General features: G+C 39.7%; 42 protein-coding genes and 1 riboswitch (1 of these 43 running past the window's edge). Of the genes, 17 read left to right on the top strand and 25 right to left on the bottom strand.

The annotated features are described in order from the left end of the window. Positions 1-87 precede the first annotated feature (87 nt). Together FZF08_RS28915 and FZF08_RS28920 are read right to left on the bottom strand one after the other, a co-directional pair. Entirely contained in the window at positions 88-1,437 is a 1,350-nt protein-coding gene (locus FZF08_RS28915) for a cobyrinate a,c-diamide synthase (RefSeq protein ID WP_159477425.1), read from the bottom strand. A gap of 127 nt (positions 1,438-1,564) precedes the next feature. Further along, positions 1,565-3,439, bottom strand: a complete 1,875-nt coding sequence (locus FZF08_RS28920) for a CocE/NonD family hydrolase (RefSeq protein WP_159477428.1) — start codon at positions 3,437-3,439, stop codon at positions 1,565-1,567. A gap of 116 nt (positions 3,440-3,555) precedes the next feature. Next, positions 3,556-3,850: riboswitch (cobalamin riboswitch) on the top strand. A gap of 136 nt (positions 3,851-3,986) precedes the next feature. On the opposite strand from FZF08_RS28920, the gene FZF08_RS28925 reads away from it, so the two are divergent. The 3 genes from FZF08_RS28925 to FZF08_RS28935 all read left to right on the top strand — a co-directional run bounded on the left by FZF08_RS28925 (position 3,987) and on the right by FZF08_RS28935 (position 7,965). Continuing rightward, positions 3,987-4,622 carry a cytochrome c biogenesis protein CcdA gene (locus tag FZF08_RS28925; RefSeq protein ID WP_159477431.1) on the top strand — a complete coding sequence of 212 codons (636 nt, stop codon included), beginning with the start codon at positions 3,987-3,989 and terminating at the stop codon, positions 4,620-4,622. 61 nt (positions 4,623-4,683) lie between these two features. Then, positions 4,684-6,879, top strand: coding sequence for a TonB-dependent siderophore receptor (locus tag FZF08_RS28930; protein WP_159477434.1), 2,196 nt, complete (start codon positions 4,684-4,686; stop codon positions 6,877-6,879). A gap of 129 nt (positions 6,880-7,008) precedes the next feature. Continuing rightward, complete coding sequence (locus FZF08_RS28935; RefSeq protein ID WP_159477437.1) at positions 7,009-7,965, top strand: MBL fold metallo-hydrolase; 957 nt, start codon at positions 7,009-7,011, stop codon at positions 7,963-7,965. A gap of 59 nt (positions 7,966-8,024) precedes the next feature. On the opposite strand, the gene FZF08_RS28940 is transcribed toward FZF08_RS28935, so the two are convergent. The 8 genes from FZF08_RS28940 to FZF08_RS28975 form a co-directional block, all read right to left on the bottom strand. Continuing rightward, the gene (locus FZF08_RS28940; protein ID WP_159477440.1) at positions 8,025-8,918 is read right to left on the bottom strand and encodes a DUF72 domain-containing protein; all 894 of its coding nucleotides are present in this window, start codon (positions 8,916-8,918) and stop codon (positions 8,025-8,027) included. Positions 8,919-9,062: 144 nt separating this feature from the next. Next, complete coding sequence (locus FZF08_RS28945) at positions 9,063-9,578, bottom strand: phosphoheptose isomerase (RefSeq protein WP_159477443.1); 516 nt, start codon at positions 9,576-9,578, stop codon at positions 9,063-9,065. A gap of 103 nt (positions 9,579-9,681) precedes the next feature. Continuing rightward, a complete protein-coding gene (locus FZF08_RS28950) occupies positions 9,682-11,220 on the bottom strand; it encodes a SusD/RagB family nutrient-binding outer membrane lipoprotein (protein WP_159477446.1) in 1,539 nt (512 codons plus the stop codon). 13 nt (positions 11,221-11,233) lie between these two features. Then, positions 11,234-14,317 carry a SusC/RagA family TonB-linked outer membrane protein gene (locus FZF08_RS28955; RefSeq protein ID WP_159477448.1) on the bottom strand — a complete coding sequence of 1,028 codons (3,084 nt, stop codon included), beginning with the start codon at positions 14,315-14,317 and terminating at the stop codon, positions 11,234-11,236. Positions 14,318-14,917: 600 nt separating this feature from the next. Next, entirely contained in the window at positions 14,918-16,102 is a 1,185-nt protein-coding gene (locus FZF08_RS28960; RefSeq protein WP_159477451.1) for an AGE family epimerase/isomerase, read from the bottom strand. A 61-nt stretch (positions 16,103-16,163) separates the two neighbouring features. Further along, the gene (locus FZF08_RS28965; protein ID WP_159477454.1) at positions 16,164-17,999 is read right to left on the bottom strand and encodes a sodium:solute symporter family protein; all 1,836 of its coding nucleotides are present in this window, start codon (positions 17,997-17,999) and stop codon (positions 16,164-16,166) included. Positions 18,000-18,856: 857 nt separating this feature from the next. Beyond that, entirely contained in the window at positions 18,857-19,924 is a 1,068-nt protein-coding gene (locus FZF08_RS28970) for a branched-chain amino acid aminotransferase (RefSeq protein ID WP_159477457.1), read from the bottom strand. Positions 19,925-20,027: 103 nt separating this feature from the next. Continuing rightward, positions 20,028-20,588, bottom strand: a complete 561-nt coding sequence (locus tag FZF08_RS28975) for a cob(I)yrinic acid a,c-diamide adenosyltransferase (protein WP_159477460.1) — start codon at positions 20,586-20,588, stop codon at positions 20,028-20,030. Between the two features lie 244 nt (positions 20,589-20,832). Between FZF08_RS28975 and FZF08_RS28980 the strand changes: the two genes are divergently transcribed. From FZF08_RS28980 to FZF08_RS28990, 3 genes are all read left to right on the top strand, one after another. Then, on the top strand, positions 20,833-21,357 hold the full coding sequence (locus FZF08_RS28980; protein WP_159477463.1) for a hypothetical protein: 525 nt from the start codon (positions 20,833-20,835) through the stop codon (positions 21,355-21,357). A gap of 6 nt (positions 21,358-21,363) precedes the next feature. After that, positions 21,364-22,593, top strand: coding sequence for an S-adenosylmethionine:tRNA ribosyltransferase-isomerase (locus FZF08_RS28985; protein WP_159477466.1), 1,230 nt, complete (start codon positions 21,364-21,366; stop codon positions 22,591-22,593). A 69-nt stretch (positions 22,594-22,662) separates the two neighbouring features. Next, a complete protein-coding gene (locus tag FZF08_RS28990) occupies positions 22,663-23,265 on the top strand; it encodes a Uma2 family endonuclease (RefSeq protein ID WP_159477469.1) in 603 nt (200 codons plus the stop codon). Here FZF08_RS28990 and FZF08_RS28995 read toward each other — a convergent pair. Both FZF08_RS28995 and FZF08_RS29000 read right to left on the bottom strand, forming a co-directional pair. Continuing rightward, a complete protein-coding gene (locus tag FZF08_RS28995; RefSeq protein WP_159477472.1) occupies positions 23,262-24,095 on the bottom strand; it encodes a BRO family protein in 834 nt (277 codons plus the stop codon). The genes FZF08_RS28990 and FZF08_RS28995 overlap by 4 nt on opposite strands. Before the next feature lie 137 nt (positions 24,096-24,232). Next, a complete protein-coding gene (locus tag FZF08_RS29000; protein WP_159477475.1) occupies positions 24,233-25,999 on the bottom strand; it encodes a discoidin domain-containing protein in 1,767 nt (588 codons plus the stop codon). 189 nt (positions 26,000-26,188) lie between these two features. Between FZF08_RS29000 and tyrS the strand changes: the two genes are divergently transcribed. Next, positions 26,189-27,490, top strand: a complete 1,302-nt coding sequence (tyrS, locus tag FZF08_RS29005; RefSeq protein ID WP_159477478.1) for a tyrosine--tRNA ligase — start codon at positions 26,189-26,191, stop codon at positions 27,488-27,490. Positions 27,491-27,564: 74 nt separating this feature from the next. Here tyrS and FZF08_RS29010 read toward each other — a convergent pair whose 3' ends face one another. Further along, positions 27,565-28,380, bottom strand: coding sequence for a metallophosphoesterase (locus tag FZF08_RS29010; RefSeq protein WP_159477480.1), 816 nt, complete (start codon positions 28,378-28,380; stop codon positions 27,565-27,567). 132 nt (positions 28,381-28,512) lie between these two features. Between FZF08_RS29010 and FZF08_RS29015 the strand changes: the two genes are divergently transcribed. Together FZF08_RS29015 and FZF08_RS29020 are read left to right on the top strand one after the other, a co-directional pair. Beyond that, positions 28,513-28,965, top strand: coding sequence for a regulatory protein RecX (locus FZF08_RS29015; RefSeq protein WP_159477483.1), 453 nt, complete (start codon positions 28,513-28,515; stop codon positions 28,963-28,965). 174 nt (positions 28,966-29,139) lie between these two features. Further along, a complete protein-coding gene (locus FZF08_RS29020) occupies positions 29,140-30,177 on the top strand; it encodes a glycosyltransferase family 9 protein (protein WP_159477486.1) in 1,038 nt (345 codons plus the stop codon). A gap of 86 nt (positions 30,178-30,263) precedes the next feature. Here the strand turns inward: FZF08_RS29020 and FZF08_RS29025 are convergent, their stop codons facing one another. From FZF08_RS29025 to corA, 4 genes are all read right to left on the bottom strand, one after another. After that, complete coding sequence (locus tag FZF08_RS29025) at positions 30,264-31,259, bottom strand: ribonucleoside-diphosphate reductase small subunit (protein ID WP_159477489.1); 996 nt, start codon at positions 31,257-31,259, stop codon at positions 30,264-30,266. Positions 31,260-31,592: 333 nt separating this feature from the next. Then, the gene (locus tag FZF08_RS29030; protein ID WP_159477492.1) at positions 31,593-32,576 is read right to left on the bottom strand and encodes a glycosyltransferase family 2 protein; all 984 of its coding nucleotides are present in this window, start codon (positions 32,574-32,576) and stop codon (positions 31,593-31,595) included. Between the two features lie 589 nt (positions 32,577-33,165). Beyond that, positions 33,166-33,753: an N-acetyltransferase gene (locus FZF08_RS29035; protein ID WP_159477495.1), complete on the bottom strand. Its 588-nt coding sequence runs from the start codon at positions 33,751-33,753 to the stop codon at positions 33,166-33,168. Positions 33,754-33,782: 29 nt separating this feature from the next. Then, entirely contained in the window at positions 33,783-34,727 is a 945-nt protein-coding gene (corA, locus tag FZF08_RS29040; protein WP_159477498.1) for a magnesium/cobalt transporter CorA, read from the bottom strand. A 193-nt stretch (positions 34,728-34,920) separates the two neighbouring features. On the opposite strand from corA, the gene FZF08_RS29045 reads away from it, so the two are divergent. From FZF08_RS29045 to FZF08_RS29055, 3 genes are all read left to right on the top strand, one after another. Next, positions 34,921-36,108, top strand: coding sequence for an MFS transporter (locus FZF08_RS29045; RefSeq protein WP_159477501.1), 1,188 nt, complete (start codon positions 34,921-34,923; stop codon positions 36,106-36,108). After that, complete coding sequence (locus tag FZF08_RS29050; protein WP_159477504.1) at positions 36,098-36,706, top strand: YigZ family protein; 609 nt, start codon at positions 36,098-36,100, stop codon at positions 36,704-36,706. Before FZF08_RS29045 ends, FZF08_RS29050 begins: the two co-directional genes overlap by 11 nt. Positions 36,707-36,798: 92 nt before the next feature. Next, positions 36,799-37,461, top strand: coding sequence for a thiamine diphosphokinase (locus tag FZF08_RS29055; protein WP_159477507.1), 663 nt, complete (start codon positions 36,799-36,801; stop codon positions 37,459-37,461). 3 nt (positions 37,462-37,464) lie between these two features. On the opposite strand, the gene FZF08_RS29060 is transcribed toward FZF08_RS29055, so the two are convergent. The 7 genes from FZF08_RS29060 to FZF08_RS29090 all read right to left on the bottom strand — a co-directional run bounded on the left by FZF08_RS29060 (position 37,465) and on the right by FZF08_RS29090 (position 50,740). Further along, on the bottom strand, positions 37,465-39,096 hold the full coding sequence (locus FZF08_RS29060) for a M1 family metallopeptidase (RefSeq protein WP_159477509.1): 1,632 nt from the start codon (positions 39,094-39,096) through the stop codon (positions 37,465-37,467). Between the two features lie 43 nt (positions 39,097-39,139). Then, positions 39,140-40,120 carry a kelch repeat-containing protein gene (locus FZF08_RS29065; RefSeq protein WP_159477512.1) on the bottom strand — a complete coding sequence of 327 codons (981 nt, stop codon included), beginning with the start codon at positions 40,118-40,120 and terminating at the stop codon, positions 39,140-39,142. A gap of 142 nt (positions 40,121-40,262) precedes the next feature. Next, entirely contained in the window at positions 40,263-41,636 is a 1,374-nt protein-coding gene (locus FZF08_RS29070) for a glucoamylase family protein (RefSeq protein ID WP_159477515.1), read from the bottom strand. A gap of 59 nt (positions 41,637-41,695) precedes the next feature. Further along, on the bottom strand, positions 41,696-43,048 hold the full coding sequence (locus FZF08_RS29075; protein ID WP_159477518.1) for a glucoamylase family protein: 1,353 nt from the start codon (positions 43,046-43,048) through the stop codon (positions 41,696-41,698). Between the two features lie 134 nt (positions 43,049-43,182). Beyond that, positions 43,183-44,676, bottom strand: coding sequence for a RagB/SusD family nutrient uptake outer membrane protein (locus FZF08_RS29080; protein ID WP_159477521.1), 1,494 nt, complete (start codon positions 44,674-44,676; stop codon positions 43,183-43,185). Positions 44,677-44,689: 13 nt separating this feature from the next. Next, positions 44,690-47,725, bottom strand: coding sequence for a TonB-dependent receptor (locus tag FZF08_RS29085; RefSeq protein WP_159477524.1), 3,036 nt, complete (start codon positions 47,723-47,725; stop codon positions 44,690-44,692). A gap of 168 nt (positions 47,726-47,893) precedes the next feature. After that, on the bottom strand, positions 47,894-50,740 hold the full coding sequence (locus FZF08_RS29090) for a triple tyrosine motif-containing protein (RefSeq protein WP_159477527.1): 2,847 nt from the start codon (positions 50,738-50,740) through the stop codon (positions 47,894-47,896). A gap of 92 nt (positions 50,741-50,832) precedes the next feature. Between FZF08_RS29090 and FZF08_RS29095 the strand changes: the two genes are divergently transcribed. Further along, complete coding sequence (locus FZF08_RS29095) at positions 50,833-52,215, top strand: hypothetical protein (RefSeq protein ID WP_229216745.1); 1,383 nt, start codon at positions 50,833-50,835, stop codon at positions 52,213-52,215. A gap of 64 nt (positions 52,216-52,279) precedes the next feature. Here FZF08_RS29095 and mdh read toward each other — a convergent pair whose 3' ends face one another. Then, complete coding sequence (gene mdh / locus FZF08_RS29100; RefSeq protein ID WP_159477530.1) at positions 52,280-53,206, bottom strand: malate dehydrogenase; 927 nt, start codon at positions 53,204-53,206, stop codon at positions 52,280-52,282. A 192-nt stretch (positions 53,207-53,398) separates the two neighbouring features. On the opposite strand from mdh, the gene FZF08_RS32425 reads away from it, so the two are divergent. The 4 genes from FZF08_RS32425 to FZF08_RS29120 all read left to right on the top strand — a co-directional run. After that, a complete protein-coding gene (locus FZF08_RS32425; protein ID WP_200837190.1) occupies positions 53,399-53,830 on the top strand; it encodes a YkvA family protein in 432 nt (143 codons plus the stop codon). A 68-nt stretch (positions 53,831-53,898) separates the two neighbouring features. Next, positions 53,899-54,105, top strand: a complete 207-nt coding sequence (locus tag FZF08_RS29110) for a twin-arginine translocase TatA/TatE family subunit (protein WP_090341378.1) — start codon at positions 53,899-53,901, stop codon at positions 54,103-54,105. Between the two features lie 91 nt (positions 54,106-54,196). Further along, positions 54,197-55,642, top strand: coding sequence for an Asp-tRNA(Asn)/Glu-tRNA(Gln) amidotransferase subunit GatA (gene gatA / locus FZF08_RS29115; protein ID WP_159477533.1), 1,446 nt, complete (start codon positions 54,197-54,199; stop codon positions 55,640-55,642). 239 nt (positions 55,643-55,881) lie between these two features. Beyond that, positions 55,882-57,671 carry the 5' portion of a LysM peptidoglycan-binding domain-containing protein gene (locus FZF08_RS29120; protein ID WP_159477536.1) on the top strand. 67 nt of this gene lie beyond the right edge of the window, so only the first 1,790 of its 1,857 coding nucleotides appear in the window; the start codon lies at positions 55,882-55,884; its stop codon lies off the right edge, out of view.

Genomic DNA, 57,671 nt, shown 5'->3' on the forward strand with positions numbered 1-57,671 from the left:
AAAAAGTAATCCGAACCAAACTTTGCGATGAATTCAAATTCATTACAGAAACGGTTTTGCTGCAGAGAGCTTTCATAAAGTTATTAATCACGAAACAAAATTCCTTATTGGGTAACTTTGCGTGAAATTTTCTAGCAAATATTCTATAAACTTATAATTTTCTCCCCAATACAAATGCACATAAGAAGCGAACGTATTCAGTTTTCGGTAAAGCTGTGTTTCCACTTCCATTCCTTTGGCATTTTTAACAATGACAGATTCAGCACATAAAGCATTTTTCACCAATCTGGAATAATGAAATTCATGTCCTCTCATTTCCAGATCATTCCATCTAACCGTCCGGTATCCCAACGTCAACTTAGAATTTTCCATAGAAGTCGAGGAATCCAGAATACCAGCCATTGGGAAATTTAAGCCTTCGGAAGTAATAATATTTTTTCCTAAATACATCAAACCTCCGCATTCAGCAAAAGTTAACCCGCCATTCAAACAATAAGATTGAATACTTTCAAGCATTGACTTATTCTCACTTAATCCATCAGCAAACAATTCAGGATAACCACCAGGCAGATATAAGAAATCCGTTTCAGGAAGTTCCTTATCATGCAATGGACTGAAAAACGTGACCTCGCCTAAGGAAGAAAGTACTTCAATGTTTTGGTGATAAGTAAAAGTAAAAGCTTCATCACGGGCGATGGATATTTTATGTTTTTGAGCTAAAACAGGATTTCGAGATATGGTTTTTGACTCTATTTTGGGAAGGATTTCTCTCTTAGAAATTTCCAGTAACCGATCAATATTTATCGTTTTTGGAATCTCTTCAGCCAGTTTTTCAATGATACTTTCATAATCCGTTTCAGCAGAAATGTGTAATCCCAGATGTCTTGAAGGAATCGATAGCGTTTCATTTTTTGGTAAATAGCCCAACGATTCAATACCGACTTCCTCGCATGCATCTTTCAAAAAACGGTAATGCGATTCGGTACTGACAAAGTTGAAAATCGCTCCGACAACGCGAATGCCTTTATAGAAATTCTTAAAACCATATAACAAAGGGGCTGCGGAATATGCCATTGATTTAGCATTGATCACCAGAATGACCGGAATATCCAGCAACTCCGCAATAGCCGCGCTGCTTCCCTGCATTTTATCAGCACCATCAAAAAGTCCCATAACACCTTCGGTTACGGAAACATCGGATTCACTGGAATATTGAGCGTAAATGTTTTTCACATGTGCTTCCGAAGCCATGAAGGTATCCAGATTTATCCCCGGACTTCCGGATGCTGTGGTATGGTGCTGGGTATCAATATAATCGGGGCCGCATTTGAAAGGCTGAACCGTTAATCCACGATTCTTCAAAGCCCGCAAGAGCCCCAGGGTAAGGGTTGTCTTACCTGAATTACTGGAAGGAGCTGAAATGAGGAAATGAGTCATAGTTTATAGGTTACACAGAGAAACGCAGAGTCAAAAGGAGATACACAGAGATTTTATTTTGAGATAAAGAAAAAACTCTGTGTCCCTCTTTTTAACTCTGTGAATCTCTGTGTAACCTTTTAGCTGCCTATTTCAGTACAGGCAACACCACGTTACTCGCGTTTTTTAGATCGTGATGAACTGTGATTTTGGCTGATTGGAAATCGGATTCGTTGGCTTCGAAGATGTTGATGAATTTTTGCGGGTTACGGTCGACCAGCGGGAACCAGCTGCTTTGGATTTGTACCATCACACGGTGACCTTTTTTGAACGTATGTGCGATTTCATTCAGTTTGAAAGACACTTTTTCAACCTTGTCTTTTACAAACGGTTCCGGTTTTGAGAAGCTGTTACGGAATTTTCCTCGGAAAACTTCCGCTCTTACCATTTGCTGATATCCACTCATATCCAGCGGTTTTGGCTGTCCGCGCTGCACTTGCGCAGGCAAACTATCCGGCCAAACGTCAATTACTTTTACTATAAAATCTGCGTCCGTTCCTGTGATAGAAACAAAAAGATTTGCCGTAATTTCTCCAGTTAAAGTTAAATCTGAGGTTAGAGAATCTGTTTGGAAAAAGATCACATCCGGGCGGCGGGAGGCAAAGCGCTGATCTTCGGCCATGTATTTATTATTTCTGTCGCCGCTGATTTCGTTTGTATATGGAACAGGTTTCGCAGGGTCACTGATATATTCAGTTACTGCTTTTGTCGCCTTTGGTTTTTCAGCGGATAGTTTTCCTTTGGATTGGAAATAAAATGTTTCTGGCTGACTGTTTTTCGGTGGCCATACGTCATAATTTTTCCATTGGTTAGAACCTGTTTCAAAAACCGTAGCTTCTGCCTGGGTGAATTCGCCTTTGTCTTTCAAATAAAAATTGAAAAATTTAGTCTCGATTTCATTCTGGTAATATTGGTTCAAATCGGCACCAAACTGATAATCTGCAAATGATTTCCAGGTTGGAGAAGCCCAGCCGCCGTGTGTCCATGGACCCATAACCAGTCTTGTGTTATTGTTTGGAGATTGTTTTTCAATAGCAGAATATGTTTTCAAAGCACCATAAAGATCTTCCGCATCAAACCATCCGCCGACAACCATCACCGCCGGTTTTATATTATTCAAATGCTTTTTAATATTCCGGGATTGCCAGAATTCGTCGTAAGTGTCGTGGGATGTAACTTGTCGCCAAACACTGTTTGGGTCTGAAAAGTATGCATTTGTATTTGCTTTTTTCAGCGGGCCGAAGTCCAGGAAATATTGATAGGCATCACTAAAATCTGCATTGAAAAATGGTTTGTAACTTTCTCCGTTAGCACTTTTCGGACCGTCGAAATGGCTGTAAAAACCAAAATTATCCATCAGGAAAAATGCACCGTTATGGTTACAGTCGTCTCCTAAAAACTCATCCGACATCGGTGCTTGCGGTGAAACTGCTTTCAGAGCCGGGTGCGCATCCGGCAAAGCAGCCGAAGAATAATAACCCGGAAATGAAATTCCATAGATTCCTACTTTTCCATTGGAAGTTGTATTTTTCAACAGCCATTCAATCGTATCATAAGTATCGCTTGATTCATCGACGTCTTTATTTGTCTTTTTGTTGTCAATAGCCGGCGTCATTTCCCGGAAATTTCCTTCACTTTTATAACGTCCCCGTGCATCCTGATAAACAAAAATGTATTTTTCTTTCATCAAAACACCATTCGGTCCGATGCGTAGACGGTAATTATTTGCACCATACGGACGGCAGGAATAAGGAGTACGCTGCATCAAAATCGGATACTTTTCGTCATTATCTCTTGGGGTGTAAATAGCAGTATATAACTTCACACCATCCCGCATTTCGATGAATTGTTCGGTTTTTTGATAGTTTTTTCTAACCCAACCTGTGTCAGGCATCGCTGCATTTTGGGCATGGGAAAGAAGTGGAAATAAAAATAGGAAGAGGTAAAGAAATCTGTGCTTCATAGGAGTAAGCATTAATGGTTGTTTTGACAAAAATACATTAAGAATCGGGTTTGTTGGTATGGGTGAATTTTAAAGAGGGAGCAAAATAATTTAATCAACTACCGAATTAAATACTAAGTTTGCAGCCGTTAAGTGGTGTGTGAAGTATTATTTGCTTTACGCTTAAAAGGGAATCCGGTGAGAATCCGGAGTAGTACCCGCTGCTGTAAGTTCACTAAAAAGTCACAACATTTTTGCCACTGGGTGGACAATGTTGAATGATAGAATAGGTGAATGACAGAATGATGGAGTGAGCCTGATCTCGGCGGTTTCCACCATTCTATCATTCAAAATTCACTCATTCAAAATTAACCCGGGAAGGCGTTGTGGGTAGAACGAGCCAGAAGACCTGCCATCTAACATCATATTCGGAATGCTTTCGGGAAAAAAGGCGTGAGGTTACTGGTTTGGCAGCGGTATTTTGTTGTCAGGTTGCTTCGTATTGTATTTTCCATAAGTTGCCCGTCGTATGATAAACGGGTTTTCTCAATAACTTATGTGAAAGGAAATGATCAATTATTTACTTGTAGATTCTCTTCTTCTTGGTGTTCAGCACTCTTTTGAGCCGGATCATATGGCGGCTGTTTCTGTTTTGGCCACTGAAAAAAATCAAAAACCAAAAGATCGTTTGAAGCTGATCTGGCGGTCGTCGCATTGGGCGCTCGGACATTCTTTGACGTTGATACTTTTCGCTTGCCTGGTTTTAATATTGAAATCAACAATTTCTCTCAACATTTCTGAAAAAGTTGAACTGGTAATCGGGCCTTTGATGATCTGGTTGGGGATTGTCGCCTTTCGGCGGAATTTCAGAAAGCCTGATTTGACAGTTCAACCGGTAATAGATCAAAAATTCAGCCGCTCATTTTGGGTGGGTATGGTACATGGACTGGCCGGAACTGGCGGTGCCTGCGCAGTAGCGTTAACCTTGGCTGCAAGTGACGCTTATACCGCTGTCTGGATTATTATTCTTCAAAGTTTCGGGATCATTTTCTCTATGTCCGCTTATGGATATTTCTTCGCTTTTTCAATCAATAAATTCGCTGCAAAACGTGATTCAGTTTTGAAAATTATCAATTATGTAGTCGGGACTTTCTCAATCATTATCGGTCTGATTACACTATACGGCGCTTTTGAAGGGCAATAATGCTCAGTGTATTTTCTTTCGTTTCGCTTAAATCGCATACCATTTTATATATCCATACCCAATGAATTTCAATTTTTACCAAGCTACCATTCATCAACTCACGTTTGCAGGTCTACTAGCCATGACCGCCACTTTCTGTGCGCAAGCACAGGAGGTGGTTTTATCTGATTCTACACGAGAAAATATATTGAATCCGGTTGTCGTAACGGCTACACGTTATGAAACCCGGAAAGAAAAAATACCGCAAAAACTGGACATTATTACCCGTCAGGATATCGAAATGACACCTTCAAATGACCTGACGGATATTGTTCGGAAAACCGCCGCGGTGGATGTAATTCAATATCCAAATTTGTCTTCGGGTATCGGTATCCGTGGTTTTCGGCCTCAGTTTTCAGGCTTAAATCAGCGCACTTTATTGCTGATTGACGGACGCGCTGCGGGGGCAACCAATTTATCTCAGATTAATTTGAATGGTGTTGAGAGAATTGAAGTTTTGAAAGGTCCTGCCTCTTCATTGTATGGTTCACAGGCGATGGGCGGCGTGATCAATATCATTACCCAAAGATCAAAAGGCGATACAAAGGGAAATGGATTTCTGGAATACGGCAGTTTTCAATCCTATCAGGCGGGCTTGAATGCAGGCGGGAATCTGACTAAAAAACTGGATTATGATATGTCCTTCTCTTATTTCGAAAGATCGAAAGATTACAAGATCGGGAAATGGAATTTGTTTCGTGATGCTTTTGATTATAACACGGTCAGGAAAAATTACACAGCTCAACCGGTCCAGGATGTTGATGAAACGCTGGCAGACGGCGCGGCGAGACCTTATACGAAACTTCATTATTTCACAGGTTCTTTAAGACTGGGTTACCAGTTAAATGACAATTGGAGAATTGATATCCGTGGCGATAAATTCCAGGCTAAAAATGTAGAATCGCCGGGAGAAATTTCTTCAGGTTCTACTGAGGCAAGTACCAAAGATGTTGATCGCGCAGCATTTGATGTTTCACTAACCGGGAAAATCGGGAATCATAGTCCGAGCCTGAAAGTTTTTACTTCGGAAGAAAATACGAAAAACTATACACTGAATGTTTCCGGCAAACCTGTTGTGCCTTTCCGCTCCGCTGAACTTGGAAATAATTGGAAAGGTATTCAGGTAAAAGATGTCTGGACAATTGGAAATCATTCTTTAATTGTTGGGTATGACTATCTGAATTCATCAACAGAAAGTCGCCGCTGGACAAACGATACTACGGAACGTGCGCCGACGCAGCCTGCTTATGCCATTATTTCTTCTGCATTTTTTGCTCAGGCGATGTTGAATTTTGGGCGATTGACGGTGCAGCCGGGTGTGCGTTATGATCATATTACTTTTGATGTAAAGGAAACGGCGCTTTTGCCAACTTATAAAGCAGGCAAAAAAATGATTCCGTTTACAAGTCCGAGCTTGGGTGTAAGTTATGAACTGATACGTTCCTTACGCGTGAAAGGAACAATCGGTCGTGCTTTTGTGACAACAGACGCTTACAGCGTGGCGGGGTATAATGAAGTGCGTGATGCAAAAGGAAGAATCGCGGTGACCGCCGGAAATCCTGATCTGAAAAATGAAAGCAGTGTGAGCTGGGATTTGGGTTTAAGTTTTAACAAACCAAAAACAGGTCTTTCGGCAAACGTTACTTATTTTTCAACAAAGGTAACAAACCGGATTGCCAAGGTGATCAGAACGGTTAATGAGCCGCTGGCAAATAAAGATGTGATTGTTTCCCGCGCGACATTTGTCAACGCAGCCAATGCAGAAATCCGTGGTTTGGAAACGGAAGTGACGTATGATTTTGGTGCCTTATCAAATTACAGATATTCGCTGAAAACCTTTGTAAACGCTACCTCCATGTTCAAAGCGGCAGAAGATATTGTTGGAACGGACGAGTCAAAAGTAACCCGCGATATTCAGAATGTAGCGAAAAATACATTCAATTATGGTTTGGAATATGATAATTTAAAATGGTTGCGACTTCGTTTATCAGGTCGTACGATTGGAACACGGATGGATATCGATTATACCGATCCAATTAATCCAGTTATCGATTATCCCAAATACATGGTTTTGGATTTTACAGCCGCTTTTAAAATTGCTCAGAAACATACGCTGGCATTGAAAGTGAACAATGTAACAGATGAAAATTATTACGAAAAACGCGGCTATAATTTACCGGGCCGTGCCGTTTCAGTAAGATATACCGTGGCATTTTAATGATTCAAATTTGACTTTTGGTTACCAGAATGCTGAATTGAATTTTAAATAAACAATAATATAAATCCTTCATCCGTACTTTTAGGGTGAAGGATTTTATTTTTACGATACCGCTTAATCCAAATCATCATGAGACAACGGACTTACAACCTGATTTCGACCTCCATTTTATACCTGATGTTTGTTTCAGTCGGTCAGGCCCAATCTGTATTTAATGTCATTCCGCTTGGCGTAAAAGGCGGAGGTGCGGAAGGAAATCTTTCGGCTTATATGGTCGCTCCTGTTAATTCGCAGGCTTATGTTTGTCTGGATGGCGGGACGGTTCGGCAGGGAATTGAAGTCGCAGTTGCCAATGGCGCTTTTGCGGCTACGGCAGATCAGGTTTCAAGAAGTTTTGTTAAAGGATTTCTTATTTCTCACGCACATCTTGATCACGTTTCAGGTATGATCACAAACGCGCCAGAGGATACAGCGAAGTTTATTTATGCATTTCCAAAATGCCTGGAAATTATAAAAAATCACTATTTCAATTGGGAAAGCTGGCCGAATTTTGGAAGTGAAGGTGTCAATCCTTTGAAAAAATATACCTACAAACCATTGTCAGAAGGCCAGGATATCCCGCTGGAAAATACAGAAATGACATTAAAAACTTTCTCGTTGAGCCATGGAAACCCTTATGAAAGTGCCGCTTTTTTAATTCAAACTAATGGAAAACAAGTTTTGTATTTTGGAGATACGGGTCCGGACGAGGTTGAAAAATCTACTAAACTTCAAAAAGTGTGGGAAGCAGTTGCTCCTTTGATCAAGGCAAAAACCTTGACCGGAATTTTTATGGAAGTTTCGTATCCGAACGAACAGCCGGACAACAAACTTTTTGGTCATTTAACACCCAATTGGTTAATGAAGGAAATGGAAAAATTGGCGGTTTTGGCAGGCAAGGAAAATATGCGGGATTTGAGAGTGATTATCACCCATATCAAACCAGCCGGCCAGAATGAGATAATTATTAAAGGTCAGCTCGAAAGTAATAATGCTTTGGGCCTAAAAATCATTTATCCGGAACAAGGAACCGCTTTTGAATTATAAAACCACGAATACATCAATCATACTTTCGTGAAAATTGGTGTATTCGTGGAAGAAGAATTTCAGAACAATCCCGTTTGTTTCAAAGCATTTGGATTGTGTGGGATTTTAATATCGGTACCAAATTCCTTATTTACTTTTTCAATCAGATAGGCCGATAAGAGTGGAGAAGCTTCTTCGTGGTTTTGGTGGACAAAGAAGAAAATATTATCAATTCCTTCTTCTACCCAAAGTTTGAGACGATCCATCCAGTCATCCAAACGCGAATAATCAGAATCCACATTGGCTCCGTTATAACGGATAAATGCAGTTGGCGTGGTCAAGCGCATGTGTAATAAATCGCGGCGGCCAGCTGTATCTGTGATGATGTGTGTTATATTTTTCTTTTCCAGCTGCGCGTATAATTGGCTGGTGTCCCAGGAGCTATCGTACCAGCCGGTATGTCTTAATTCCAACGCAAGCGGAAAACCGGAAGGCCAGTCTTCCAGATAATCTCTTAGTATTTCCCAGTTTTTCGGGCCAAAATTATCCGGCATTTGTAAAAACAACATGCCCAGCTTTTCTTCCAGATGCGAAATATGATCAAGATAAACGCTTGTAGGTTGTTCAGCATCTTTTAATCTTTTCCAATGACTGATTCCCTGATGCAATTTTGGGAAAAATCGAAATCCTTCCGGCGTTTTGGTATGCCAGCTATCAATCGTTTCAAGCGGGAAATTATTGTAAAAAGTGGCGTTAAGTTCAATGCTGTTGAATTGGGTTGAATAATATGCCAATTCATCTTTTGTACCTTTCGGATAAAAATTCTTTAAATCTGATTTATTCCATTTAGCACAACCGATATAAATAGCTGGCTTGCCTTTTTTTGATTTTTCTAAAATGAGCTTGTTGTCTTTATTATCCGGTGGAAGTACGAAATCAACTACTTCAGGGGTATCAATTTTTCCGAATTTCATGGCTGGTTGGTTAGTATCCTGGTTTTCTTTTGGGATAATAAATATAATGAATCATCAGGGGCTAAGAACTCTGTTAGCTCATGACCTAAAAAAGAAGTGCCATGGCGATAACTTAACCATGGCACTTTTCAATATTATGTTTAATTATCTTCCGAAATCGTCCTGAACGCGAACGATGTCATCCTCATCAGAAGGATTCGAAGGATCCGTATGTTGCCAGATTTCTGCAACTACGCCCCATTCATCAACACCGATCAGACGGTGACGTTCACCCTGATTAAGGCTTATCACCGTTCCTATTGGCAATTGTTTCATTTCGGTTTCTTCATCCGTATCGCTGATCACGATACCAGCATTACCTCCAATTACTTTCCAGATTTCGGCACGACGATGGTGGTATTGCCACGAAAGACGTTTTTCCGGTGCGACTACTAATATTTTGGGGCTCAGTTTGTCGTATCCTGCAAAATCTTCCAAGGAAAGATGCGGAAAGAAAGTTTTGATAAACTCTGGAGCCTGACTTTCGTCAAGTACAAAAAAGCCTCCCCAGGGACGGGAATGATCTTTGGCCACCACTGAAAAGCCTTGTTCGTCGATGAACTTCTGAACATTTTCGAAAACAACAGCTTTTTCGGTCGAAGCTGGAAATACATCAAGCATATTTGATAAGTTTGGTTAAGATCCGGTAGAAGTTCAAAATTAGGATAAAAAGCAAAAAGATGCTCCAAAACTTTTGGAGCATCTTTTTGATAAGTGAAAATACTTATTGTTTATCCCACCACATACGGCCAAGGAAAGTATCACCGCCAATGCGTGTAACTGCTTCGTTGTAATTAGTTTCGTTAACCGCTTTTTCATTAATCGGCAAGATCAGACGGCGCGGGATAACGCCACCAGTCTGGTTGCCAGGATAGTTTGTTGGTTTCAGTGCCGGAATTCCGGTTCTGCGCCAGTTTGCCCATCCTTCATAATGATTGAAAGTGGAAGCCGTCAGAATGAATATTTCATCATGGATCTGCGTCATTTTATCTGCCAGACTTCCTGATGCAGGATATGGATTTGCAGCAACATAAGCAGCAGGATCTGAAACAACCGCAGTTGCATCGTAGACTACCAACTGCGTAACGGCCGCTTTTTGTCCGTCTTCAAATGTTGCCTGTGCAGTTCCGGTTACCCAGCCTCTTTCAATTGCTTCTGTTTTAAGGAATTGTGTTTCAGCAAAAGTTAACAGCACATTCGGATCAGCATCGTCATACATCAAATCCGTTGGGCGAGAATAATTTTTGATATTGGCATCACCTGTTACGGTAACCAAACCGTTTGGTCCGCTGCTTTTGTCAAGTCCGTTAGGCAATCCTTTTTGGTCTGCGGGTACTCTGTCGCCATTAGCCAATTGAGCAATAATGCCAAGACGAGGATCTTTTCTCACTTTCATCATATCAATCAGCGTTTTTGACCATTGAAGATTGTCGCCTTTCACAAGGCCACGGCCGATACCTAAGTTGTATGAATTAGGATTCCGGCTGGCGGTTGAACCACCCGAATGATGGAACATAAATGTATCATCATTTGATGTCATCAAACCTTTATCAACAGCCTTTTTAGCATAGGCCTGGGCAGCGGCCGGATCTGATTTCTGCATGCGCATTGCCAAACGAAGCATTAGCGAATTGGCAAATTTTTTCCATTGCGGGATATTACCGTTGTAAACGAAATCAGCATCTGTCGGGATATATTTCGAAGCGTCCAAAGCTGTTCCTGCTTCATCCAGTTCTTTTACCATATCAGCGTAGATCGTCTGCTGGGTATCATACTTAGGCTTGTAAATATTACTGATAAATGCTTTTCCGGCTTCTGAGTAAGGTATGTCACCATACAAATCAGTGATGATATGCATTTGCTCAACTTTCAGAATTCTTGCCATGGACAGAATGTTTACGTTGGCAGGATCTACTGAGGCTTGTGAAATAATATCAGCGAGATTTTTTACGGAATTTACATATGAATCAGCGAAATATGCACCACTGTTATCAGCATTATAAGTGTATTTGTCTCCTGCGTAGTAGTCATCCACAGATGCCATTTGCTGAACGATCATGGCAGAATAAATAAAGTTTGCTCTCCATACTTTATAACCGGGGTCACCGGCAGATCCTGAAATCTGCAATTGCGCTTGTCCTAAAAGATAATCCAAAGGTACCTTAGAAGGAGAGGTTGGGTTTACGTTGATTTCCTCAAAATCTTTGGTACAGGCCCCCGCAGCAAAGGTCAGGGCCAACATAACTGCTATTTTACGTATCATAAGAAGTTTCATATTAGAATTTCAGGTTAAGGTTAACACCAATACTGAGGGTAGTAGGTACACCGGCGAATTCGTAACCTTGTGCGTTACCATTCCCGTAAGTAGATTCCGGATCGATGTTTGGCGTTTTCTTCATCAGAATGGCAAGGTTTCTTCCAACCAACGAGATCGAAATTCCTTTGAAAGGAGACTTCCCAAATACTCTTGCAGGGATTGAATAATCAATAATTACCTGGCGAAGTTTGATAAAATTAGAGCTGTATACGAACGGCTCACCGAAGTTGTAAAGGTTTTCGTAGTACTGAGTAGCAGGAACGCTTACAGTATTCGGCTCACCTTTGCTGTTAACACCTTTTCCTACGACACCGCCTTCACGTCCTACCAAAGTTTCTTTTGTGAGACCGTAGCGAGTTGCCAAAGCGTTGGTGCCGGAATAAATGTGGCCTCCGAATCTACCATCGATCAATACGGACAGACCTACGCCTTTGTATCTGAAAGAGTTGGTGATACCCATTGTGTATGGAGAAATACCGGTTCCGTAAGATTTTAATTCACCTGTTTGAGGCAAACCCTGATCATTGAAAACTACATTTCCTTTTCCGTCTCTGATGAATGAGTTGGCTTTCAACAAGCTGAAAGGTTTTCCAACTTCCTGGAATACGTAAGCCGTTTGAGAACGGGGATTATCCACTGTGATATTTGGAAGATTGTCAGCAAGATATACTACCAAACTTTTGTTATAACCCAAGTTATAGGAAACATCCCAAGTGAATTTTGATCCTTTTACTAAATCATAGTTTAAGGCAAGTTCAACTCCTTTGTTGGAGATTTCACCCAGGTTTAAAAGTGCACCTGTGAAACCTGATGTTCCTGAAATCGAAGCCGATACGATATCATTGTAAGTATGACGGTTATAAAATGTTGCATCAATTCCCAATTTGTTATTGAACATGCGGGTTTCAAGACCAAATTCATACGTTTTTGTTGTAAGTGGTTTCAAGAATGCGTTTGGTACAACGCTCCCGTTGATCTGAGCCAATGGGGAGCCAACTGATCCAGGGAATCCAATATGCGCACCGGAAAGTGAATAATAAAGCGACAAACGATATGGATCTGTGTCACCACCTGCTTTTGCCCATGAACCTCTCAATTTTGCAAAATTGATAATCGATGGCATTTTTACGGCTTCTGACAAGACGAAACTACCGGCTACCGACGGGTAAAACAAGCTATTGTTTTTTGGGTTCAAAGTCGAAAACCAGTCATTACGGCCTGTTACAGTCAGGTATGCATAGTTTTTGTAAGAAAGTTCAGCCGAACCATATACTGAATTAATTCTTTTCTCAATATAATTGTAAGAAGCAGAACGCGAAGCAGGGCTGATGTTGGTGATGTCATAAAAGAACGGAATGTTGAAACTGGATCCGCTGATATAATCTTGTCTGCGAACCTGTTTCATCAGGTTACCGGCAACAAGTGCATTCAGGTTGAAGTTACTTGACAGTTTTTTGTTCAAACCTAACAACAACTCGGAGTTAACTTCTGAGAAGTTCTGAATGTTTTTGTCATATCCTCCAAGCGGCGTATAAGGTGTTCCAGTTGGTGTAATGGCAGTATAGTTGTAGAAATATTTATCAAAACCAACACGTGCTTTTACATATAGCCAGTCAGTCAGATTGTATCTTGGCTCGAAAGAAGCCATAAATCTGTCCTTGTTATCGTCTTGCTTGAATTGTGTTGCAGCGAAATAAGCGTTGTCTACATAAATATTATCACCCCAAACCTGCTCGTAACCTTTAGCATCAAGCATACTTTGTTTCATTGTTGCCACGCTCAAAGAAGTCGGCATGTTGATCAAAGTATAATTTGCATTACCCGGTGAATCGGATACTTTCGGACGGTTATGGTTTTTCTCTTTAACATATTTAATGTTGGCAAGAATCGTAAAATTTTTGCTCAGGTTAGCATTAACGTTCAAAGCGTAGTTTTGTCTGTCCAGCGTGTTGTCCGGAATAAGGCCTTTATTGTTCATATTAGCCAAAGACAAACGGTATGTCATTTTTTCTGTTGCACCAGTCAATGCCACAGAGTTGTTGAATGTGCTACCTGTGTTGTAAAATTTGGTAAGGTTATCTTTTACAGCAGAATAAGGCCTCGAAACACCATCATACTGAATTACAGGTGATCCGTCAAGTTTCGCGCCAAAGCTTGAAGAAAGCATGGCCTCTGTCTGTGTAGTTGGTTTTACACCACCACGTCCCAAACCATATTCATACTGGAAATCTTTCCATTTTGTGATCAGCAGGTTATCCATTGTGATGTTGGAATTAATTTCAACACCCAATCCTTTTCCGATTTTTCCGCCTTTTGTTGTTACCAGAATTGCACCATTAGAAGCACGTGAACCATAAAGTGCTGCCGCAGTAGCACCTTTCAAAACGCTCATGGTTTCAATTTCGGATGGGTTCAAACTGGAAATACCATCACCACGGTCACCACCGCCCCACATACCGGCAGCACCAAGGTTACTGTTGTCAATAGGAATACCGTCGATAATGATCAGTGGTTGGTTGTTTCCGTCTATAGAACCATTTCCACGTAATGTTATACGCGTAGATCCGCCCGGGCCGGTGGCAGTACTGGTAATGTTCAAACCAGCAACTTTACCAACCAATGAGTTGGCGATGTTGGTAGAACGTGCAGTTGAAAGTTCTTCTCCTTTTATTTCAGAAACGGAATATCCCAGTGCTTTTTTCTCTTTTTTGATACCAAGGGCTGTCACTACTACCTCGTTCAAAGCCGTTGCTTCCACCGCAAGGGACACGTTCAAAACCGACGCATTAACTGTAACGTCCTTTGAATTGTAACCGATGTAGCTGAAAGTCAAAACTTTTCCTTTTTCAGCCAAAATACTGAACTCTCCTTTGTCATTTGTTGTCGTGCCCCGGTTGGTTCCTTTAAGGACCACATTGACACCTGCAATTTCACTTCCTCCATCCTCGCTCACTTTCCCTGTTACTGTCATTTCCTGGGCAAAGCCCACGGTGACTAGTAAAGAGAGGAGGAATAACACTGGGATTAGTACAATTTTTCGCATACCACTTTTGTAGGTTTTAAAATAGGTTAACTGGACTTTTTATTGAAAATTAGAATAATTATATATACAAGAATAAAATTGTATTTTTCTGTGGATATAATCAAAATAATTATTTCAAATGTACTATTTTAAAAATAAGTAAGCATAATCTTATTTTATCAGAAAATAACACATTTTTTAATGACTGTTAAAAAATTAGACTAACTGACGTATCATTTGTGTCGTTTGGAAAGTCATAAATAAGACATTAAAGTTCTTAAAATAAGGGTTTTGATTGGTAGTTTAATTGGGTTTGTTAAACAGAAAGCCAGGTAATCCCAAGTCTGGTACAAATAATGATTTTTTGAAAGGTTAGGTTAAAATTTGCCTGTTATTTAAGTTGAAATCTTTAAAAAGACAGATTTACTATTTCTGATCAAGCCCGTAAACGTCTAAATTGGGCTCATACGGGTAAAAATCACATGACTGAATACAATAAACGTAAACGATTACGGAAATTTTGTATCGTGGGATTTTACAAGAATGAAAAATTTATAGGAGAAGAAAGAGGTGAGACAGCCACTAATGTAGCCCTGTCCGAAACTGGAAATAGTTATAAATTTATATCCTTCGTAAAATCTCAATGCAAGCTCTTGTGTTGTGGTACGGGCATTTCCAAAAACCGATCTTATCCTCGTTCATTTTTGAGTAATCGTCATAAACACCCCAAAACCATTCACCATTTTTCTTGTCGAGCAAATGTTTTTGAATAAACGCCCAAAGGCCAAATGCTTTTTTTAGATAACTTTCGTCGTCGCTGATCTGGTATGCATTTAAATAGCCAACCATACCTTCTGCTGACACCCACCATTCCCGATGCGTATCCGGGTGGTGCGTTGATAGGTCATACTCATGAATTAAACTGCCGTCGGGCATAAAACCTTTTGCGGCTGCATCGGACATTTTTATTGCAATTTCCTTCCATTTATCTACTAAAAACTCATCATCCAGAATCTCCGCCGCCGCCTGCAAAAGCCATGTTGCTTCTACATCATGGCCATAAGAAATAGCTTTGGACTTGCTTTCCCAATGATCATTAAAAAATAATTGCAAGTGAAAACTGTCGGGATCAATGATTTGCTTTTCAAATATTTCAAGCAAACGCTTTATCCTGTCAGCTAACCGTTTTTCAGGCCAAATCCGATACAGATTTACATAGGCTTCAATAATATGTAAATGCGTATTCATCGTTTTCGGATCGTTACGGTCTTTTTCGCTTAAACGCAAATCTTCCAAAAGCTCCCAATCTTGACTGAAAGCTTCCCAATAACCACCATTTTTATAATCGTAACTGTGATTTTCAATTAGATCAAAAAGCGTAATTGCGAAATCCAGGACTTCTTGTTTTTTGTTATTTTGATAAAATTCACTTAGTCCGTAAATCGTAAAGGCCAATCCGTAAATTTGTTTTCTGGTATTAAGTGGTTTACCGGATGCGTCAACCGACCAAAAAACGCCACCATTTTCCTGATCACGGAAATGATTTTGAATATATTGGTAAGCGCGCTCTGCCAGTGAATAATGGACCGGATTTTGAAATTTATTAAAAGCCGCAGAAAAAGTCCACAGGATACGTGCATTTAATACGCAGCCTTTTTCTGCATCGGGATGAACATTTCCCTCGTTATCGAGTTTTCCAATAAAACCTCCTTGTTGAACATCTACGGAATTATTTACCCAAAAATCTAAAATCGAATGTAGTTTGTTCTCAATTTCAGATTTAAATTGTGTCAGTTTTTCTAACATTATATTGCAACATAATGACCCGCAAGAGTCAGGTTTTTATTGATTTACAGAAAGTTTGTTTTTAATCATTGGTGGTCGGGAGTTTGTCATACCAGGTTTTCCAAAGTATAACAACACAAAGCGCAAGTACTGCCGCAGTAATTCCGGTTTGCTTAGGCATCATTAAAACCGCAAAAACGGGTAGGGCGGTTATGGAAGTTTGTCCGATAATGCCAACGATAACGTTGAACATATCCATTTGGAAATTTTTATTTGCGCTAAAAGTTGGATCTTCCTTCATCACTTCATCATGAACAGGCCCCCAGAAACCCCATGGTTTAACGGTTTTGTAAAACTTTTTCAAAATTTCGATATCGGTAGCTGGTTTCATGAATGAGCCGCCAACTGAGCCCAGAACTGATAAAATCAGAATAATTGGGAAATAATACAGCGGCAAGGTATCTGTAAAAATATAAGGCAAGAGCATAGCCGAGAGAATACCAGCAAGCATTCCCCAAAAAAAACCGTTACTATTAAATCTCCACCAATGCCATTTTAAAACATTAGCCGCAATGTATCCTCCATAAAGTGCAGACACGATCCATTGTAAAATACTATTGACGTCTCTGACAAAAAATCCCAGGGAAATACTTATAGCAACAACCACGATCCCTGTCAGGTAATTCATTTTGGTGATTTGCTTGCTGTCAGCATTTGGGTTAAAAGATTTCAGGTAAATATCATTCACTAAGTAGGCCTGTGCAGCGTTGAAAGTTCCGGCAAAAGTTCCCATAAATGCACCCATTAAACCCACTAAAACCAAACCCAGAAGTCCGGAAGGAATATAAGCATTTAGGACAGCGGGTAAAATGCGTTCAAAATCCGGCCCGTTTGGTGAGATTATATTAATGTCTTTGTAATAAAGTAAACCTAAAATTGCAATCCCGATAATAAACAAATAACGTGTTGGCAATAAAACCACGTTCACGATCATACTCATCAGCGCAGCTTCCCGGGGTGATTTTGTGGAAAGGATTTTCTGCATATCATAATTTGGCGCCGGTCCGGCCAGACTTGAAAGAATTCCTTTGGCAGTCATTAAAGCAAAGAAATAACCAAAAGGTGAAAAACCGTCTGCCGAAATTTTATCATTTACTTCGTTGATATAGCCAGTCCAGTCAAGATTTAAATCTTTTCCAAAAAAAAGATCAGTCCAGCCAGCGGGAACAGGCAGGCTTCCATGTACGGCTAAGGCATTCATTGCAATAATGGCAATAGCGAAAGATACAAAAACCATGATCACATAATGAATCAAATCCGCCCATACAATACTTTTCATTCCACCTAAAAGAGAATAAAAAACGGTGAATAAAGTAAAGATAATGCCATAAGTATGTGCTACATATTCGGGTGCCAGCCTGATAGGAACATAAGGCTGAACGAGAGGCCATGGAATAAAAATCTGTATAAATTTTCCCAAACCTATGAATCCATAAGCCATAAAACCGAGGCAGCTTAATAAAGCAAAGGCAATAATTATTTTATGAGAAAGCTGCGCATCAGCTTTATTGCCAAAGCGAGTCAACATCCATTCTGCACCGGTAGAAACATTGGATCTGCGTAGCCAGATGGATAAATAAACCATCATGAAAATCTGGTTGAAAACAGGCCATAGCCAGGGAAGCCATATACTTTTAACCCCATAAACAAACATGATCGCGACCATCCAGGCTGTGCCGGAAATATCAAACATGCCAGACGCATTGGAAACTCCGAGCATCCAGTAAGGCATTGATTTTCCACCTAACAGATAATCGTTTTTGCTCCTTTCTGCCTGTTTTTTGAGCACAATTCCTATAACGGTTACCAACACCAGATAGGTTATAATAACCAGGAAATCGACCAGTTGAATTTTCATTTATGAAAGGTTTAAAAAAAAGCGCTGGTTATTTCCCGACCGGTTTACCATACAAATTTTCACTGGCGATATTTTGCTCCAATAGAATAGGCCCCCGATTGCTGTAATTTTTTATGCTAACCAGCGCATAGCTTAAACCTGAATTTTCAGAAGTTGGCTTAAGAAAAGCAATTTTATGTATTTGTGCGACTGAAAATCCGGTAGCACGCAGGGAAATTCCCAAGGATAAAAAAATTGGAGGTGCAGATTTTATCAAGGCGTTTTAATTAATCTTTTGGTGTAATTTAGGAACTGCGAAGTTAACTTATGTTATTAGGATGGAGGTAAAACGCTTTTATTCTTTTAAGTATTAAATTTATTGAGGATTTTTAATTCATTTCAAAAATTAAAGAATTTCAATCCGTGGGAGTATCCTGTTTACAGGAATTCTTATGGGTATTTATATTATTACGAAAGTAAGTTTTTATAAACAGGGCGCCCTATAAGCACATCTATTAAACACAATACGATCAATAACCAGGATTTTGTTGCAGTCCCCGTGTTTAAACTTCGTTCAAAAGAAGGGGTGAAGCCGGATCAAAGGCACATTTTCTACGAAGCAGATCAGGGGCAAGGTTTCATAAATTGGGTAAAAAATGCATACATCTTACTAGCTGGACAGGATGGGTTTTCTGCTTGCGCTAGTTTTTAGATTTAATGAAGTGTTTGGGTATCATCATTTAATATCAAGGCTTCTCAATGATTGTACGAAGCTTGACAACAATTGACAACTCATAACAATAAATGAATTTTTTTTTGATTGAGACAAAAAAATGGGCGACATCGCTGCCGCCTATTTTACCAGATTTATGTCTTGATCAGACTTTCAAAGTCCAGCCAAATATGTCTTCTGTTTTTCCTGTACGGATTTCAGTAAGATAATCTTTCACTTTGTTTACAAATGAATCTTCTTTCAACTCGGGAAGTGCGTAATCAACACCTTCGTAAGCGATTGTCGCAAAAGGAGAAACCACAACGGCAGTTCCGGCACCAAATGCTGATTCAAGACGATTTTCTTTTAAAGCTTCAATTATTTCCTTTACAGAAATTCTGCGTTCTTCAACCGGTATTCCCCAGTGGTGAGCGATAGCTACGATACTTTTACGGGTGATTCCGTCAAGTGTTGTATCAGAAACAAAAGGCGTTACCAATTTTCCGTCCATGACAAACATCACGTTCATCGTTCCGGATTCTTCGATATAAGCATGCTCACGGGCATCCGTCCAGATCAACTGGTCGTAACCTTCTTCCTGTGCTAGTTTGGCAGGATAAAGTGAACCTGCATAATTACCAGCACATTTTGTTCCGCCAACACCACCTTCGGCAGCGCGGATAAAATGTGTTTCAACTTTAACACGCGGAGGTTTCGCATAATATGTTCCTACCGGGGAAGTAAAGATGATAAAGGTATAGGTATCAGATGGTTTTACGCCGACATAGGCGTCAGTCGCAAACATGTAGGGGCGAATATACAAGGAGCAGCCTTCCTGGGAAGGAACCCATGCAGCATCCAGTCGCAAAAGTTCTGTTAAGCCACCCATAAATACTTCCTCAGGAATTGATGGCATGCACAGACGTTCCGCAGATTTATTGAAACGTTTCCAGTTATCAATCGCACGGAAAAGAAGTGTATCTCCTTCTTCACTTTTGTAGGCTTTCATACCTTCAAAAATTGCCTGACCATAATGTAAAGCGGCGGTTGCAGGGCTAAGTGAAAGATCGCCGTAAGGGACGATCCGGGAATTTTGCCACTGGCCATCACGGTATTCGGCAACGAACATATGGTCGGCGATGTTCCGGCCAAAAACAAGGTTATTAAAATCAACCTCTTGCAAACGTGAATTATTCGTTTGCTGAATCTCTATTTGCAATGTGTCGGCAGTCATAAGCCCTAAATTTATGCTGAAAATTAAGTAGTTTCTTGGTTTTTTATTAGTCTTGCAATTTAATGAAATTATACTAACAAAAGGAGGATATTTAGTATAACAATTAATTTTTTGGCCCAACTCTCGGTTTCCATGTAACTTCCTCAATACTGAGCTCAAAAGTCATTGCTCTGCATAGCATAAAAAGGTAGTCGGAGAGGCGGTTAAGGTATTTTACAACACTGTCTTCCACTTCTTCTTGTGTCTGTAAATGGATAACACCACGCTCAGCGCGACGGCAAACGGTACGGGCCACATGACCGAATGATACAGATTGATGACCGCCCGGAAGCACAAAAGCTCTCAACGCCGGAACGAAAGCATCAATTTTATCCATTTCGTTTTCAAGAAGTTTAATATCATCTTCTGATAAATCGGGCAGGATTTTCTTGGTTTGATCAGGTTCTGACGCTAAATGGGAACCGATCGTAAACAATCTGTCCTGGATTTCTTTTAATAAATCACGACGATTTTCATTGACAGGCTGATCACGCAGCAAACCAATGTAGCTGTTTAGTTCGTCGACCGTTCCATAAGCTTCAATGCGAATGTGGGCCTTGCTTAGTCTGGTGCCGCCGATCAGAGAAGTGGTGCCTTTGTCGCCGGTTTTGGTATATATTTTCATAATGAGGTTAATGGTTATAAATTATTTCGGTGCGCTGCACCTTTCAGTTTGTCGGATTTGCAAAATATGCTACAAATATTACACCGCTCTGCGGCTTTTGGATTGAATGTAGTATGAAATATTGATGCAGTAAGATTAATAAATTCATATACTCACACAGTGATTAGGTTTTCGAAAGTCTCCAACCTAATTTTGCACCCAAATTTATGGCGAAAATAGAAAAGATAAGGAGGATTGTTATTTCATGAAAATTGGAACATTTAGTATAAAAGTCTGGCGTTGGTTATCAATGCTGTTTGTTATTGTCTCGTTAATGTGGACCTATTCTGTTTTTCCTGAACAGGTTGCCGTGGATTTTGCAGCGTCGGGTCTAGCGGAAATCTATGTCAATAAAGAGCATTTGTTTTACATCATTATGGGATTTTTCATCCTTAATAATGTGATCATTACTGCATTTGCAAAACAAATTCCAAAAATTGAAGCTTCGCATTTTCCTATTCCGAATAGAAAAATATGGGCACAGCCTCAATATCGGGACCAATTGAACGAACATTTGATTAACTGGTTATTTTGTATCGTATCCGGAATTAATACCGTTATCGCATTTAGCCTTTTAGGATTAGCAACCATTAACAGTAATCAGTATAAAGTGAGCGTTTTTGACTTTGCCTGGGTTTCTTATTTGGGCTTTGTGCTTTTGTTGCTGATTTTCCTTTTTCCTCTACGTTTTTTCAAAACACCAACGCCGGAGGAAGAAGATACCTACTAATATCAGATGGAAAACAATTGGTTGGAAAGAGCTGAATCTCTTCGGATAGAATCATTTGATTATGATTTGCCAGATGAGCGTATTGCGCGTTATCCTTTGAATCCGCGTGATAGTTCCAAACTTCTGGTTTATAATCAGGGCGATATTCAGCATCGGAAATTTACTGATTTAGTTGAGAATCTGCCTGAAAACACGCTTCTGGTTTTTAATGATACCAAAGTAATTCCTGCACGCGCTTACTTTCAAAAGGAAACAGGCGCGACGATTGAAATCCTATTATTACATCCCGAATTACCAACGAGAATTATTAACGATGCTATGCTCGTGCGTGATTCGTGTGTCTGGGAATGCATGATCGGCAATAAAAAGCGATTTAAATTAACGGATACGCTTTCTACTAATTTACTTGTTAACGGATTATCTGTTAATCTTAAAGTCGCTTATGCTGATTACGAAAAAAATCATATTAAACTATGGTGGGATCAGGATATTGAATTTCTGGATATCGTGCAGGCATTAGGTGAAATTCCTTTGCCACCATATCTGAAACGCGATACGGAAGAAGATGATAAACAGACTTATCAAACCGTATATGCAAGGCAGAACGGAGCCGTTGCGGCACCAACCGCCGGGCTTCATTTTACAGAAAATGTTTTCAAAGCGTTAACTGAAAAGGGAATTCGTCGCTCATTTCTCACCTTGCATGTGGGCGCCGGAACGTTTCAACCTATCAAGGCAAACTCGGTTACTGAGCATAAAATGCACGCGGAACAGGTAGTATATTCCCGCCATTTGATTGATGAATTGCTTAAAAATACGGAATCGATCGTCCCGGTTGGTACTACATCACTTCGATCGCTTGAAAGTTTGTATTGGTACGGTGTGAAGCTGTTTCGCTCTGAAACGACCGTTTTTAATATTGAAAAACTATATCCCTATCCGTTTTCTCCTGACGAACTTCCCTCAGCTTACGAATCACTAAAAGCGATTGCGGATTATATGGATGCGCAGAATCTTGATGAAATTGTTGGTGAAACAGAGATATTTATTTTTCCGGGATATGTGTTTCGGTTATGTAAAGGGTTGATTACAAACTATCATCAGCCTGGCTCAACTTTAATTTTATTAGTGGCCGCTTTGGTAGGAGAGGATTGGAAGCGGATTTATAAAGAAGCGATGGATAATGGATATCGGTTTTTGAGTTATGGGGATAGTTCTTTGTTATGGCGGAGGTGAGGTTTGATTTCAAATTTTGTAATTGGCTCGATTTAATGTAATTTGTTTTATCATTTGTTGAAGCGAAGCATGGGACAAGCACAAGTTTTAGAAAAGAAATATACCGTCACGCAATTCCTGAAAATGGAAGAAAAAAGTGAAATACGTCATGAATTTTATGACGGAGAAGTCTTTGCTATGGCTGGCACCACAATGAATCATAATAGGATTGTTGGTAGGATTCGGGGATTTTTAGAAACAATTTTCTTGCCAAAAGGATGTGATGTTTTTGCTGAAAATATTAAGGTTGAAGCCATAGAAAATTTCTATTATCCTTATCCCGACGTAATTGTTACTTGTGCTCCGGAAGATATCAATGGCACTTATATTGTAAAACATCCAAGCGTTTTAGTTGAAGTTTTATCAAAATCTTCCGCTAATTACGATCGGGGTTTCAAATTGAAAAAGTATCAGGACATAGCTTCCCTTCAATACTACATGCTTGTTGCACAGTATGAATGTTATGTTGAGCTTTTCACAAGAACGGCCCAGCAAGGTGTCTGGACTTATCAATCTTTTGATAAAGCTGACGACATTATTTCTTTTAGTCTTTTAGATTTTACAATGCCGGTTTCAGCTGTTTATGAAGGAATTGTGTTTCTGGAAGAAGAGAAACCCGAGTTTGAGATTTAATCATTCGAAGAAATCTCCTTCATATCAACAGCAGGTGGTAAAAAATTCTCGCCTGTTACAACACTTTTTCCTGTTTGCCCTTCCAGTTCTTTTCTTGCATTTTTAGCCACTGCACCACCTTTTTTGCTTGCTTTTGCATTTTCATTTAAGCCTTGTGCTTCTTCACTTTCTGCAATTTGTCTTGTTGATAGTTCAGCAAGAGCGGTGAAAATAAGCTCTGCCTCACTCATATGATCGCGAAGATTCTGGGTTTTCAGACCTTTCAGATCTTTATGTTTTTTGACTGTTAATCCGGTCCATTCTTCGTGAATAATATTGGTTAACAAAGCAAATTCATCTTTTTTCTCAACACCGCTATCTTTCCAGTAATCCGTTAATTTATTCCTGGTTTCCTGGCCTGTCATTCTTTGCTGAATCCATTTTTCACTGCGCCCCAGTTTTTGCCAGTTTTCTCTGGCGCGATCAAGACTTTGTTCAGGATTCGCAATTTCCTGCATACGCTCGTAACCAACTTTTGCAAGCCATTGCTTAAAGGGTTCGGCTTTGGGGGATGGGACTGATTGAATTATACGTAGGAGCGTTTCAGTATCAGCGGTATCTGTTTCTCTTTTCTTTCCGTCATCTGCAAGCAATTTCAACCGTACGATTTTCTCGTACGCTTCACTTCCTTCCATTGACAATTTCTTTTTAAGGTCGCTCCAATACCTTTTTGGAATACTACTGTCCGTTAATATTTGAATAACATCGATAACAGAGAAATACCAAACTTCTTTCTCTGCATCCCAATGGCTGCGAACCTTCTTTTCTTCAAATAATTTAATATTACTCATATCGATAGTGCTGATGAATTTGATTTTAAAAGCCCGACTGAAAATTGCTCAGGTTTAATAAATCAAATATACAATTTAGCTTTTGCACCTCCGCGGTACAGGTTGATATAAGCAAACTTTGAATAAAATGTGAAAAATTACTTAATATTAACGACCTCGCTAATCACCGAAACTCCATTTTCGTCAAAAGATTCAATAGCAAAATAGTAGGGCACGCCAACGTTCAGAGCCCGGAGTTCAAAGGTATTAGGCTCGTCATTCCAGAACTGGTAGGTTTGATATAATTTGTCAGCAGCAATTCCCCAAAGTACATTATATCCAACTGCGCCTGGTACTTTTTCCCAGGTTAAATCTACATTTCGCTGATCTTTCTGTCGCACGGCTGTAAACTTCTTTGATGTCTCTGGAGCTTTCCCAAAGCCATTTCCAAAGATCCTGAACTCACTAACAGCTAAAATTGGCGAAGCGACATGAATATGTTCATACCGGACATAACGCGCTTTCACTGGCTTGGCCAATTCAATATAAGCGCATGGACGATCACGTTTTGGTTCTTTGGCAAGGTCACTGACAACCTCCCATTTTTTCCCATCAACAGAAACCAGTATTTTAAATTGTGTGTAAACCTGTTCCGGCTTGTTATCAAAAATATCAGATTTGTAGTCCGTATAATTTACCTGGATCGCCTTAACCTCCTGTTCTTTTTGAAGATCAATAGTTAAGGTTTCGCCTGGTTTATTTTGTTTGGCAGCCCAAAAAGTACGTGGATTTTCGTCTGTGATTTTACTGGCCGACATCGTATCCAAAGTGGATGATGCCGTAACCGGTTTTTTGTATGACAAAAGCATCCAGCCAGCAAATAATTCATCCCCTTTTCCACTCCATTTTTTGCTGGTCATTTTATGTGGGAAATCACCAAAACGTGTGTTGGCGAACATTTGTCCGTCTTTATCAAAACCAGCCGGATGCATCACAATGCGTCTCTCCATCGCCCAATTTAATCCGATCCACGAGGTGCCGGTGTTCCAGTAATTGCCATAATTATCCTGAAAAGTGTTTCCATGTCCCGCGCCGGTTGCAAATCCTCCGGGCTTGTACGAAACCGGATTATATGGAGCATAAGTAAAGGGGCCAAGCGGATCATCAGCCACATAAGTGCCGTTTGCGTAGACATTATATTCAGTTCCGGGAGCACCATATTGCAGATAATACTTTCCTTTATGTTTTGTCATCCAGGCTCCTTCGGTAAAAGGTTTGAACGGATCTGAATGGTTGGGGCCAAATCTTTCCCAGCCATGTTCATATTGATTTAGCCAAAACATAGATTTATACTGATCCTTAAAGGCCAGTTTTTTTGAATGATCCAGTTCCGCGCCAAAAATCGGATATACATTGGAAGAACCCCAATACATAAACCAACGATTTGTATCCGGATCATGAAAAAGTGCCGGATCCCACGGGCCAATATCTTTGGGCAAACGAGGCGTCCATCGATTATAAAATTCCCAGATACCTTTTTCAGGAGCTACGGAATAAAGGATTGGACGAGACTCAAAAGTGGATTGAAATAAAAATAAAGTGTCGTTCACTGAAACTGCTGCCGGAGCGCACATATCTTCAAAAGGCCAGCGATTAGCCGTAATATATTTCCAGTTCAGCATATCTTTTGAATGCCAGTAACCCCCTGAAATCGTAACAAAAAGAAAATAGTCCGATTTGTGGTTGACAATAACCGGATCTGCGCCGGAACGATAGGAGATCTTTTCATTCAATTGTTCAAAATTATATTTGTAATCAATGTCCATTGGATTGCAGTAGGTTGTTGGCTGCTGGGCGTAATCCGGAATGGAAACAATACAAAATATTGAAATGCAGAAAAGTGTAATATTTAATTTTGATAGCATGTGGATGACAAGTATTAGTTTAATGATTTCTTTTTATAATTCTAAAATAAATACTTTAATCAACAATAACGAAAGAATTGATTTCTAAATTTCACTCTGCAAACCAGATAGCTTTCCCAAATCTGCGACCTTTACCAAAATCAATCTATCTTTGCACCTTGATTTTAAAAATTGCGAAATAGTATAAAAATGGGAACCGATTTCATTGAAGAATTGCGCTGGCGCGGCATGTTGCAGGACATGATGCCAGGAACGGATGAGCAACTAAAGAAAGAAATGACCACCGGTTATATCGGTTTTGACCCTACGGCTGCTTCCCTGCATATCGGTAATCTGGCAACGGTGATGTTGCTTGTTCATTTACAAAAGGCGGGTCATAAGCCTATTGCACTGGTGGGAGGAGCAACGGGGATGATCGGAGATCCGTCGTTTAAGGCGTCAGAACGTTCGTTTTTGGATGAAGATACTTTGCGTTTCAATCAGGAAGGAATCCGTAAACAACTGGAGCAATTCCTTGATTTTGACTGCGGTGAAAACTCTGCCGAAATGGTGAATAATTACGATTGGTTCAAGGAAATTGGATTTCTTCAATTTCTTCGCGAAGCTGGTAAGTATTTGTCTGTCAACTATATGATGTCAAAAGATTCGGTAAAAAAACGCTTGGAAACCGGCATTTCTTTTACTGAATTTTCATACCAGCTTTTGCAGGGATACGATTTCTATCATTTATACAAACATAAAAATGTCCGTCTTCAGATGGGCGGTTCGGATCAGTGGGGAAATATCACGACTGGTACTGAAATCATTCGCCGTAAGGAAGGAGACGAGGAAGGTTATTTCAAAGCTTATGCTTTAACAACACCTCTTGTGACAAAATCGGATGGTTCGAAATTTGGAAAAAGTGAAGGTGGAAATATCTGGCTGGATGCTGAGAAAACTTCACCTTTTGAATTTTACCAGTTTTGGCTGAACCAAAGCGATGAAGATTCTCCAAGATATTTGCGTGTTTTTTCTCTTAAATCAAAAGAAGAAATTGAAGCTTTGGAAAGCAGTCACGCGCTTGAACCTCATTTGAGAATCATGCAAAAAGCGCTGGCAGCAGAATTGACGACGCGTATTCATTCGGAACGGGATTACCAACTGGTGTTAAAAGCTTCTGACGTTTTGTTTGGAAAAGCGACTTTGGAAATGCTTCAGACTATTGCGATTGATGAGTTTGATACGATTTTCAATGGAGTGCCGCAAACAGAAATTACACGTGAAGATTGGGATGCTTGTCCAAATTTGCTTGACCTGATTTCAACAACAACTAATTCAGAAATATATCCGTCCAAAGGAGAGGCGCGCCGTGCGTTACAACAAAATGCGGTAAGTATCAACAAAGTAAAGGTATCATCGCCAGAACAACCTTTGGCTGATTTTCAATTACTTCAAAATCGGTTTATTCTTGTGTCAAAGGGGAAGAAAAACCATTTGGTTAAAGTGATATAATCAATAAGGTTTTATAGAAATAAAGGCGAAATTATTATAGTCATTTCGCCTTTATTTTTATAAAAGAACCCGATTTATTTTTTGCCTGTAAAAGAGTTTAAGATTGGTGCCGCAGTTGGATTATATTGATAAGTCTGCCAGGTTTCATCCTGGAAAATCTCTACGACTCTGTATCCTTTATACGTCGTTCCCCAATTTCCCCCGAAGTGTCCATCAAAGAAATAAGGCTTTCCACCTAAATTTTTCTGGCTGTCCTGATCGTGATCATGGCCGTGAAAAATAGCCTTTACATTCGGTGTTTTTTCAAATAAAGTTGTTACTTCTTTACAGTCAACACCACCAGAAGTCCATTTTTCGGGAGTTATATGGAGGAATATATAAATTCCTTTGGCAGCGGAATATTTGTTGATTTCAGATTTTAGCCATTGAATATCAGGACAAACATATTCTCCTTTTTCGTTAGAAGTATCACCCAGAATAAAAGCATATTCTCCTTTTGCAAAACTGTGATTGGTAGAATATCCCCAGGTGCTTTGCCAAACATCAACACCAACTTTATCATGATTTCCGCGTGTTACATAGTAAGGCACACGCAGGTTTTCAAAAGTAGATTTAACGTCATATAAAAGCGTCGGGTCGTCGTGAATCAGATCTCCATTGATAATTGTAAAATCTACACCTTTTTGCACTTTTTCCTGATTGATCCATCCGATAAGATCGCTGTGATTGGCTTTGAAATCCGTACCAGGCTGACCATAATGCCCGTCGGAAGCGACAATAAATCGTAAGGCCAATTTGGCTGCACCTGGCTCATTTTCAGTTAAATTCAAAAACGGAAGCCCGGAAATTGCTGGGAAGAACTTTAAAAAGGTACGTCTTTCAAAAATCATATTAGTTAATCGGTTACGGCGCGGGGCAGATATCTTTCCAGATGTTTTATCAAAAATAGTTATTCATTGTTGATATTTTATCTTTATTCTTGCGTCTCATTAGGAAATAAACTTTATCACTATAATTTCAGCATGGATCGTCTCATTCTTCAAAAAGCAGCCTCCTATTGCGCCTATCAGGAAAGGACTCAGGATGAGGTAAGGAAGCGGTTGCAAAAATGGGAAGTCTGGGGAGAAGAGGCCGATGAGATCATTGCTGAGTTAATCACATTGAATTATCTGAGTGAAGAACGTTTTGCCAAAACCTATGCAGGTGGAAAATTCAGGATGAAAAACTGGGGGAAAATGAAAATTAAGCAGGAACTTCATCGCCGGGGACTTACCGAATACAGCATTCAACAGGGAATGAATGAAATACCTGAACAGGCATATCAAACAGGTTTGAAAGAATTGTTAACCAAAAAAAGAGAACTTTTGGTAAGGACAGAAACGGACAAATTTAAACTCAGACAAAAACTGGCCCGTTTTGCTTTGGGCAAAGGCTATGAAAGTGAACTGGTTTGGAAAACAATTGAAGACCTTTAATATAAGACAGCACTGCCAGAAAAATTCATAGTGAAAGTTGGTCACTGATTTTATGATATTTTAACAATATAATGTAGAAAATTGCATCAAAAACAGTAAATTTTACTATATTCAATTCATTAACGACTCAATAGTTCAAGAAAAAAATAAAGATGCCCTTATTGTCAGGGGCAAATGATAATTGAAGAAATGTTGAAAAAAAAGCTTAAAATTCTTGTCAGCCGAACGGATGCAATCGGGGATGTGATTCTGACAATTCCTGTCTGTGATATTTTAAAAGAGCATAAAGATATTTCTGAAGTACATTTTTTGGGTAAATCCTATACCGAAGATGTTATTCATACCTGTGCTGTAATTGATAAGTTTATCAATATTGATCTAATAAACAAGCTGGATTATAATGATCAGGTAGCATTTTTGAAAAAGGAAAAATATGACGCAATTATCCATGTTTTACCAAACAAAAAAATTGCAAAACTGGCACAGGATGCAAAAATTCCAATTAGAATTGGTACCACAAACCGATGGTTTCATTGGGTTACCTGTAATAAACTGGTCAAACTGAGCCGCAAAGGATCTGATCTGCACGAGGCTCAGTTGAATATTAAGTTGCTGAAAGGACTGGACATTGACGAACCTGTAACGTTGAATGATGTCTTTCGTCATTTCAGGATGACTAATATTTCACCTTTGCCAAAGCGATTGCTCGCCTATTTGCAAAAAGACAGACTAAATATAATTTTACATCCCAAATCCAACAAAAGTGCCAGAGAATGGGGCCTCGAAAATTTCGCTGATTTGATTCACCTTTTACCAAAAGATAAATATAAAATTTTCATTTCCGGAACAAAGGCGGATGGCATTTCCATGCGTGGTTGGCTTGCTCAGCTACCTGAGCATGTAGTGGACATGACTGGCATGATGAATCTGAGGGAATTTATTTCTTTTATATATTATTCCAATGGTTTGATCGCAGCCAGTACCGGGCCTTTACATATCTCAGCCGCGTTGGGTAATAATGCCCTTGGGTTATATCCGCCTATGCGCCCTCTTTTCCCAAAAAGATGGGCACCCATTGGCCCGAAAGCAACTTTTTTAGTGAGTCATTCAGCTTGTAACAAGTGTGAGAATGATGTTTCAAAATGTGAATGTATGACACAAATCACTCCGGTAGAAGTTGCGTCGGAGATAGGGAAGTGGAAAAAGACATAGCAGCTACGATCAGGAAATTTCGGTGAAAGGGAAACCTTATAATTATCTGAAAAGTATTTCAGGATAATTATAAGGTGGTATCCATATCAGAAATCGGAATCAAAAGAAATTTTATGTGCAGAATCTTTGTCCTGCAAACCGCTCATGACACCCGCTTTTTGATAATCGCCTACACGTTTTTCAAAGAAATTGGTTTTTCCTGGCAAAGAGATCAATTCCATGAAATCAAAAGGATTGGTAGATCCGAATTGTTTTGGACAACCTAATCTTTCAAGCCAGAAATCAGCGATATATTCAATGTACTGGTTCATCAATTCGGCATTCATGCCAATCAATGAAACCGGTAGGGCGGAAGTGACAAATTCCTGTTCGATTTTAACGGCGTCCATCATAATTTCAATTACTCTTTCCTGAGGTAATTGGTTCACAATGTGCTGCGTATATAACAGACAGGCGAATTCACAATGGAGTCCTTCGTCTCTTGAAATCAATTCATTGGAAAACGACAAGCCTGGCATTAATCCACGCTTTTTTAACCAGAAAATAGAGCAGAAAGATCCTGAAAAGAAGATGCCTTCCACGGCAGCAAAGGCAATAATTCTTTCTGCAAATACAGGGCTGTTAATCCATTTTAAAGCCCATTCTGCTTTTTTCTGAACGCAAGGAACTGTATCGATTGCTCTTAACAAGTGATCTTTTTCTGCCGGATCTTTGATATAAGTATCAATAAGCAGTGAGTAAGTCTCAGAATGGATATTTTCCATAGCTATCTGAAAACCATAGAAACATTTTGCTTCTGCATATTGTACTTCGCTAAGAAAGTTGACAGCCAGATTCTCATTAACAATACCATCCGAAGCTGCAAAAAATGCAAGTATGTGCGATATGAAATGGCGCTCGCCGTCGTTCAGGTTTTCCCAGTCTTTTTGATCCTGCGACAAGTCAATTTCTTCCGCAGTCCAGAACGACGCTTCGTGGCGTTTGTACATTTCCCAGATATCCATGTGTTTGATAGGAAATAACACAAAGCGCAACGGATCTTCTGTCAACAGGGGTTCCTGTTTTGTAACTTCTTGTGACATAGTTAGTTCAAATTATTTATACAGAGAGATAAGCAATTGTAGCACGGCGGACATCATAATAAATTGGTTGCCGCAAAAAACAAATCTACATGCTTTGTGCCGGAATTTCAAGCAGAATTTTATCAAATATATCTTGACATTTAAACTGTTTGGCAAATCCTTATTTATAAAAGCAAATTATCACTGTTGAAGCAAATTATTATTTTGTAGGACCAATTTCTGGAAGTGACGAGAAATGGTTTTTCAATCCAGGTAAAGTATTTTATAAAAACGAAGCCCTTCCAGGGATCGGGAAAGGCTTTATCTTTTTTATTGGAAATAAGCTGTTGATTGTTACAACTTAATAACGTGCTGATATTTTAGCATTATCTTAATGTTTTCAATCACCTCAATAATACCAATATTCGAGTGATTTCTCTTCATTTGTCTAGTAAACGCACTTTTCTTGATGATGAGTCCCTGACGGTTTCTCCGGAAATCCATGTAAGCTTCTGCCTTGTAAAACTGACCGGATAAAATTCCTAGCAGGACATCACATAGTAAAATCTGCATATGCCAAAGCGTAAGATCAATCCCTTGTAAGTGCAGATAATGCACGTAATAACGATTTCTGAAATGGATTCTCTTAATAGCCTTTTTAGGATTATGGTTTTTAGTGCTTGCCATTACTTCATGACGGCAAACAGCATTATGTTCGTAGTAGCATTTCCAGCCCATTCTCCATGCGCGAATCGAGAGCTCCTGATCTTCTCCATAATAAGGATTGAACATTTCATTGAAGCCGTTGATGGTTTTCAGTTTTTTGGTATCCATTAGTGCATTAGCGCCCGAAAGATAAAAAGTCGGCGTTAAGGCATTAATATTTTGAAGATGAAACAGATCAGACGATTTAATTTTACGTCCCATGATTTTCGGTTCCCTTGCCGCTTCACGGATCAAATCATCATCCATTCCAATGATACGTCCCATTACTCCAAACGTATCACCTTTCTCAAAATATTTATAAAGCTTTTCTATATAACCTTCTTCCAGTGTAACATCGGTATTGAGCAGGAAAATTAAATCATTGTTAGCCTGCTTAATACCCAGATTACAGGTCTCTGAAAACCCGGAATTGGTTTCTTTTTTCAAGAGTGTGATGGTATCTCCATAATTCTGTTGCAAATATTCCACAGATTCATCTGTTGAAGCATCGTCAATTACAATGATCTCTACATCCGTTTTGATGGACATTAGTACATGGAAATTATGCCCAAAATACTTTTCAAATAAATGTTTCCCATTATAATTAGGAATTATTACTGAGATACTTTTCATTCAGTCGGTTATTTAGTTAAATGAATTGAATAACCTAATACCTTTTAAAATACATTATTTTAGATCGGTATAGCGGTTTTACTAAATCAGCCTATGGCAGATGATTCTCACAAGTTGGAACTGAAACGCCATTTTCCATGATTCATTGTTCGTTTCCAAACTCGCTCCAAATTAATTCAGAGCATTGTTCGATACTGCCACTGCCCATCACATATAAACCTTGATTCACGTCAGGTATATAAATTTGTCTCCGTTAATAGACTATACCTGATATTGACGTAATCTGTTGCAAGTTTTATGCCATTACAATTATGACACTGATTCAGGAAAAAGGGTTGGAAGAAGGACAAGTGTACAATTGACATTTAGGATAATATTACATTGATATTCTAAATATTAATTGTACTTTTTTAATTGGCTGAGTAGTAGAAATAATTGATTTACTGAATATTACAGGTTAAAGAAATAAAAAAATTTTTTTTTATGAAATTTCAGTCTGGGTTAGTAAAGATATCTCTACCCGCCATATTACTATTGCAGGTATATGAAAAGAGCATTATTATTAATTGTATTATATCCTGTTGCTTGTTTAAGGAATCGCAATCTGTTTTAGTTCCCATGCCACCACATTCCATTCATCAACATGATCCTTGTGCAGATGAATTGTTTCAAAACCTACCTTTTCATGCGCACGTTGGGATCTTTTGTTGGATGTTGAAATTTCTGTGATGCACAGGTCAAATTCTTTTTCATAAAAATTTTTATGTGTGTGATATAATTTTTCAAAAATTCCTTGTCCCCGGAATTCTGCCGCTACACATATTTGCCCCATCATGTAGTATTTGTAATCTCTAATTAATTTACCGTTCCATTCAATATCATCCACAAGGTCAAACATCGGCTGAAGATCCGGGATCAGTTTTCCCATAGATGGCAGCATGGCAAGGGCAAAAGCAATTACTTTTCCATTTGCTTTTGCTATGATCTGAGGTGTAAGACTTCGCATGATTTCCAGTTGTTCCGTACTGTGACAGACAGTCAGGAAACCTTGTTCGTTTTTAACTTCTTCTGAGACGTTGGTTTTTAAATTAAGTTGCTGAAGAGACAGAATTTCTTCAACATCTTTTTGTGTTTCTGCAAATGTTAATTCAATTGAGGCAGGAGTGTAATTGGACATGGAAATATTGGGAATAGAATATTATAAAATTAAATCCATCTTTTTCTTCTGAAAAACCAGAGTACGACCAATGAAGAAAGTACCATCAGGAGTAAAGAAACCCAGAAACCCCAGGGTTCATCCGTGGATGGAATTTGGCTATAATTCATGCCAAAAATTCCCGCAATGAGGGTAGGAGGCATGAAAATAATTGTCACAACGGTGAAAATCTTGATTACCTGACTTTGTTCAAGATTGATCAAACCCATAAAAGTATTTTGCAGATATTCCAGCCGCTCAAAGTTGAAAGTGGTATATTCAAGAAGTGAGCTGATATCTTTCAATATAATCCGCAAATGTTCCTTCCTGTCTTCCGGAAAATACTGGCTGCGCAAAATTCCGGAAAGTACCCGCTGTTTGTCAATACTGGTCTCCCGAAGCATCATGGTGGTTTCCTGCAAAGCACTGATCCGGATCAGAACTTCCTGTCTCGCTTTTTGCTCGTGAGCCAAATCCTTACTGATCTGTGAAATATCCCGTGATATTCCTTCAAGTGAATCCGCATCAGCCTCGATCCTGGTTTCCAGCAACATCAGCATAAAATCAACGCCGGTCTGAAATGTATCCGGACTTACTTTCATTTTTTTGACCGTATCCGCAAAAGTTTTAGAATCACCCCGCCGATATGTGAAAAGTATATTTTTATGAAGAATAAATGAAACAGGATACGTTTTATAACCATCTCTGTCGATGCTTAAAAAGTTGGAGTTGGCATTGATGGTTTCATTTTGTTCAAAAAACCGCGAACTGCTTTCAATTTCTACAATTTCCTGAGGCGTTTGAAAACTGATATCACATTTGTTTTCAACCCATTCCTCTTCTTCGGCTGACGGGGATTGCAGGTCAACCCAGACAAGGTTTTGTACCTTTCCAAGCTCACGAATATCATTTTCGCGTTTGATTAACCTTCCCTCTTTATAAAATATTCTGACCATTTTTCGGTTGAAAGTTGAGAATTGAAATTTGAAAGTGGGTGCACGGGTAAATGTGATTCTGATCAAGCCACGCTACTCAGAAATTTGGGTTATCGGACCCAAAATTAAAGGAATTTTCAATTCTCCACCTTTAACTATCAACTTTCCACGCTCCAATTTCAACTATTCACCAAGATAGTTGTAAATTTACGGGATGCAAAATACGGCTTCTCCCGGAATATTTACATTGCAATTTTGGTTGCTTGGTACGAGTTCCTTTCTTTTCTCTTCAAGTTTCAATATGCTTATCCCCGAGCTTCCAAGCTATTTGTCAGCCATGGGAGGTGCAGAATATAAGGGTTTTATCATCGGTTTATTTACCTTAACTGCCGGAATATCAAGGCCTTTTAGCGGTCGGCTTACAGATCGGGTTGGTCGCGTCCCCGTTATGGCATTTGGATCGTTGGTATGTTTTATTTGCGGGTTTTTATATCCTGTTTTTACAACGGTCATGCCTTTTTTATTATTAAGATTGGTTCACGGTTTCTCAACAGGTTTTAAGCCGACAGGGACGGCAGCTTACATTGCGGACATTATTCCTGCAAATCGCAGAGGAGAAGCAATGGGAATTCACGGCATGTGTATGGGTGTAGGCTCGGCCTTTGGGCCGGCTGTTGGAAGTATGATAAGTCAGTCTTTTTCAATCAATGCACTTTTTTATACTTCTTCTCTTTTCGCATTAATGTCTATTGTTATACTTTTCAACATGAAAGAAACATTGGTTGAAAAAGAGCGGCTTTCCGTAAAAGCGTTTAAGATCACCTGGCGGGATATTTTTGAGCCAGATGTTTTTAGTCCTGCCTTTGTAACATTTCTGGCTTACTTTGGTTTTGGCGCAGTAGCCACCCTAAGCCCGGATTTTAGTGAATATTTAGGGCTTAACAACCGGGGCATCTATTTCATGGTATTCACTTTATTTTCCATATTGATCCGTTTTGTTGCCGGAAAACTTTCTGACCGAAAGGGCCGGATACCGGTAACTATTGCCGGATGCACCATTTTGATCGTATCGATGATCATTACCGGTTATGCGGATTCTGTATTCCTTTTTGTCACAGGCGCAGCATTTTTCGGGATTTCGATGGGAATATTATCTCCGGTACTTTCCGCCTGGACGGTGGATTTAAGCAACGACCATAACCGGGGACGTGCAATTGCCTCCATGTACATTTCTCTTGAAGCGGGGATTGGGCTGGGCGCTTTTCTTTCAGCCGCTCTTTTTGCGAATAAAGTGGAAAATCTGCCACTGGTTTTTATGATTATGGCAGCTTTTGCTGCGGCAGCTTTGATTTATACTATTTTGCTATACCGATATAAAAGAAAGGTGAGCCGTGTTATTTGAAGATACTTACAAGACAATCGCTGAACCTGCCGAAGGTTTTTACAAGGATAAGGGAAGCAAATTTATTTCTTTCATTTTTCCGGTTTCAACAGAAAATGAAGCTAAAACTCATCTGTTAAAATTAAGAGAATTACATTCCAAAGCCAACCATCATGTGTATGCTTACCGTTTTGGTCTGGACAGAATGCACTATCGTTTGAGTGATGATGGCGAACCGTCCGGCTCTTCCGGAAGACCGATTTTGAATACACTATATTCGAAAGAAATAACAAATATTCTGGTTGTGGTTGTCCGTTATTTTGGCGGAACCTTATTAGGAATTCCCGGACTTATTAACGCATACCGGTCAGCAACCGAAGATGCGTTGGAAAATGCGGAGATTGTTGTGAAACATTTGGTTGTGATTTACGAACTCAAATTTTCCTATGTCCAGATGAATGATGTTATGCGGATTATTAAGGAAATGGAATTGCCGGTTTTTGAACAAAACTTCGAAATGGAATGTCAGATGGTCGTTGAAGTCAGGACTACGCTCCTGGAACGATTTATTACACGTTGCGAAAAGGTAGAAGGATTGGTGATAAAGTTGATGGAATAATCGGAAAGCTTTCTGTTGCTATTTCAATCCCTAAAATTATTTATTACTTCGTAACTTCGTTGGAATCGACGAGTGTCGAAAATATCAAGCTTATGTCATCACACCATATTATCAGGGAAAAACAGGAACCCGCTTTAATTATTGCGAACGGAGAAGCTTGCAGCGAGGAGCTATTGGGGCAATTGTTGGAATGGAGTCCGTTGGTTCTTGTCCTTGATCACGCCATTTATCGGGTTCTTGAATTGGGTATTAAGGTGGATGTATGGCTGGGGGATTTTGATCATAACCATGATTTTGAAGAAATAAGAGCACGTCAGTATCCTTTGAAAATCGTTCATACGCCGGATCAGGAAAAAACAGATCTTGAAAAAGCGATTGATTATTTAATAGAGGAAGGATTTCCTGCCGCTAATATTATTTGGGCAACGGGGCGTCGCGCAGATCATGCCATAACAAATATTACAAATCTGGTTCGGTATAAAGAAACAATCCGGTTGGTTTTGTTTGATGATTACTCAAAAATTTTCCCTTTATCCGGAGTTTTTGAAAAATGGTATGTTGCCAAAACCCCGATTTCTCTTATTCCGGTTGGTGTGGTTGAAGGAATTAAAACCACAGGATTGAAATATAATCTGAATGATGAAGTCCTGACATTGGGTCATCGTACCGGAAATAGCAATGAGGCGGAAAACGACGGAATGGTTCGGATTTCCGCCTCAAAAGGTGACTTGTTAATTATGGAATGTTGGGATTAAAACTTAAACGCTTTTTGATTCAACATAAAAATTACGGTCTACCACCAAAGTTTTTTCTCCCTTCGTTTTTAATGTTTTCCACTCGCCGGTTGGGTAAACAAATTGTTCTTTTGAGTCACCCAGTTTTATTTTGACCGGCATATCAAATCCGCTTACCACATTGGACCAGCGGTATTGTACGCTGTTATCTTTAATAGTATATTCCAAAACCGGAATTTTTGTATCTCTAAGATATTGATCAAAGACCTTGCTCAGATTTCTTCCGGCTTGTTTTGAGATATAGTTTTCAATCTGCACCGTTTCGACGGTTTGATGGTAGAATGTTTTATTAAGGCCACGTAAGATCTGCCTCCATTTTTCATCATCATTTACAACCTGACGAAGCGTGTGCAGAATATTTCCGCCTTTATAATACATATCTCTTGAACCGGATTCATTCACACCATATGGCCCGATAATAGGAATATCATTAGCAATAAGTGCGCGCGTTCCAATAACATAATCAGCACCGGCATCTTTACCGAAGTAATATTCCGTGTAAAGATTTTCAGAGTAATTCGTGAATCCTTCGTGAACCCACATATCGGCTGCGTCCTTATAAGTAATGTTATTGGCAAACCATTCGTGACCACTTTCATGAATGATTATAAAATCCCATTTTAAACCCCAGCCCGTTTTTGACAAATCACGGCCCAGATAACCCATTTTATATCCATTACCATAAGTCACCGAACTTTGATGTTCCATACCCAAATAAGGAACTTCCACTAATTTATATCCATCTTCATAAAAAGGATACGGCCCAAACCAGTGCTCAAAAGCTTTAAGCATTTGATTTGCCTGTTTGAACTGCACTTTTGCCTTTTCAAGATTTTGTGGCAAAACGTAAAAACTTAAAGGTAAATCTCCTTTTTCGCCCTTGAAGGTCTCAGACCAGCTTACATAATTTGCGACATTCATATTGACACCATAATTATTGATCGGATTAATAACGGCCCAGTTGAAGGTATGTGTATCGTCATTATTTTCAACCACGCTGCGAAGTTTCCCGTTTGAAACATCCGTCAAACCTTTTGGAACTGTGATACTAACCATCATACTATCCGGCTCGTCATACATGTGATCCTTGCATGGCCACCAAACACTGGAACCAAGTCCCTGGCAGGAAGTAGAAATTATTGTATTCCCGTTTCCATCATGTACCCATTGCACGCCACCGTCCCATGGCGGACGTTTTGCCAAACGCGGTCTTCCCGAATAAAAAACCTCAATCGATTCCGATTTTCCCTTTTCCTGTTTTTTTGTTAACGTGATGAAAAACGCATTTCCATCTCTTTTGTAAGTTAAAGGTTGGCCATCCTGTATTACTTTTTCAATCTTTAACGGTTCTTGCAAATCGATTTGTAAAACCTGATTTGGTTTTAAAACTTTATAATTGACAACCGTGCTGCCTGTAAGCGTACTGTCTTTTGCATTTGGTTTTACATTTAAATGGTAGTAGGTCAAATCCCACCAGGCACGCTCAGGTGTTATAGAACCACGCAAAGTATCGGCGTGGGTAAAGACGGTTTGTTTTTGGGCAAAAGTTAAAAATGGACTTATTACCAGACAGAAAGAAAAGAGTTTCTTTAACATTAATATGTAGGATTTTATAAAATAGGATAGGAATGCATTTTGACTAATCTTCTAAAACTTCCAGCGTATTCAATTCAGGACCGCCGCCGCGATTACCCGAACCCGCTGCTATGTAAACTTTTTTATGCATTGAAACGGCCTGGGTACCATGTCTGCCTTGAAGCATGGAAGGATATTTTTCCCATTTCTGGGTGTGTGTGTTAAATGCTTCAACCTCATTGTGGGCTTCCACATGCGCATCACTTTCTCCACCAATAAACAAAACCTTATGCCCCAAAACGACCGTTGTATTTCCGGCACGTTTGGTTGGGATATTATTGGAAGGATCCAGGGTTTCCCATTTACCGGTTTTGAAATCATACACATCCACTTCGGCAATGGTTGTGTTGAGTACCTGATTAATCCGTGCGGTAGAAAGGCGACCGCCTGCTACGTAAAGTTTGTTATCAACAACGGCGACCTGTATATGATCCCTTTTCCTTGGGGCATCAGCCAATTGTTTCCATGTATTTTTTGCCGGATCATATTCATCCAGCCAGGCAACCTGTCCATCCCAGTGACCATCCTGAATACCACAAACGATATAGATTTTATCATTAAAAACAAATGCACCGGCAGCACCACGGCGCCTGTTTTCAGGAATTTCCGGGCCTTTGCGCCATTCATTTTTATCCGGATTAAAAATGTAAATATTAGGAATCGGAATTTCATGAGGATATCCGCCTGTGAATGCTCCAAGGACATAAATCTCGCCGTGATAAGAAATTGCCTGAAAATGACTCATTTCGAGCGGAGTATTACTAAGGCTAACCCAGGTGTTTTTCTTTGGGTCATATTCATCCACCGATTTAATATCCCGGCCACCGACCAGATACAGTTTTCCATTGGCTTCGGCCATAGCATTTTCCAGTCTTTTAACGGGAAGATTCTCCGGCTCGACAGCTTTCCACATTTGAGCAGAAACCACGGGAACCATTGTATTAATAGCTGTAAAAAGAATTACAAATCTGAGAAGTAGGTTCATGATCAATTGTATCAGGTATGGAAGCGTTCATGGATTTTAATTCCATGAACGCTGTTAAATGCCATCAAGGTACAATTATATTTTATTATTTCGAAAAGCCGTTAACGACCATCAATTCTTGTGAATTTTGGCAAATGACCTGTTAATTTTTGCTGATTGTTTTTAGGGCAGGGCTTTCAAAATTTAGTTTTTTTAAACCGTTCTGAACATCCGGGCTGCTCATGAATAATTTCCATAGTAAACCTGTCCGGTAATTTTCAATCATAACAATTATCGGGCCTTGATCAATCGCCAGGTGCGACTTCGCATACCAATTTTGTGATTCATTAAATGCGTCAGTAAATCCATATTCACTCCAGATTTTATCACCCAAATCATCGTAAAAGTGTCTCAACGCTTTCATCGATTGTTGTGGTGCATAAGGGAAAGAAGATAATGCGGCAGTGGGTGTTATTGTTCCAAAATCATTAGTGGGAGAAAATGCATTATATCCGTCATAGGTATCACTGGCCGTTAATCCCCAGCTGTTTTCTCCATACCCTTTAAATTTTCCAGGATTAGCGACGCAATGTTTGTAATTGATCATGGTATGATTCAAATTTTGCTCCCAATAATCTGCGTATTGATCTTTCAGGTTGCGTGGATCCAAGCCCAAAAATGAATAATGTGCAAAAAATAATGGACCACCGAAATCAAATCCCAAAGGCAGTTTTACGCCGTAAAATTCTTTACCGTTTTTGAAATGATCACTTTGTGCCCAGCATTTGTTGTAGACTTGTGCAGTAATCGGATACCTTGGCGACGACGCTGCCATAATGTAGGTAATCAGCGTTTCGTTATACCCGCGCAATTCAAAATTCATCGCCCAGCCATTATTCGGGCTCCAATGCCAGAACAATTGATCCGGATTTCCCCTTGTGTACCAGTCCCATTCTGCTTCTTCCCAGATCCATGTAATCCGGTTTCTCAAATCTCTTTCTGTATCATTTTGTCCCTGGAAATATTGTTTGGCACAAATTAATCCCTGAAACAAAAAGGATGATTCTACCAAATCCCCACCGTCATCTTTTCTACCGAATGGAATAATTTTACCTGTTCCGCCATTTAGCCAATGCGGGAAAATGCCATGGTAATGATCTGCTTTGGATAGAAATTTAACCATTTTTAGCAATCTTTTAGATACCGAATCTCTCGGAACCCAGCCGCGTTCAGCTGCTACGATCATGGCCATAATGCCAAATCCGGTACCACCTGTTGTAACCACTTCATTGCCATAATCGAAAGCGACATTGCTTCTCTCTCTCGCCATTCCACTGACAGGATGTCCAAAATCCCAGAAATATCGGAACGTTTGTTTTTGTACCAATTCAAGTAAAGCGGTATCAGATAAGTTTTTTGGACGGTTGACAGGGTTAAAAACGGTTGGAGTTGATGTAGTTTTTTTCTTTTGAGCGATGCTGTTTTGAGAAATAAGCAGACAGCATAATATGCTTAGTGACAGGAGTAATGATTTCATGCTAATTAATTTTTTGTTGAGGTAGTAAATAATTCGCTCCAAGGGCGATCAATACGGATTTATAAATTCGGGCTCTGAAAGCCGAGATTTTTCATTCCCGTTTTTATTTCTGGTGAGCTCATAAATAATTTCCAGGGCAAGCCGCTGCGGTAATTTTCAATCATGATGATGATAGGCCCTTGGTCAATAGCCAGATAGGAACTTGCGTACCAAGGCGTTTGTAAAGAGAATGCATCATAAAATCCATAATCTCCCCAAAGCTTGTTACCCAGTTTAAAATAGAAGAATTTCAACGCTTTCATCGATTCCGTGGGCGTATATGGAAACGCCGACAAAGCTGCGGTAGGAGCGATAACTCCTTTGTCGCTCGTTGGAGAATTGGCATTATATCCATCTTGAATATCGCTTGCTGTTAATCCCCAGCAGAGTTCGCTATACCCGTTATATTTTAATGGATTGGTCTTGCAATAGTTGTAGTTGATTAAGGTATGGTTCTGATTTTGAGTTAAATAATTTGTGTATTTATCGGTAAGATTGGTTGGGTTAATACCAAGGAAGGAATATTGAGAGAAAAATAACGGACCGCCATAAGCGCTTCCCAGTGGCAATGTAATTCCATAATAGCTATTGCCATTTTTGAACGAACCATTTCCGGTCCAGCCATTTTCATAAACACTATTTGGAATACCATGCGTTGGTGAAGAAGCTGCCAGTGCGTAGGTAATTAGACATTCGTTCCAGCCTTTGATCGGTAAATTCATGTCCCAGTTATAATTCGGGCTCCAATGCCAATACAGCACATTTTCATTCGTTTTTCTGAACCAATCCCATTCTACACCATACCAGATTGTATTGATATCATTTCTTAAAGCAGTTTCCGCTGCGTCGTTTCCGTCAAAATATTGTCGTGCGGTCAAAAGTCCCTGAATTAAATAGGAAGTTTCAACCAGATCAGCCCCATCATCTTTTGCGCTAAAAGGCACCACGGCTCCGGTTGCGCCATTAATCCAGTGTGGAAAAGCACCGTGAAATTTTTGAGTATTGGTTTTCAGGAATGCTACTATTTTCTGCATTCTTTCCAATCCCTGGCCTCGGGTTATAAAATCCCTTTCTATCGCAATCGGGATTGTCATGATACCAAATCCGCTTCCACCCGAGGTAACCACATCACCGGAAGTATTTCTCTCTCTTGCCAAACCGCTAACCGGATGTCCAAAATCCCAGAAATATTTGAAGGTTTGCTTTTGTACCAATGTCAAAAGCGCGTCATCTGAGATAATTGGAAATTTATCTGTCGAGTCAATCTGGAAAGTTACCGGTGCGATAATTTCAGGTGCTTTTACATCATCACTCTTGCAGCCAAAAGCAAAAACAGCCAGAAGTAACAGAAATATTTGAAAACAATTTTTCACCAGGTGACTGTTAGATGAATTGGGAAAAGAAAAATTCCATTTTAGAGAAAAAGAAAACACCGGTCCGAAGTTTTATAATCAGAATACTGATTTTTTAGTACTTGGAGACCGGTGTTTTGCAAAAATCTTATGGATTAGTATCCGGCGTTTTGTGTCAATACACCACCACTCAAATCGATTTCAGTTTGAGGAACTGGCCATACTTCATTTTTTCCTGCAATCCATTTTTTTGGTCCAAAAACAGCAGTTCCTCTTCCCTGACGGATCACATCAAAATAACGGTCAAATTCCATAGCCAATTCAACCTGGCGTTCGTGCCAAATCGCGGTTCTCAACGCAACTTGTTCGGTAGTTGTAACTTTTGGTAAAACCGTCGTACTTGTTCCTCTTGCTCTCGCCCGAACGATTTCCAATGAAGCCAATGACTCAGTAGTTTTTCCTAATTCGTTAGCTGCTTCTGCGTTCATTAACAAAACATCAGCATAGCGGATCACCCTGACATTTTGCTGCGCACCTTCATTAAAACCTGAAACATACATACTGAAAGGCACGTAAGATTTTTGATTGTACATCGGATTGTCGCCAACGGTAGGAATGAAGTCACCTTCCGGTGTTGTTTCACCGCGGAAAATAATCGTTGCGTCTCTTCTTGGATCTCCTGTTTCATATGCATCGGCTAATGCTTGCGTTGGAACGTTGAAGCCCCATCCACCACCTACAACACCTCTTACACCTTGTACCTGGGAATATTGAGAATTGGATGCATCTGCATTTTCGAGTACCAGCTCGTTTTGTATTTCAAAAACAGATTCAGTAGAATTTTCATTGGCAATTCTGAACAACTGCTCATAATTGGCAACCAGTTTGTACTGACCTAAACCAATCACCTGAGTGGTCAAGTCATATACTTGCTGCCATTTTTTCTGATACATAGATACTTTGGCATGCAAAGAAAGAGCAGCTCCTTTGGTAACACGACCTAAATCGGCGCTTCCGTAGCTTGTCGGCAATACAGCTTCTGCTTCGGTCAGATCCTTTTCAATGGCCGCATAAATTTCAGCTTTTGCTGTTTTTGGAATGTTATATTCTGATGTTCCAGCTGGTACTTTAAGCCTCAGAGGAACATCACCAAAAGCACGAACCAGTCTGAAATAAGAATACGCACGGATGAATTTTGCTTCCGCCAGATATCTGTCTTTCAGTGCCGCAGTCATGGTTATGGCTGGAATATTATCTAAAACCTGATTGGCATAGTTAATATTTTTATACTGAGCAGACCAAAATGCACCTAGCTGGCCATCCGTAGAACCTACTGAAAAGTTATCATACGTATTCAGGAAAGTTGCATCAGATGAAGAGCTTCCTTTTTCAGTTTCATCAGAACCTAAGCTTTCAATCGCTACTGATCCGAAAGCGATGTTGTCGAAACTGCGCAAATTCGCATACATGGCATTAACGGCTTTGGTCGCATCGCTTTCATTTACCCAGAAAACGTCACCCGCCTGCTTACCTTGCGGATCAGTATCCAGAAAACTGTCCTGGCATGCGACCGGAAAAAGCAACATGGAAGTAAGTCCGGCATAAAGCCCGATTCGTTTAAAATTTGTTTTAAAATCTATATTGTTCATAGTCGTGATGATCTTAGAAAGTAATGTTTAAACCAAAATTGTAGGTAGCTGACAACGGATAAACGTTGGCATCAATTCCGGCCGTTGTTGGTTTATTATCAGTCGCTCTAACCTCCGGCGAAAGTCCTTTATATTTAAAAAAGTTAAGTGCATTCTGCGCATTGGCATACACTCTCAGTTTTCTCAACTTCAAACGGTCTGTAATCTTTGCTGGTAAAGTAAATCCTAGCTGCGCATTTCTAACCCGGAAATAACTTCCGCTTTGTACGAAGAATGAATTTGGAAGATAATTGCTGCCCCCACCGATATTTGCAGAAGGATAGGTATTTGAAGTTCCTTCTCCATGCCAGCGGTTATCATAAAAATCTTTCGTAACATTTTCATTTCCATAACGCCAGCCTATGTTTGCATTGTAAATATCAATTTTAGCAACACCCTGGAAATCCAATGTCAGATCAAGCCATTTATAGTTCCAGGTGGTATTGATACCGTATGTATATTTTGGATTTGGATTGCCAATTACTTGTCTGTCCAAACCAGTAATATTACCATCAGGTGTTCCGTTTGTTCCGCTGATATCACGGTATTTGAAATCACCTGGTTTCGCAGTTTTCTGTGCAGATCCATCAATTTCAGCCTGGTTTTGGAAAATACCGTCTACAATGTATCCGTAGAATGAACCGATAGGGTCACCAACACGCGTTCTTGTTGCCAATGCACCACCTGTAAGTCCTACGCCACCGGCATAAATCGGGTTAGCACCGGTTGAAACAGATAAAACTTTGTTGCTATTCACACTACCATTGACTCCGATGCTGTACGAGAGATCTTTACCAATTTCATCTCTCCAGCTGATAGAAGCTTCAAATCCTTTATTTTGGAAATCAGCCTGGTTTCCCAAAATACTTCCGGAAGCCGTACCGATAGAAGATAAAACAGGTATATCAAAAATGGCTCTCTCTGTTTTCTTAGTATAATAATCTAACTCAACAGATAGACGGTTTTTCAACATCGATGCTTCCAAACCGATATCTGTACCCACACCACGTTCCCAGTATGTTATTGGAGGAATAATGGAGTTTATACTTGCACCTGTATTAACAGTACCACCATAAATAGCAGCAAGGGATCCACCTGTCGCCACAGTTAACGTTGAAAGGTTTGAAGGAACGGAGGCGTTGCCGATTTTACCCCAGCTTCCGCGAAGTTTCAGGTTATCAAATACTTTCTGGTTTTGTAAAAAAGGCTCATTGCTGATTACCCAGCCCGCTCCCACAGATGGAAAATAACCCCAGGCATTTCCGCCTTGGTAAAATTTGGATGACCCATCTGCCCTTAAAGATGCATTGATCAAGTAACGGTCAGAAAAGGAATAATTAACCCGACCAAAATAAGATGAATAGGTCGCTAAATCACCCTCATCCGTAACGCTTTTGGTATCAGCATCTCCCAAAGCAAGATATAAGTCACCTTCACTTTTGTAAGGAACATCACGTGCAGTAGCAGTAAGCTTATACGATTGATCATGCTGGGCCGATTGACCAAGAAGTGCAGTGAAACTATGTTTACCGATTTCTTTGGTATATGTCAGTGTATTTTCAAAAATCCAGTAACGAGCTTGTGGACGCACAAAAGTCAGTAAGCTGTTCGTATTACGTTGTGTCAGCGTTGCTGCATACACCGGATTGTAAGTTCTTGTTTCATCCTGTCCGTAACGTCCACCCAGGCTTGTACGGAATGTGAAATTTTTCAAAAATGACAATTCTGCGTAAGCATTTGCTGTCAACAATGTCTTTTTTGTAACCTGATTGAAAACATCAACAGTAACCTGTGGGTTAAAACTAACGGCGTCTCCAAGAAATAATTTCGAAGGATCACCGTATGAACCATCTGCATTGTAAACCGGAACAACCGGGGCGGCCGCGTATAATTGACGGAAAATTCCACCGGCTTCGTCATTTGATTTACTGAACGCACCTGTCGCTGTATATCCAACTTTCAGATTTTTGGAGATCTGGAAATCGTTTTGGAAACGTGCTGTGTAACGTTTAAAATTATTTTTGTCAACAATGCCGTCTTGTTTCAGATAACCAAGTGAAAGACCATAAGTTGATTTATCTCCACCACCGCTGACAGAAATCTGGTGGTTTGTAATAAATGCATCACGAAGGATTTGTTTGTACCAGTCCGTTCCTTCACCATATTGAGATGGATCCAGCAGTTGTTTTCCTCCATTAATTGCGCTCAGCTCATTAGTTACAGTTGCGTACTGATTCGCATTAGCCATTTTGATCTGGTTGGTCACTTTCTGAACACCGACATAGCCATTGTAATCAATGATCGCTTTTCCTGATTTTCCTTTTTTTGTAGTGATCAACACAACACCATTTGCTGCGCGAACACCATAAATCGATTGACTTGAAGCATCTTTCAGGATGTTCATGCTTTCGATATCATTTGAATTAAGGAAACTGATATCATCAAACCAGACTCCGTCCACTACGTAAAGCGGGTTTGGACTACCATAAGCGGTACCGACACCACGGATACGAATTTGTGGCGCCTCACCTGGTTTTCCTGAATTGTTGATTTGAACACCGGCTACTTTACCTTGTAGACCACTTACAGGGTTAATAGAAGATTGTTTTGATATCTCACTCCCTTTTATTGAAACCACAGAACCTGTAATATCCAGTTTTTTCTGTGTTCCATAACCAACAATCACCACTTCATTCAATGCACGTGCATCATCCTGGAGTACGATATTAATTACTGAATTAGAACCCACCGGAATTTCTTGTGATGTCATCCCGATCATGGATACAACCAGAATTGATGATGTTGAAGGAACACTAATTGCGAAATTTCCTTCTAAATCGGTAGGGACTCCTGTTGTGGTTCCTTTAATTAAAATACTTGCACCAGGAAGTCCAGTGCCGTCTGTTGCCGAAGTGACCTTGCCTGTTATATTGATCCCTTGCGCGAACGATAGTGTGGTCATGCACGCAAAAATGATCAACAAGTACAGTGATCGTACATTTGCTTTCATTGGTTTCTAGTTAGGTATTTTGAACTTTACAAAGATTAAATTGTCTCCAAAACTAAGAAGTAATCATAGCCAATGTCAAAAATAGGACTACATCACCACTACATCAATAAGAATAATGCAATGAATTTTGGTGTTTAAAGAAGAAATTATTGGTTTTGTCTATATGATTTAGACCTCCATCATATACTCATTGAGATTGAAATCATTTGCCAGTTGAAGTTTTTTTCGAAGTCGGTATCGTTTGATTTCGATACCTCTAAGAGAAATCCCAAGTACTGGAGCCATCTCTTTACTTGAAAGATTCATACGCAGGCAAGCGGCTAGCCGGAGTTCTGATGGTGAAATTTCAGGGCAGGTTTTCTTTAAACGTTTGAAAAATTCGTCATGCACTTCGTTGAAATTTTCTTCAAACAAAACCCAGTCGTCCTTCCCGGCAACATTCCTTTCGATACTATGCAGTAATTTTTGATAATGAATATTGGGTAATTGCTGACCAAGATCCTGTTTAACCTGTTGCAGTTCATCACGGATTTCCTGTAAGATTTCATTTTTACGGACGACGTTGATCGCGACATTGCTTAGCTGCTGACTCTTGTTTTTTATTTCACTTTGAAGATTTTCATTTCGGATTTCGATGATCCTTCTTTCATTCACCAATGTTTGCTGGCGTAGTTTTTCTTCCTGTTCTTCCAGTAGTTTCTTACGATGTTTGATCAATCTTTTTTCCTGATAAAACATAATTCCGGTTAATGCTGCTGCGGCTATTAACACGAATAATAGTTTGGCCCAAACGGTTTCATACCAATACGGGTTTATTGAAAAACGGTAGGTAGTGATCTGTTCATTCAGCTTACTTTTGACTTCAAAAGTATATTCTTTGGAATCCAGATTGGTATATTCAACATAACTCTGGTCCGTCCATTCCGACCATTGTTCGGAAAGTCCTTTCAAACGATATTTGTATTGCAGATTTTGTCCAAAAACAGTCAAAGCATACATGATCCGGATAGACCGGACATTTTTTGGTAAAACCGTATTACTTTTCGTTTCAAATATTTCTGAGAGATTCCTCAAATTAATTACCCTGCGAATGACCGGAGTTATGGTAGCGGTAACTGGCTTTTCAGCAATTGTTCGGTCATAAAGTGCATAACCATTGTCCAGGCCGAAAAAATAATATTGAGACGATAACGGGATAATGGTTTCATTATTCCTCAAAAGCGACAAATCCAGTGAACGGGAGACGTTTTTATTGATGATAAGTACTTTGCTTAAATAAACTTTAAACCAGTCTCCATCCAAACCTGACCGGACTTTGAAAGCATCGCCATCACTAATATTCAAGTTCATGTAAGGCATCAACTTATGCTGCTCATTTGGCTTAAAAAAGCTGATTCCTGAATGGATAAGTACGTTTTGTTCCCAAGGCGTTATTTCGATTGCAAACTCACTGGGAATATCTACCGGAGATTTATATTCCTGCCAGACTTTTACAGAATCCATATTTTCATTTAAAACCGCTCTGAATAGTCCCCTGTAAGCATGAGCCAGCCATAGCGAGCCATCTTTTGTCTGTACAATTTGTTTGATGGGAATAGGCGGAATTCCTTTTACCTCAAATGCATAAATCCAGTTTCCACTGATATCCCTCCTGTAAGCGTGGAGCCCTGTGTAAGATCCCTGCAATAATAGCTTTTCTTTTTTTGTCTCAACCGGAAGAAAAACCCAGCCACCTGTTACAGAGGAAATTCTTTGAATACCGTTTTCTTCAATCCGGAAAGTGGCATCATTATGCCCGCACAAAAGCTGATCATCGACCACTTTAAGATTCCAGGTTTGTCCTTCAAGGCCGGGAATGGCCCGAAAGGGTTCAGACGACGGCCACTTTTTTACAAAAACTCCGTTATTCGATCCTACATAAAGTTTATCCTTCCAGATTGCGGCGGCGTAAGTAGAGCCAAGAGGGTTGTCATTGGTTTGATAGGAAATGATAGGGGATGACAATTTTATCAGGTCAATGCCTTGATCCATACCCAGCCATAGATGCTTTCTGCTGTCTTCGCTTATCGCTAAAACGGTATTATTTTGCAAACCGTTTTCTTTCTTGAAATGATATTTCAGATTGCCGTTTTTATCAAGAATGTAAAGTCCTTTTAATATTGTCCCAAAAACAAGACTGCTATCCGGGCTTAGTACCAGTGCCTTATTAATGATATTCTTTTTTAATTCTTCGCTAACCGGAATTTTCCATTCGGTTAATTTTTCGAAATCATAAAGGAATAAACCATGTTTTGTAGTCGTGATTAGCAGCCTGTTGTTGGAAAAAGGAAGAATATCAGAAACAACGGCATTGGCAAGAATTGATGTGCCGGGAAGTGGTATAAACTGATCGTTTTTCAATTCATACAGACCTTTTGTAAGCATATGGAAGAACAACCGGTTCCTGACATTGCGGATGAACATAAAATTCCCTGATGATTTCAGCTCAGTTATCTTTCTGCCATCATATTTATATATCCGTGCGAAAGACTGAAAATAAATGGCATTGCGTGTTTTGGTAATGTGCCAGATTTCTTCTGTTTTCAGGCTTTGGAATTTTGCACTCTCACTTAATGAGTGGTAAATAAGCTGTCCTTTTCCTGTTTTTTGCCAGTATCCAAATTCGGAAAATCCTCCGACATAGACCCGTGAGTCTCCGTTTGCCGCAGTATCACAAAAAACCGTTCGGATTATTTGCCGGTTTGGAAGCGGATATAATTTCCACACGGCACCGTCATATTCAAGTAAACCGTCGGAATTGGCAACGTAAATAATGTTGTCTTTGCTTTGGGCTATTTCCCAGTTTTGGTTGTGGGCTTTGTAAACTGTATTAGGGTAATTTATAAGCTGAGGCGTTTCCTGTGCGGCTGCCAGGAAAGGAAGTATGCTGAAGATAAGTAAAATGTAGCGTGCGAGCAGTTTATTTTTACTGTGCTTACCGGAAAATAAAATATTAAAAAAACACTCTATTATCATTAAAAAAATCATTTTTAATTTGTTTTTAATGTCGATTTACCTGTTTATTGCCGGTTGCTTATGCTAGTATATTTAAAAACAGACCAATGTATATGGTAATAAAAAAAGTACTTTGTTTAATTTTACTGACCTCCTCCATGGTTATGTCGCAAGTCAGGCCTACTGATGATAATAACAAAAGCGATATAAGATATAGTTTGAATCCTTCTGGTTCTCATTACGTTAAGTTTACCTTTATTAATCAGGCCTGGTTTCGGTTTAATGATAATAATCCCGGAACTACTGTGTTAGGCGACCCTGCTTCTCAAACTTTTGATATTGGGTTACGACGTACGCGGATGCAACTGTTTGGCCAGATCACCAACCGTATATTTTTCTATACGCAGTTTGGGTTGAACAACTTTAACAAGACAAATGGTTTCCCTGGATACAATACCACCGGAACGCCAAGCAACCGGAAAGTGGGAGCTTTTTTTCATGATGCACTTGGTGAGTATGAAGTACAGCGTAAAGGATATGATTTTATAAGGTTTGGGGGTGGTTTGACGATTGTAAATGGACTTTCCCGTTTTTCCCAACCCAGTATTTCGACGATCATGACGCTGGATGTTCCCATATTTGCGCAGGCAACAGTAGATCAAACCGACCAGTTTGCCCGTAAACTTGCGGTTTACAGTCGCGGACAAATTGGTAGGATTAATTATCGCATCAGCGTAGCGGATCCTTTTCCGATTGAAACGAATGGAGCAGTTCCGCCAGCTTTGAATGCCAATTCAGTTTTCGCTCAAAAAAAGCAAAAAAAACAATTTGATGGATTGTTGATTTACAATATTTTCGATACCGAAGACAATACGACACCCGGATATATGGCGGGCAGTTATCTTGGTAAACGTAAAATCTGGAATATCGAAGCGGGTTTTATTGCACAGAAAAATGCGACCTGGCGAAAAGACGGAGTTGATACTTTATATAGCAGTATGAATCTTTGGTCCCTGGCGTCTTATTTAGATTTGCCTGTCAATAAGGATAAAGGAACTGCGCTTTCCGCTTATCTTGGTTATTTTCATATGGATTATGGGAAAGGGTACCTTCGATATAACGGAAGTATGAATCCTGCAACTGCAACCACTTTGCCTCTCACAGGAGTGAGTGGAACGCAGGGAAATGCTTATCCTATGTTTGGTACAGGAAATGTGATTTACACGCAGACTGGCTACAAATTTCAAGATGGGTTATTAGGAAGTCAGGGGACGCTGATGCCGTACGCATCTCTGCAATATTCGGATTATGAACGATTAAGAGATCCGATGATTCTTTACAACCTGGGTCTCAATTGGCTGATGAAAGGAAATAATGGCAAGCTGACGCTTAACTATGAAAACCGTCCGATATACAAAAACAGTACAATTGCGAATAACCTTCAAAAGGATGGAAGGAAAGGATCGTGGGTGCTTCAATATCAGGTTTCTATCTGATAAAAGCATTTTGATATAGTGATAAAAGAAGTCAACCGTTGACAGGTTGACTTCTTTATTTGTTTTAGAAAGTAAGCGCACCATTCATCGCTCTCACAGCTTCTGCGGATTTTTCATAAGCAGCTTTTTCGGCATCGCTCAAACGCAGGTTAATGATTTTCTCCCAGCCATTACGGCCAAGGACAACCGGAACACCCATACAAATATCTTTTTGGCCGTATTCGCCATTCAGGTAAACACCACATGGAACGATGCGTTTCTGATTACGAACAATACTTTCTACCATCATCGCAGCCGCTGCGCCTGGCGCATACCAAGCCGAAGTTCCGATCAGTTTTGTAAGCGTTGCACCGCCCACCATCGTATCAGCAGCAATTTGTTCCAGTTTTTCAGCGGAAAGGAAACGGCTTACAGGAATACCGTTATAAGTTGCAAGACGTGTCAAAGGAATCATGGTTGTGTCACCGTGTCCACCGATTACCATCGCATGAATATCACTCGGAGAAACGTCCATCGCAAGGGCCAGATAGGTTTTGAAACGGGCACTATCCAAAGCACCGCCCATGCCGATAAGACGTTTTTTAGGGATACCTGATTCTTTGAAAGCAAGGTAAGTCATGGTATCCATTGGATTGGATACAACGATAATGATTGCCTTTGGGGAGTATTTTAAAATATTTTCAGTTACAGATTTTACAATGCCTGCATTGATACCGATCAGCTCTTCACGCGTCATACCCGGCTTGCGTGGAATACCGGAGGTGATCACTACAACATCGGATCCTTTTGTTTTTTCATAATCATTTGTTGAACCGATTGGCTTTGTATTAAAACCAAGCAAAGCAGCGGTTTGATACATATCCAATGATTTTCCTTCACTTACACCTTCTTTTATATCCAACAGCACTAACTCTTCCGCCAATTCGCGACGAATAATATTGTCAGCTGTGGTTGCACCCACAGCACCTGCGCCTACGACTGTAATCTTCATAAAAAAATATAGTTAATTGTATAAAAATTAATGTTTTGAAATATATCCTAAAAATAGGCTACTTAATCTGTTAAAACCATAAGCTGATTTAATTTTTATAAGAAAAGTAGTTCGGGATGATCCGAAATGCAATTTTTTACGTAATTAGATAGTTATATTGGCATCATAAACCACTTTTTCTTTATTTAAGAAATGAATGACGAATCGTTGATTGCAAAAATATTACGTTCTATATTTTTCAAAAAAGCAACTGGAAAGGCAGGAAGATATGCAGGAAATGCCAGTCGTCTTTTTGAGTTAGCTGGTGAAGTTGTAGGGAAATTGAAACATATTGGGTTTAAGGGAAATCTATCGGAATTCCAAAGCAGCGTGCAATTGCTGGTCCGGATGGTGAAAGCTTATTCTTCGGGGGCGTATAAGAATTTGCCATGGAAAAGCCTGGTATCAATTGTTGCGGTATTGATTTATTTTGTGTCGCCAATTGACCTGATTCCTGATTTTCTGCCTGTTATAGGAATTACAGATGACATTGCGCTTGTACTTTGGCTGATCAGGACATTAGGAGAAGATATTCGTAAATTTAGTGAATGGGAGAAGAATGAAAAAACAATTAATATAGGATAAAGTGTCTGAATTTTTAGTTCTTTTCAAAATAATAAGTATTTTTGTAAACATATAATCAAAGAATAGATATGGAATCAGTAACTGTTTTAGGGGGAATTATGGGATTGGGTGGACAAGAGATCTTTTTGGTAGCTTTGTTCGTTTTGCTTTTCTTTGGTGCAAAAAAAATTCCTGAATTGATGCGTGGTTTGGGCCAGGGTATTAATGAGTTCAAAAACGCTACCAAAGATGTAAAAGAGAATATTGAAAAAAGCATGGAAGATACTACAAAGTAATCTTTCCATTGTATTGCCGACATAACAGAGCCGTTTAGTAAAAACTTAATGGCTCTGATTTTTTATTTGTTACCCGCCAAAAATAATTACGTTGAAAGAGTACCCGACGCTGACCGAAATACAAAATGATTTGCGTGGAGGAGGTTTAACCTGCGTGCAGTTGGTGAATCATTATTTGGAACGGATTGAGTCCAATGCCCATTTAAATGCCTTCGTTGAAGTTTATTCAGAAGAAGCGCTCCGCCTTGCTTCAGATATAGATATAAAAATCCAGAATGGGACTGCCGGGAGACTTGCAGGACTTGTAGTTGGGTTAAAAGACGTCCTTTCGCATAAAGGTCACGGCGTACAAGCCGGAAGCCGTATTTTAGATTCTTACATTGCTCCTTACAATGCTACTGCTGTGCAAAGCCTTCTTGATGAAGACGCCATTGTAATCGGCCGTCAGAATTGTGATGAATTTGCGATGGGATCGTCCAATGAAAGTTCTTATTTTGGTCCTGTTTTAAATGCGGCGGACAATTCCAAAGTGCCTGGTGGTTCTTCGGGAGGTTCTGCGGTTGCTGTTCAGGCCGGGCTTTGCCACGCCTCTCTGGGAAGTGATACGGGTGGATCTGTTCGCCAGCCCGCAGCATTTTGTGGAGTTGTCGGTGTAAAACCATCTTATGGTCGTGTTTCCCGATACGGACTTATTGCATATGCTTCTTCTTTTGATTGCATTGGCCCTATCACCAAAAGTGTTGAGGATGCTGCCTTGCTTTTAGAAATTATGGCAGGAGGTGATGATTTTGATAGTACAGTTTCTTCGAAAGGAGTGCCTGAATATTCAAAGAAGCTGGATTGGAATGGGAAAGCAAAGATTGGTTATATTCGGGACACGATTGAGAACGAATCCATTGCACCTGAAATTCGTGAACAAACATTAGACGTACTAAACCGTTTGCGTTCTTTGGGGCATGAGGTAACTCCGGTGGAAATGCCATTACTGGACTATCTGCTGCCAACTTATTATATTCTTACAACGGCTGAGGCCAGTTCAAATTTGTCACGATTTGATGGTGTTCGTTATGGACACAGAACTGCCGTTACAGGTGATTTGGAGTCTCTTTATAAAAACACCCGAACCGAAGGTTTTGGAGAGGAAGTAAGAAGAAGAATATTATTGGGTACTTTTGTTTTGAGTGCAAATTATTATGACGCATACTATACAAAGGCGCAACGCGTTAGAAGATTAGTGCGGGAAGAAACCGAACGCTTTTTTGATCAGTTTGATTTTCTAATTTCACCTGTAACACCAACGACTGCTTTTACAATCGGAGAGAAAACAGAAGATCCTTTGCAAATGTATCTTGCTGATATATTTACAGTTCAGGCTAATGTTGTGGGGAATCCTGCCGTTTCTATTCCAAATGGCGTCGATAAGGAAGGTATGCCGATTGGAATTCAGATCATGGCTCCTTTTTTTGAAGAGCAAAAGATGCTTTCATTTGCAAATCATCTTTCTTTAATTTTAAAAGAAAACATTTTAGAGGCGTAATTTACCGGCGGAATACTAACTTTGTTATAATAAGTCGAAAACAGCTAAAACCAAGTTAGTATTATTTAACACCCATGTTAAGTGTAAAATAATTGTGCCAGTAGTATTTAGTTTTTTGAAATTGATATCCATCGTTCTAAAAAACTATAATTAGTATGTCATTTTTCTATAAAGTATTCATCATCAGACATTGACTATTTGATAACAGGAATTGACTAACCCATCAAAAAGCATAATTAATGAGGATTTCAAAAAGAGTATTGTGGCTTGGAGCCGTGTGTGTGGGATTGTGGAATTCGCCGGTAATGGCGACAATACAACAAGAGAAATTAGGAATTATTGGCCCGGATACGCTAGGAATAGCTGCGGAAGCTGATGAAAATGCCAACATTCCTATGCTTCCTACTGTGGAGGAAATTGGTTTAACGCCAGCTATTCCCGAGGAACTGTTACGCGAACGATTCGCGAAACTGGAAAAGTCAATTCCGTTGACCTATCATAAGTCTTCCCACGAATTTGTGGAATACTTTATCTACAAAAAGACAAAGTTCACCATCAGTATGATGGAGAAAATGCCTCTTTACTTCCCATTATTTGAAAAAACACTTCAGAAATACGGTCTTCCGACAGAGCTGAAATATTTGTCAATGATTGAATCAGGACTGAATCCAACTGCACTTTCACGAGTAAGAGCAGGTGGATTGTGGCAATTTATGCCTGCAACCGGCCGCGAGTTCGGATTGTACCAGGATAGTTATATTGACGAACGTTTTGAACCTGTAAAAGCAACAGAAGCTGCCTGCCGCTATCTGAAACAACTTTACAATATTTTTGGAGATTGGGAACTGGCTTTGGCCTCTTATAATACCGGTCCCGGAAATGTGAAACGTGCCATGCGCCGTTCGCATGGAACTACTTTTTGGGGGATTTGGAATGCACTTCCGAAAGAAACAAGGTCCTATGTGCCTCAATATGTGGCAATGAATTACATGATGAATTATGGAAATGATCATGGAGTTTATGCGCAAAATACTGAATATCAGATCCCTAATGATACTATACATGTAAATGGATATATTAACTTAGTGACTTTTTGTGAAACCAGCGGTATTGATTTTGAGGAATTGAATAAATTGAATCCTCAGCTTACCAAGACAGTTTTACCAGATCAGACACGTGATTTTGTTCTGAAAGTGCCAAGTGTTAAATACACTTATCTGATCAGCAATAGAAATGTGATTATGGATTCCTGCACGCGCAGATTGCTTCCGTCGGGTGTATTGCTTGCCGGAATTGATAGTGCCAGAGCAGCTTCATTGCAAAAAGGAGCATTTCCATATGCCTACGTTGACGGTGATCAGTACGGAAATGAATATGCTGATGGAGTAACGAAAATCCAATCGAAGAAATCTTCGCATATCGTTAAAAGAGGAGAGACTTTACAATCCATTTCGAGAAGATATGACGTTGCGGTTGCTGAATTGAAGAGATGGAATAATATGCGTAAAAGCGTATTGAAACGTGGTCAACGTCTTGTTTTTTACAAGGATGTAAAGGTTAAAGTAAAACCTGTGATGGTTGCTGCTAAACCTGAAAAAGTATTGGCTAAAATTGATACCATTGAAAAAGGAGTTTTAGCAGATTCAGAAGGGCAGGATGAAACAGAGGAAACTCAGCAGACCGGGAGTGTTACAAAAATTCAGTCGAAAAAAACTTCGCATACCGTTAAAAGAGGCGAAACGCTGGAATCTATTTCAAGAAAATATAATGTAGAAATCTCGGAACTGAGAAACTGGAATCATATTCGTAAAAGTGCTATCAGAGGTGGACAAAAGCTGATTGTTTACAAAGATGTAAAAGTAACTGTTCCTGGTACAAGGTTGGCTTCTGCAAAAAATGAAAAGGCCGAGAGAGCAGATAAGGAAGAAACAAGAAAATCAAGACATATCAAAATGCGGTATCATACTGTACAGCAGGGCGATACTTTATGGAATATCTCACTTCGTTATGGTTTGCCGGTTACAGATTT

This window comes from Dyadobacter sp. 3J3 (genome assembly GCF_009801115.1).
Lineage (GTDB): Bacteria > Bacteroidota > Bacteroidia > Cytophagales > Spirosomataceae > Dyadobacter.

Bases quoted from the DNA above. Each gene is read 5' to 3' on its own strand.
- FZF08_RS28940 (WP_159477440.1), bottom strand. From the start codon at position 8,918: ATGAAATTCGGAAAAATTGATACCCCTGAAGTAGTTGATTTCGTACTT.
- FZF08_RS29015 (WP_159477483.1), top strand. From the start codon at position 28,513: ATGGATCGTCTCATTCTTCAAAAAGCAGCCTCCTATTGCGCCTATCAG.
- FZF08_RS28950 (WP_159477446.1), bottom strand. From the start codon at position 11,220: ATGATACGTAAAATAGCAGTTATGTTGGCCCTGACCTTTGCTGCGGGG.
- FZF08_RS29085 (WP_159477524.1), bottom strand. From the start codon at position 47,725: ATGAAAGCAAATGTACGATCACTGTACTTGTTGATCATTTTTGCGTGC.
- FZF08_RS32425 (WP_200837190.1), top strand. From the start codon at position 53,399: ATGAATGACGAATCGTTGATTGCAAAAATATTACGTTCTATATTTTTC.
- FZF08_RS29065 (WP_159477512.1), bottom strand. From the start codon at position 40,120: ATGAACCTACTTCTCAGATTTGTAATTCTTTTTACAGCTATTAATACA.
- FZF08_RS29095 (WP_229216745.1), top strand. From the start codon at position 50,833: ATGGTAATAAAAAAAGTACTTTGTTTAATTTTACTGACCTCCTCCATG.
- FZF08_RS28925 (WP_159477431.1), top strand. From the start codon at position 3,987: ATGATCAATTATTTACTTGTAGATTCTCTTCTTCTTGGTGTTCAGCAC.
- tyrS (WP_159477478.1), top strand. From the start codon at position 26,189: ATGGGAACCGATTTCATTGAAGAATTGCGCTGGCGCGGCATGTTGCAG.
- FZF08_RS28920 (WP_159477428.1), bottom strand. From the start codon at position 3,439: ATGAAGCACAGATTTCTTTACCTCTTCCTATTTTTATTTCCACTTCTT.
- FZF08_RS28985 (WP_159477466.1), top strand. From the start codon at position 21,364: ATGGAAAACAATTGGTTGGAAAGAGCTGAATCTCTTCGGATAGAATCA.
- FZF08_RS29045 (WP_159477501.1), top strand. From the start codon at position 34,921: ATGCAAAATACGGCTTCTCCCGGAATATTTACATTGCAATTTTGGTTG.
- FZF08_RS29030 (WP_159477492.1), bottom strand. From the start codon at position 32,576: ATGAAAAGTATCTCAGTAATAATTCCTAATTATAATGGGAAACATTTA.
- FZF08_RS29020 (WP_159477486.1), top strand. From the start codon at position 29,140: ATGATAATTGAAGAAATGTTGAAAAAAAAGCTTAAAATTCTTGTCAGC.
- FZF08_RS28935 (WP_159477437.1), top strand. From the start codon at position 7,009: ATGAGACAACGGACTTACAACCTGATTTCGACCTCCATTTTATACCTG.
- FZF08_RS28945 (WP_159477443.1), bottom strand. From the start codon at position 9,578: ATGCTTGATGTATTTCCAGCTTCGACCGAAAAAGCTGTTGTTTTCGAA.
- FZF08_RS28995 (WP_159477472.1), bottom strand. From the start codon at position 24,095: ATGAGTAATATTAAATTATTTGAAGAAAAGAAGGTTCGCAGCCATTGG.
- FZF08_RS28990 (WP_159477469.1), top strand. From the start codon at position 22,663: ATGGGACAAGCACAAGTTTTAGAAAAGAAATATACCGTCACGCAATTC.
- FZF08_RS29010 (WP_159477480.1), bottom strand. From the start codon at position 28,380: ATGATTTTTGAAAGACGTACCTTTTTAAAGTTCTTCCCAGCAATTTCC.
- mdh (WP_159477530.1), bottom strand. From the start codon at position 53,206: ATGAAGATTACAGTCGTAGGCGCAGGTGCTGTGGGTGCAACCACAGCT.
- FZF08_RS29000 (WP_159477475.1), bottom strand. From the start codon at position 25,999: ATGCTATCAAAATTAAATATTACACTTTTCTGCATTTCAATATTTTGT.
- FZF08_RS28955 (WP_159477448.1), bottom strand. From the start codon at position 14,317: ATGCGAAAAATTGTACTAATCCCAGTGTTATTCCTCCTCTCTTTACTA.
- FZF08_RS29025 (WP_159477489.1), bottom strand. From the start codon at position 31,259: ATGTCACAAGAAGTTACAAAACAGGAACCCCTGTTGACAGAAGATCCG.
- FZF08_RS29070 (WP_159477515.1), bottom strand. From the start codon at position 41,636: ATGAAATCATTACTCCTGTCACTAAGCATATTATGCTGTCTGCTTATT.
- FZF08_RS28975 (WP_159477460.1), bottom strand. From the start codon at position 20,588: ATGAAAATATATACCAAAACCGGCGACAAAGGCACCACTTCTCTGATC.
- FZF08_RS28965 (WP_159477454.1), bottom strand. From the start codon at position 17,999: ATGAAAATTCAACTGGTCGATTTCCTGGTTATTATAACCTATCTGGTG.
- FZF08_RS28980 (WP_159477463.1), top strand. From the start codon at position 20,833: ATGAAAATTGGAACATTTAGTATAAAAGTCTGGCGTTGGTTATCAATG.
- FZF08_RS29055 (WP_159477507.1), top strand. From the start codon at position 36,799: ATGTCATCACACCATATTATCAGGGAAAAACAGGAACCCGCTTTAATT.
- FZF08_RS28970 (WP_159477457.1), bottom strand. From the start codon at position 19,924: ATGACTGCCGACACATTGCAAATAGAGATTCAGCAAACGAATAATTCA.
- FZF08_RS29110 (WP_090341378.1), top strand. From the start codon at position 53,899: ATGGAATCAGTAACTGTTTTAGGGGGAATTATGGGATTGGGTGGACAA.
- FZF08_RS29080 (WP_159477521.1), bottom strand. From the start codon at position 44,676: ATGAACAATATAGATTTTAAAACAAATTTTAAACGAATCGGGCTTTAT.
- corA (WP_159477498.1), bottom strand. From the start codon at position 34,727: ATGGTCAGAATATTTTATAAAGAGGGAAGGTTAATCAAACGCGAAAAT.
- FZF08_RS28915 (WP_159477425.1), bottom strand. From the start codon at position 1,437: ATGACTCATTTCCTCATTTCAGCTCCTTCCAGTAATTCAGGTAAGACA.
- FZF08_RS28960 (WP_159477451.1), bottom strand. From the start codon at position 16,102: ATGTTAGAAAAACTGACACAATTTAAATCTGAAATTGAGAACAAACTA.
- FZF08_RS29035 (WP_159477495.1), bottom strand. From the start codon at position 33,753: ATGTCCAATTACACTCCTGCCTCAATTGAATTAACATTTGCAGAAACA.
- FZF08_RS29060 (WP_159477509.1), bottom strand. From the start codon at position 39,096: ATGTTAAAGAAACTCTTTTCTTTCTGTCTGGTAATAAGTCCATTTTTA.
- FZF08_RS28930 (WP_159477434.1), top strand. From the start codon at position 4,684: ATGAATTTCAATTTTTACCAAGCTACCATTCATCAACTCACGTTTGCA.
- FZF08_RS29090 (WP_159477527.1), bottom strand. From the start codon at position 50,740: ATGATAATAGAGTGTTTTTTTAATATTTTATTTTCCGGTAAGCACAGT.